This window comes from Bacteroidota bacterium (genome assembly GCA_036522515.1).
In the GTDB taxonomy this organism is placed as follows: domain Bacteria; phylum Bacteroidota; class Ignavibacteria; order UBA10030; family SZUA-254; genus VBOC01.
On record DATDFQ010000014.1, the window covers coordinates 1 to 51,506 of the forward strand.

A 51,506-nucleotide genomic window follows, 5' to 3' on the forward strand; every position below is an offset into this window, starting at 1 on the left:
CGGTTACTTCGTATCCAATATCACCGGCAGCCCGTCTTTGCCCGAGCCGATCACCACCACCTTCGCGTTCGCCGATCCTGCCAGCTTCTCCGTCGCTTCGATCCCCTTCCACCGAAGGAGCTGATCGGTGATGGTCGTGACGACGATCTTCTGGAAATCCGAAATCCCCTGAGCTTCGATCCGTTTCCGGTCCGCCTCCTGGCGTTCCTTCGTCAGGATGAATTCCATCCGCTGGCTCTCCTGTTCCGCCTGCAATTTCGATTCGATCGATTGCGATAGCCCCGCGGGCAAGCCGACCCTGCGCAGCGGCGCGGACTCCACGCTGACTCCCCGCTTCTCGGTCGCGTCCTGGATTTCCTTCAGGATGAGCGACGAGAGGTGCTCCCGCTCCGAGGTGTAGAGCGCCTTCGCTTCGAAGCCGGCGGTGACGCCCCTCGTCACCGACCGGAACTGCGGCTCGACGATGACCGCGGCGTACTCCTCTCCGACAGTCTTATAGACATCGGAGGCCTTCTCGGGGTTCAGATGGTAGAGAATGCTGACCTCAAGCTGGACCGTAAGGCCTTCCTTCGACGGGACATCCATCACTTCCTTCAATTCCTGCGTCTGGATCGACATCTTGATCACGCTGGCGAGCGGGTTCATCCCGTTGATGCCGGCCTTCAGCGTCATGTCCGAGACCGTTCCGAAGAAATTCACCACGCCGACATGCCCGGCCGGGATCGTCGTGAAGCATTCCGAAAGCGCGAGAACGAGAGCTGCGAGGCAGACCACGATTGCGGCATTGGCTGCCGGCTTGTAGGTCAGGTTGTGCTCGACCGCGACTTTTCTGCGGGCGTTTTGCCAGAGGAAAAAGGTGATGATTGCAAGCAGCAGGCTAACGATGAATAACATGTCGATCTCCTTGGACGAAAGTGGGAAGCCCCCCGGGTGAGTTGCTCGATGGCGACGACAATATACGCCTACCCCCGCCGAATGTCAAACACGGGGGAAATCAGGGTGTGTCGCATTTTCATCTCTTGCCGTCATCCCGACATGTTTCAGGTCGGGATCTTTCTAAAAGAGTAGGAAGATGCTGACCAGGAGCATGTCAGCATGACGAGGTGGGGAAACGTTGTTCTCGTTCCCACGCTCTGCGTGGGAACGCAGTCCGCGGCGCTCTGCGCCGCAACGAGGTTGGGACGCGGAGCGTCCCGCCTCCACGCTCCCACGGGGACCGTGGGAGCGAGAAGCAAACTGCAAGCAGCCTTCAGGTTGCGTTCGTTCGATCCGGCAGTCGATAACGGGTCAATGCTTCCCGACGACCGTCGTGAGCCAGATGCTCAGGTCCGGGAAGCAGGTGATCAGCGCCAGGACGGCGAGAAGCAGCGCCAGGAAGGGAAGGACGGCGACATAGATCTGAGGCAGGGTTTTCTTAAACCGGGAGCTGGCAAGGAAAATGTTCAGAGCGAGCGGCGGGATCACATAGCCGATCTCAAGGTTCATCAGGAACATGATCCCGAGGTGGACGGGATCCACCCCGTAGTTTGTCGCAATGGGGATGATGATGGGCACGATGATGATGATCGCCGAATAGATCTCGATCATGGTGATCCCCAGAAGAATGGCGTTGAGAATAAGAAGAAACGCATACTTATTGTTGACGTATTCGTTCATCAGGGCGAAGAGTTTCCCGGGGATTTCCTGGTCGATGAGGTAATTCGTCAAACCCATGGAGGCTCCCAGCATGATCAGGATGGCCCCAACGAGCATCATGCTCTCCCGAATCACCCGGGGAACATCCCGGAACAATGTGAGGTCCTTGCGGATGAACACTTCGACGACGACGGCGTAGATGGCCGTTACGGCCGCGGCTTCCGTGGCGGTGAACGCCCCTCCGTAGATCCCGCCGATGACGAGAACCGGCAGCGGCAGCTCCCAGGCGGCTTCCTTCAGGCCCCGCCAGACGTTCCCGAACGAGAAGGGAATTCGTTCGACCTTCGCGGCGATCCCGACCCGGATGCTGTAGGCGGAGAGAACGAGAAGGAGGAGGATCCCCGGCACGAGCCCTGCGAGAAAGAGCGTGTCGAGATTCACTTTCGCGACCAGGGCGTAGAGAATGATCGGCAGCGAAGGGGGGAATAAGAGCCCGAGACTCCCCGATGTCGTCATGAGGCCGAGCGAAAACTTTTCGGGATATCCGTGCTTGAGGAGCGACGGGTAGAGCAGGCCGCCGAGCGCGATGATCGTCACGCCGGAGGCGCCTGTGAACGCGGTGAACAGGGCGGCGGTGCAGAGCGCGACGACCGCCATCCCGCCCGGCATCCAGCCGAAGAGCGCCTGGACGAAGTTCATCAACCGGGCCGGCGCCTTGCTTTCCGCCAGGATATGCCCGGCGAACGTGAAGAGCGGGATCGCGATGAGAGAGGGGAAATCGGCCAGCCGGGAGAGCTCGACGATCAACGCCGCGATATCGATGCCTGCGGCGTTGAATGCGAGGAGGGCGATGCCCGCGATGATGGTGAAGAGCGGGGCGCCGGCGAGAGAAAGAATGAGGAGGATCGCTCCGATGAGGATCAATTCCACGGCTTACCCCGCCTCCGGCAGTTCACCTGGCGATGTTTCCTCTTCCCCGGCCGGACCGGCGATCGCCCGAAGGAGAAACTGGATCGTCATGAGGTAAAACCCGGCCGGTATGATGACTTCGACGACCAGAACGGGAAGGTCCAGGAAGGTCTTGTTCCCGCTGTCGATGTTCAGCATCGTGATGCCGGCGCCGCCGAGGAAATAGCAGACCACCGAGGCGAAGAGGTTGGAAACGCGCTGGAGCCAGAGCTTTGAACGCGGACTCAGGAACCGGGTAAGAACATCGATTTGAAAGTGTTTATTCTCGCGCGTCGCGAGCACCGCGCCGAGCAAACCAACCCAGATGACGAGGCTGCGGGCGGCAATGTCCCCCCAGGGGATGGCGCCGTTGAAAAAGTAGCGGAGAAACACCTGCAGGACGGCGAGACCCATCATGACTCCAAAGAGTCCGACGAGGGCGATGTCGACCAGTTTCGTCAGGACGATGTCGATGAAACGTAAGGCTTTCATTCCCTGCGCAAGGGGAGTGGTGGAATGGCGGTCATTCGAATTTCCGTGAATATACAAACTCTTTGCCGCATTTGCACGTCGTTCGATGCACCGTAGTGCCTCGGTTTCATCCATTCTCGTCATCCCGACATGTTTCTGGTCGGGATCTTTAAAAGCGTTGGAAGATGCTGACCTAAAGCATGTCAGCATGACGAGGTGGGGAGGTTTGCGGCCTAATTGCGGCACGTCGCTCTCTGCCGTTACCTTGCTTCTCTCTCAACTTCTTGACATATTTGTGAAGAATCGATGGAACCGGAACCGGAACATAGAACGACTCTCGAGCGCGTCGCGGCGGTGTTTCAGACCGGGCGCGCGAACGACAGCCTCCCCGTCAAGGTCGCGATCGGCGTCGTCCTGGTGATCCTGGTCGCGCTGATGTTTCCGCATCCCGAGTCGATCGAGTACAATTACGGCCTCGGCGCGATCTGGGCCGACAAGGATCTGATCGCCCCCTTCTCGTTTCCCATCCTCAAAGACGCCCCGCAATACGAAAAAGAGCGGCTCGAGGCGGCAAGATCCGTTTCGCCTGTCTTCGACCGCCGCGAGGAGGTGAGCCGGAACGAAGTCGATTCGATCCCGGTGATTTTCAGGAATCTGAAGCAGGCTGCGCAGGCCCGCAGCCGGTGGCTCCACTCGCATGCCCGGCAGGACTCCCTCCGGTTCGAGCAGGCCGCCTCCCAGGTCCCCTTCTCGCTCTCCGACACGGAATGGAAGCAGGTGATCCAGTCGGCCGCCGCCGGGGACAAGAAATCCGCTCAACGCTTCGTCGATCTCGAGGGGACCATCTCGAAGGCCCTTGCGGACATCCTCCGTTCCGGGGTCCTTGACCGCGCGAAGGGGAGCCATACTCCAGGATTCGTCTCGATACGCAAGGGGAACAACGAGGACATCGTCCTCAACGACAAGGTGTACGACGCGGGGGAGGCGCTGCGGGCCGTAGCGGAGCAATGCGACCGGGCCGCGGGCGACAAGGTTCTGACTTCGGTCGCGTCGAAGGTCGCGGGCGCCGCCCTCCGCCCCAACCTGGTGTACGACGCCTCCGAAACCAACCGCGAGATCCAGCTTGCGGAGGACAACGTGGCCCGGACCGTGGGTTTCGTGCAGGAGAACGAGCGCGTGATCGGGCGGCACGACCGGATCACCGAAGAGAACAAGCTGAAGCTCGATTCGTACCAGAGGGCGAGGATCGACCGGGGCGCGGAGCTGAGCGATTGGAAGCATACGGTGGGGATCCTCTTCCACGTCATGCTGGTGGTCGGGTTGTACGGGATCTATCTTTTCCTGTTCCGCAAGCGGATCTTCCACGATAACGCGAAGCTGACGCTCGTGGCTCTGCTTCTGTTGATGGAAACCCTCTTCGCGTATGTGACCTCCACCTCCAACCTGCCGGATCCGGCCGACTACCTGATCTTCGTCCCGGCCGCCTCGATGCTGCTCACCATCATCTTCGACTCCCGCGTCGCGTTCTACGGAACCGTGACGATGGCGCTCCTCATCGGAGGGATCAAGGGGAACGACTACGGGATCGCGCTGACGTGCCTTGTCGCCGGCTCGCTCGGCGCGTATACGGTAAGGGATATCCGGAACCGGACGCAGATTTTCCGCTCGCTCATGTTCATCTTCCTCGGGTACTCGCTGACGATCCTCACGCTTTCGTTCGAGCGGAACGAGAGCTTCAACACCGTCCTCACCTCGCTCACCTATGCGATGGCGAACGCCATCTTTTCGCCGGTCCTCACGTACGGCCTCCTGATCTTTTTCGAGAGGGTATTCAAGATCACGACGGACCTGACGCTGCTCGAGTTGTCGGATTTCAACCAGCCGCTCCTGCGCCAGCTCGCCGAGAAAGCGCCCGGCACGTTTCACCACAGCATGCTTCTCGGAAACCTGGCCGAGGCGGGCGCCGAGGCGATCGGCGCGAATTCCATCCTCGCCCGGGTCGGGGCCTACTATCACGACATCGGCAAGATGATCAAGCCCGAATACTTCGTCGAGAACCAGGTCGGGTCGGTGAACCGTCACAACCGTCTGAAGCCGAGAATGAGCGCCCGGATCATCGCGGCGCATGTGAGAGACGGAGTCGAGCTGGGCAGGCAGTACGGCCTGCCGGAGAAAATCGTCGATTTCATTCCGCAGCACCACGGAACCACGCTCATCTCCTACTTCCTCGACAAGGCGATGAACCAGGCGGCAAAAAAAAACGCCAAGGAGAGCGTCGTGGAGGACGACTACCGCTACCCCGGCCCGAAGCCCCAGACGAAGGAGGCGGGCCTGGTCATGCTCGCCGACTCGGTGGAGGCCTCGACCCGCTCCCTGACCGAGATCACGCCGCAATGGCTCGAAGCGTCGATCGAGAGCATGATCAAGCAGCGCTTTGTGGAGGGCCAGCTCGATTATTGCGACCTTACGCTCCGGGATCTGACCCGGATAAAAGAGGCGTTCTTGAAAATCCTCCTGGGGATTCACCACCAGCGGATTCAGTACCCCGATCAACTCCGGACCGCACAGGAACTTTCCGATGCAGGCGTTGCGGAGAAGGATCCGGGGCCCGAAGGCCCGCCTCCCGAAGAGCAGCCGGCCGGGCGGGAGACTGAGCAGCGCCGCCGCGAGCACTTCCGGCGGCATTTGCGCCGGCCCGGTGAGGAGCGCGAGGGGCACGCACCTGCCGTGGCCGACCCCGAAGGAGAAGAACCGGCATCAGGCCCCGAGGAACCCGGCGGGGGGGATGGCGGAGTCCCGCGACCTGCGGAATCGGGCGCCGAAGGAATGAAGGGGGGAGAACCGGCTCAGGGCCGCTCTCCCGAAGTGCCGTCGTGAGAGAACATCTCCGCTCATACGTGCACTATCTGACGCTTGAGAAGAATGCCGCCGCGAATACCATCGCCTCCTACTCTTCGGACCTCACGCGATATCTCGACTACCTCGAAGGGACCGGTGTGAGAGAGATCGGTAAGGTGAGCGATCGCGAGGTGACGGCCTACGTGGCGATGCTCGGCAGGATGGGCCTCTCTCCCCGGAGCGTTTCGCGGAGCCTGTCGGCCATCAAAATGTTCCACAAGTTCCTTATCGGGGAGCAACTCACGCAGCGCGACCCCGCCCGGCTGGTGGAATCCCCGAAACTTCCGAAGAAGCTCCCGGATGTTCTCAACCCGGACGAAGTGGACGAGATCCTGAAACAGCCCGACACCGCAAGCGACCTCGGCCTTCGCGACCGGGCGATCCTCGAGACGATGTACGCCACGGGCATGCGGGTCTCGGAACTGATCGGTTTGAAGCGATCGTCCGTGGATGAACGTGAGGGATTCGTGCGAGTGTTCGGAAAGGGGTCCAAGGAGAGGATCGTTCCGATCGGACGCTCGGCGTTGAAATGGCTTCGCCGGTACCTTCTGAAGGTCCGGGTACGCCTGGCGCGGGACGGGAACGGCCAGGAGACCCTGTTTCTCAACGCGAGGGGCAAGCCGATGTCCCGCATGTCTGTCTGGAATATCGTGCGGGCCAGCTCCACCCGGTCGGGGTTGGAAAAAGAGGTCCACCCGCACACCCTCAGGCATTCCTTCGCGACCCACCTCCTCGAGGGGGGCGCCGACCTGAGGGCGGTCCAGGAAATGCTCGGTCATTCGGACATCGCGACGACCCAGATCTACACCCACATCGACCGGGAGTATCTCAAGGAAGTTCACAGAACTTTTCACCCACGCGGGTAATCATTATGGAAACCATGCAAGCCGACAGGCAACGCGCACTGACGATCTCCGACCTCCGCAACGAAGTGGTCGGATTGGATGTAAAAATTCCCCTGCTCGACGGCTCCGAGCGTCGCTACATCTTTCTCGACAACGCCGCGAGCACCCCGACGTTCCGCTCGGTCCTCCGCTGCATCGAGGAGTTCATGCCCTGGTATTCGGGCGTCCACAGAGGGATCGGATACAAGGCGGTCGTCGCGACGAACGTCTACGTGGAGGCCCATCGCATCGCGGGCGAATTCGTCGGCGCAGACCTTGCGACGAACGTCGTCCTCTTTTCGAAGAACACCACCGAATCGATCAACACGCTCGCCCGGCGGTTCTCCCTCGGGCCCGACGATCTGGTGGTCACGACCATGATGGAACATCATTCGAACGATCTCCCGTGGAGGAGGCACGGACGCATCGCCCACGCGGGAGTCGGGCCGGACGGCGGGATCGACCTGCCGGCTCTCCGGAAGCTCATCGCGGAGAACAAGGGCCGCGTGAAGCTGGTCGCAGTCAGCGGGGCCTCGAACGTGACCGGCATCTGTAATCCGATCCATGAAATCGCCGAGTGGGCGCACGCGGCCGGCGCGAAGATCTTCGTCGACGCGGCCCAGCTGGCCCCGCACCGCGCGATCGACATCCTCCCCGACGCGCATCCGGGGCATATCGACTTCATCGCCTACTCGGCGCACAAGATTTATGCTCCGTTCGGCATCGGCGTGCTCGTCGGCCCGCTCGAATTTTTCGAAGCGGGGGCGCCGGACCAGGTGGGCGGCGGGACGGTTTCATATGTCGGTGTGGAGGACGTGGAGTGGGGCGCTCCGCCCCACAAGGACGAGGCCGGGAGCCCGAACGTGGTGGGGGCCGTGGCGCTCGCGGAAGCCCTCTCCATGCTCCGCTCGGTCGGGATGGACGCCATCGCGGCGAGGGAACACGCGCTTCTCGACTACGCGTTCTCCCGGATCAAGCGGCTTCCCAGGGTCCGAATCTACGGGCCGGCGGAGGCGTCGGCGAACAAAGTCGGCGTCATCCCCTTCAATGTCGAAGGGATCGACCATGCCCTTGTGGCGACGATCCTGAGCGTCGAAGGGGGCATCGGAGTCAGGAACGGGAATTTCTGCGCGCAGCCCTACATGAGGACGCTCCTGAACGTTTCTTCGGAAGAAGAAAAATCGAAGCGGGCGGCGCGGTGCGACAACCCGATCCTCCCCGGAATGGCGAGGGCAAGCTTCGGTTGTTACAACAACGAGGAGGATGTCGATATCTTCGTCGAGTCGCTGGAGCGGATCGTCCGGAACGAGCAGCGCGGGTCCTATTCCGTCGACCCCCTGACCGGAATGTATGTGGAGCGGAACTACAGGATCGACCACTCCCGGTTTTTCCGGCAAGAGGGCGCCTCACAACTGTTCGCCACACCCGAAGGGGTTTCATGACGGCGCCGGCCGGACGCTTCCCCGGCGGTGAACCCCGGTGACGGAGCAACTCTATATCCTCCCGATTCTTCTCTTTTCCGTCGTGATCCATGAAATCTCCCACGGATGGATGGCCCTCAGGCTCGGCGACACGACGGCGCGCGATCTCGGGCGCTTGACGCTGAATCCCATTCCGCACATCGACCCGGTAGGATCGGTGCTCGTTCCGCTTTTTTCGCTGGTCGCGACCGGGCGCGTTTTCATCGCTTGGGCGAAGCCGGTTCCCGTCAACCCGCTCAATTTTTCGGACATGCGGCGCGACGACATACTCGTCTCCGTCGTGGGTCCCGTTTCGAATTTTATCCTCTCCTTCATTTGCACGGTCATCTACATCGTGCTTCAGAAACTTTCGCAGTTCGTGCCCGAATCCAGCCCGATCGCCGCCGATGCGGCGGTCTTTCTCCTGAAGATGTTCTACGGCGGGATCGTCCTGAACATCGTCTTGGGCGTTTTCAACATGATCCCCATACCGCCGCTCGACGGGTCGCATGTGGTGGCGTCGCTGCTCCCCGAGGAGATGAGCGTGCGTTACCGGAGCGTCGGTTTCTTCGGGATCTTCTTCATCCTGATCCTGATGCGGTGGCATCCCTTCGCGCTCCTCTTCAGCCAGGTGATCGGCGCGCTTTCATACCCGTTCTTCCTGATGATTCAGGTTTTCCAATGATCTTCGCGCTCCGCCCCGCCCCGAGTACACCAGCGGTCCTGAACCCATGATTGTCATGAAGTTCGGCGGGACCTCCGTCGAGGACGCCACCGCCATGCGAAGGGTGATCCGGATCATCCGGGGGGAGCTCGGGCGCGCCCCGCTGGTTGTGGTCTCCGCCTGTTCCGGCGTGACCAACGACCTTCTCGCCGCCGCCCACGCGGTGAGGGACCGGGACGAAAAGGGGGCCCTCTCGATTCTCGATGCGGTCAGGGAGCGGCACGCCTGCATGATCCGTGAACTGACCGGGGCCGGCGGAGAGGCAAAAGCCGCCGGATCCGCGCGAGCCGATCAACTCGATATCGCGATCGGGGAGATCTTCGAAGAGCTCCGGAACATGGTCCATGGCGTCTATCTGCTGGGCGAATTGACGGACCGGTCGGTCGACGCGATGACCGGATGCGGGGAACGGCTCTCGTCCCTCATTCTTCACGCCGCGGCCGCGGAGGAGGGTCTTGCGACCGCCCTGGTCGACGCGCGGCAGGTGATGGCGACCGACAGGAACTATTCTTCTGCGCAACCCCGGCTCGAACAGGTGGAGCTTCGGGCGAGAGAGCTGCTTCTCCCGCTGCTCCGTCCCGGGACGGCGGTCATCACGCAGGGCTTCATCGGGGCGGCTGACGACGGCACCCCCACCACAATCGGAAGAGGAGGGTCGGACCTGAGCGCCGCCATCTTCGGGTCGGTGCTCGGCGTCGAGGAGATCCAGATCTGGACGGACGTCGACGGCATGATGACCGCGGACCCCTCCGTCATTCCGGAATCGCGCCCGATCAGCCTGATGAGTTTCGACGAGGCGTCGGAGCTCGCCTATTTCGGGGCGAAAGTGCTCCACCCGCGGACGATTCTTCCGGCCGTCCGGGAGAACATTCCCGTGAGGGTGTTGAATTCGCGCCGCCCGGAGTTTCCCGGGACGATGATCGTGCGGGATGTGCCCGAAGAGGATCGGAACCGGGACGGCAGGGAAGTGATCAAGTCGATCGCGTGCAAGAGGGGGATCGTCGTCATCAATGTCGGCTCCTCCCGGATGCTCATGGCCCACGGGTTCCTCGCACGGCTCTTCTCGATCTTCGCCGATCACGAGAAGAGCGTCGACGTGGTCGCGACCTCCGAGGTGAGCGTCTCGCTCACCGTCGATAGTGAAGAGTCCCTTCCGGAGATCACGAAAGAGCTGGAACAAATAGGGGAAACCCGGATTTCGAGGAACAAGGCCATCATCTGCGTCGTCGGAGAGGGGATGAAACACACTCCCGGGATCGGCGCGAGAATCTTCGGAGCGCTCGCGAGGGCCCGTGTGAACATTGAAATGGTTTCCGAGGGCGCCTCGGAGATCAACCTGACGCTGGTGGTCGACGAACGGGACGTGAACAGGACGGTCAGGGTCCTCCACGACGAATTTTTTCCGCCCGACGCATTGTCATCCTGAGCGAAGCGAAGGATCCCAGACTGCGTGAGGAGACGGTATCCGCGACCTTCCGGTCGCGGACCGCAGCCTAAAGGCTGCGGCTACCAAATGATGACGGTAGAGGTATAGGTAGCCGCAAGCTTCAGGTTGCGGACTGAGCGAAGCGAAGGGTTTTGGATCCCGTTGATTGAACGTTATCGGAGAGTAATTGGAACAATTTCGATATAAGGACGACCGGTTGTGGTGCGAGGAGACGGACCTCGGCGATGTCGCGCGCCGGTTCGGCACCCCCGCCTATGTCTACAGCAGGCAATCCGTCATCGACCACTGCCGGTGGATCGAGAGCGCGTTCGGAGGGACCGACCACCTGTCGTGCTACGCCCTCAAGGCGAACGCGAGCCCGGAGATCCTGAGCGTCCTCGCGGCTGAGGGGATCGGCGCGGACGTCGGATCGATCGGCGAGTTGCGCCTCGCCCTCGACGCCGGTTTTCCGCCGGGTTCGGTCACCTTCAGCGGGGTCGGGAAACGCGACGACGAGATCGCCGCCGCGCTCGAGCGGGACATTCTCGCCCTCAACGTGGAGTCGGAAGAAGAGATCGGTGTCGTGAACGGCATCGCGAACCGTCTCGGGAAGCGGGCCCGCATTTTCCTTCGCGTGAATCTCGACATCGCCTCCGACACCCACCCGTATATCACGACCGGCCGGAAGCACAACAAGTTCGGCGTCGAATCGTCGCGCGCGGAGGAGATACTCCGGTCGGCCATGGCGCTTCCGGCCGTGGAGATCCTCGGGATCCACAGCCATATCGGATCGCAGATCACGAAAGGGGAGACCTTCGCCGCCGCGGCGCGGGCGATCGTCGATCTGATCGCGCGGCTCCGGGCGAGCGGCATCGGCGTCACCCAGCTGAATTTCGGCGGGGGGTTCGGCGTCCAGTACCGGGACTATGTGATCCACCCCCGGATCCCTTCGGAACGCGAGAACCCCGAGGCCGATCTCTCGACGGTCAACATGCTGAAACATATCCTTCCGGTCCTTCGGGAGGCGGGGTGCAGGATTCTCATCCAGCCCGGGCGCTCGATCGTCGCCCACGCTGGTGTTTTGATCACAAAAGTGCTATATAGAAAGGTGAGCAGCGGGAAAACATTCGTGATTGTGGACGCTGGAATGAACGATTTGATCCGCCCCAGCCTCTATCAATCGTACCACCAGATCGTCCCGCTTGTCGTCCGGGACGTGAAGCAGGAGCTGGTCGATGTAGTGGGGCCGTTGTGCGAGAGCGGGGATTTTTTTGCCCTGGACCGGGCGCTCCCTTCGGTGGAACGAGGCGAGCACCTGGCGGTGTTATGTACTGGTGCGTACGGATATGTCTTGTCGTCAAATTACAACGGCCGACCCAAGCCGCCAGAAATCATGGTTGACGGGAGCCGGTGCACATTAATTTCGGGACCGGGAACGAACGCATGAAACCTATCAATGTCGCCGTCGTCGGGGCGTCAGGGCTCGTCGGCAGGAAAATGCTCGACGTGCTGGAGGAACGGAGATTCCCCGTGGCGAAGCTTCGCCTGCTCGCCTCCGCCCGGTCAGCGGGCCGCATGCTGAAATACGGCGGGAAGGATCATCCGGTCGAGGAACTCACCCCCGCGAGTTTCGAGGGAGTCAAGGTGGCCTTCTTTTCCGCGGGCGCGTCCGTGAGCAGGGAGTTTGCCCCTTTCGCCGTCCGGTCGGGAGCACTGGTGATCGACAATAGCAGCGAGTTCCGGATGAACGATGATGTCCCCCTTGTCGTCCCCGAGGTGAATCCTCATGACATCGGGAACCACAAAGGGATCATCGCAAACCCCAATTGCTCCACTATTCAGATGGTGGTCGCCCTGAAGCCGCTGCACGAACGGTGGAAGATCCGGCGCCTGGTGATCGCCACGTATCAATCGGTAACTGGCGCCGGGAAAAAGGCCGTGAGCCAGCTCGACTCGGAGATCGCAAAGGAGATGAGCCCGGAACGGAAGTTTCCCCATCCGATCGCCTATAACGTCCTGCCGCAGATCGACATTTTCTTCGACGACGGGTATTCCCGGGAGGAGCACAAGCTGGTGAACGAGACGAGAAAGATTCTCGGGGATCAGTCGATCCGAATCACCGCGACCTGCGTCCGGGTGCCGGTGGTGGGAGGCCACAGCGAGGCGGTCAACGTCGAGTTTGAGAAGCCCTTCGATGTCGCCGAGGTGAGGCGGGTCCTCTCCGCGACCCCGGGAATCTGCGTGCAGGACGATGTCTCGAAGAGCGTCTACCCGATGCCGATCTGGTCGCATGAGAAGGACGAAGTGTTTGTGGGCCGAATCCGCGTCGACGACAGCATACCGAACGGCCTGAACCTCTGGATCGTCTCGGATAACCTCCGCAAGGGCGCCGCGACGAACGCGGTTCAGATTGCCGAGGCCTGGATGGCGCAGGGCCTCTCGGATTGACGCTAATTAAAAACCCGCAGCCTGAAGGCTGCGGCTACCGAATCGGCTGAAGACCCGGTAGCCGCAAGCTTTAGCTTGCGCCGATGTCGAACGCAGCCTGAAGGCTGCGGCTACCAAACGAAAACCAATACAAACAACAAATAATAGGAGATCCATCCATGAAACAGATCATTGCTGCCCTGTTCTTCCTCTCCGCGATCGCCTTCTCGGCCGATCCGAAGAGCCTGAAGATCGGGGAGGACGTTCCCTCGTTTACGCTGAAGAATTATGACGGAAAGGAATACAGCCTTCCCAAAATCCTCAAGCAAAACAAACTCGCAGTGCTCATGTTCATGTCCACCGAGTGCCCGGTCTCGAACGGGTACAACGACCGGATGGAGCAGCTCTATGAGGAGTACAGCAAACAGGGAGTCGCTGTCATCGGGATCAACGCGAACAAGGAGGAGGACATGGCCTCGATCGCGGCGCATGCCAAAAAGCACGGGTTCAAGTTTCCGATCCTGAAGGACGAGCGGAATAAAGTGGCCGACCTCTACCGCGCCCAGGTGACGCCGGAGACATACGTGATGGCCCCGTCCGGCAAGCTGGTCTATCATGGCCGGATCGACGACAGCCAGAAAGCGGAGAAGGTGAAGTCCCATGATCTCGCGGACGCGTTGACGAAGCTTCTGGCCGGGAAAGAACCCGCCATCGCGCAGTCAAAGGCATTCGGCTGCTCGATCAAGCGAATCGTGACCGACTAGGATGCGCCGCGCGCTTGCGTGCTGCCTTTCGATAGGATTCTTGTTCTGGGGGGCCTGCGGGACATCGCTTGCGCAGGTCCCGGTTAAGAAATCGTCAGCCCGTCCCGGTTCGGGCCTGAGCACGCTGCCCGTCGTCGAGAAAGTCGGGCTGGCAACCCTGAAGAGAATTCTTGCCGCGGATTCCGGAAATGTCGTGCTCCTGAACGCGTGGGCAAGCTGGTGCAAGCCCTGCGCCGAGGAGATGCCCGGCCTGTTGAAAATCCACCGGTCTGCCCGGGGGAAACCCCTCCGTCTGATCCTCCTCTCCACCGACGACTCCGACGATCTCGAAACGAAGGTGCGCCCCGCGCTCAAGAAGTTCGGCGTGGACTTTACGACCTACATCATGAGCGACAGCAGCGAGGACGCCTTCATTTCGGGATTGAGCGACGAGTGGTCCGGCGCGCTTCCCGCGACGTTCTTTTACGACCGGCAGGGCAATCTCGCCGAGATGAAAGTCGGCGAGCGGACCTACAGCCAATTTAAAGAGGCGGTGGATCGATTGCTCGGGAGGTAATTGCAAATAAGCGGTGCAAGTGTTATAATAGTAAAGCGATCCTGTCATCCTGCGCGGCTGACGGGATTTTTTTCATTATTCAGAGCCTATGAAGAAGCCCTTTCGTGAGAGAATCCTGGACGGACCCATCGTCGGCGACGGCGCGATGGGGACCCTGCTCGATCTCCACGGGCTGGAAGAGCTTCCCCACGAAATCCAAAATATAAAAAACCCCGGCGTTGTCGAGCAGATACACCGCGAGTATATCGAGGCCGGATCCGAGATCATCGAAACGAACACCTTCTCGGCAAACAGGCTCCGCCTTTCCCAGTTTCACCTCCAGGATCAGCTACGCGAGATCAACCTCCGGGGCGTCGAGATCGCCCGCCGGGCCGCGGGGGACAACGTCTACGTGGCCGGATCGGTCGGCCCGACCGGCATGCTTCTCGAGCCGATCGGCAAAATCAAGAGGGAGCAGGCGAGGGACTCGTTCAGGGAGCAGATCGAGCTCCTCGCGGGAGCGGGCGTCGACCTAATCATGCTCGAAACGTTCGTCAGCGTGCAGGAGCTCGACGAGGCGCTCGCAGTCTCCAAGGAACTGACGGATCTTCCGGTCGTCGCCCAAAAGGCGTTCGCCGAAGACGGAGCCATCCTGAGCGGTTCCTTTCCGATCGACGTCATCAACCACCTGATCGAGCAGGGCGCCGACGTGGTGGGCGCGAACTGCACCGTCGGCCCGCAGCGGATGTTTACGATCATCCGGAACGTCCACAAGGACGGAGTGATCCTTTCCGCCCAGCCCGCCGCGGGGATACCCACGCTGTTGAACGGACGGTCGATCTATCATACGACCCCGGAGTATCTGGCCGCTTACGCCAAGGAGCTCGTCGAGTCGGGCGTAACCCTCGTCGGAGCATGCTGCGGATCGACCCCGGAGCATATTCGTGCGATGGCGACGGCAGTCAAGGGAATGAAGGTGGGGAGACCCGCCCCGAAGGGTCCGCCGGGGGTGAAGGCGACTGTCCGCTCTGAGCCCGAGCCAAGGTACTACGTCGAGACCTCCCGCTGGTCGAAATTTTCCCGCAATGTCGGAAAGAAATTCATGACCACCGTCGAGCTCGACATCCCGCGCGGGCTGGACATGGCTTCGGTCTATGAAGCCGCGCAGTTTTGTTACGAGCGGAAGGTGGACGCAGTCAACATCACCGAAGGCGCGCGCGCAAGGCTCCGGATGAGCTCGATCGCGATCTCGTCCCAGATTCAGCAACGGGTCGGGATCGAGGCGATGTGCCATCGCGCGACCCGCGATCACAACCTGATCGGGCTTCAGTCGGAGCTGCTCGGCGCCCACGCGCTCGGCATCAGGAACATCCTTTGCATCACCGGCGATCCCGCCGGCATCGGAGACTACCCCCAGGCGTCGTCGGTGCACGACGTCGACGCAGTCGGATTGATCCGGGCGGTCCGGTCGATGAACAACGGAACGGACGTCATGGGGAACTCCATCGGCCAGCCGACCTCGTTCTACATCGCATGCGCCGCCAACCCGAGCGCGGACGATCTCGACCAGGAGATCGACAAGCTGGAACGAAAGATCGAAGCGGGCGCTGATATCTTCTTCACCCAACCCCTCTTCGAAATGAAAACTCTTGAAGTCTTCCTGAAGCGCGTCGCTCACCTCAGGACCCCGGTCATGCTCGGCATCATCCCCCTGCGGGGCCATAAGCACGCCGACTTTCTCCACAACGAGGTTCCGGGAATGCGGATCCCCGACAAGATACGGGAGGCGATGCGAACCGCGGGGCCGGATGGCCCGAAAGTCGGAGTGAAGCTTTCGATGGATTTTATCAGGGAGGCGAAACCGTGCGTCGCGGGGGTCTACATGATGCCGCCGTTCCAGAAGTACCACATCGTCGACGACCTTCTCAGCGCGATGTGAGCGGCTCTCCCATGAACCCCGACAAAGCCAGAACCGAGCTCGTCGACATCTGCCACCGCCTCGCGGCGCGCGGGTTCGTCACCGCGACCGACGGGAACGTGAGCGCGCGGCTCGCGAACGGAAACTTTCTCACCACGCGGACCTCGGTGAACAAGGGAATGGTGACACCGGAGGATATCGTCGAGGTCGGCCCCGACGGAATCCCCGTCGGCGCGGGCGCCCGGCCTTCGACCGAATTGGGGATGCACTTGTTCATCTACCGCCGCAGGCCCGATGTGAACGCGGTCGTCCATGCTCATCCGACCTACGCGACGGGGTTTGCCGTCGCCCGGGAGCCCCTCACCGGCTGCATCTTTCCCGAGGTGATCGTCGGGCTGGGAGCGGTTCCGCTCGCGGAGTATGCGACTCCTTCGACCCCGGAAGTTGCGGGATCCCTGGAGCCATACGTGGAAACCGCCGATGCGATCCTCCTCTCGAATCATGGGGTGGTGGCCTACGGAAAGGAACCGTACGACGCCTACTATAAAATGGAAAAGGTGGAGCATGCCGCCCATATCACCTTCGTGGCGCGCATGCTCGGGGGCGAAAAGATCCTCTCGGCCCGGGATGTGGAGAAGCTCCGTGCGATCAGCCAGCAGTCGTACGGACTCAACCCTTCGGGCAAGCCCGCATGCGAGCCGGGCGACAATCCGGCCGCGGACATTCCCTCATTCCCCGACAAGGAAATACGCGATGCCGTCAGGGAAATGATCCATAGAAAAGGCGGATAGGACGGGTATGGCGCCCAAACTCAGAGTCGGGGTGATCTTCGGGGGGCGATCGGCAGAGCACGAGGTCTCTCTCGTCTCGGCCGCCTCGGTGATCAACGCCCTCGACAAGACGAAGTATGAAATCGTCCCGATCGGGATCTCCCCCGAGGGCCGGTGGCTTAGTTCTCCGGATGCCGTCCGGCTCCTGAAGGAAAGAGGGCGGCTGGAGGATCAACCCGAAAAGATACTCCTGCCCGATCCGGCGGAGAAGGGGCTGGTGGAGCTCGGCGGCGCGCACGGCCAGAGGGGCGGATACCCGCTCGATGTCATCTTCCCCACGCTTCACGGGACATTCGGCGAGGACGGAACGGTTCAGGGCTTGTTCGAGCTTGCAGGGATTCCGTATGTCGGGGCGGGCGTCCTCGGCTCCGCCGCGGGGATGGACAAAGTCGTCACCAAACAACTCTGCGAGCACGAACGGATCCCCGTTTCGCCCTATCTCTGGTTCCTCGACGGCGAATACCGGGCGGGAGCGAAAAAGATCGTTTCGCTCATCGAGAAGAAACTGAAATACCCCTGCTTCGTGAAACCGGCTAATTCCGGGTCGAGCGTCGGCATCTCGAAAGCCCACAACCGGAAGGAACTCCTCCCGGCGATCGAGCTCGCGGCGCAATACGACCGGAAGATTCTCGTCGAGAAAAGCATCGAAAACGCACGCGAAATCGAATTGAGCGTTCTCGGGAACGACGATCCGGAGGCCTCCGTGCCGGGAGAGATTCTTTCATCCAACGAGTTTTACGACTACGACGCGAAGTACGTCGACGGGAAGTCGGAGGCCGTGATTCCGGCCCGCCTCCCGGCGAACGTGGCGAACAAGCTGAAGGAGCTCGCAATCCGGGGATTCAAGGCGATCGATTGCGCCGGGATGGCCCGCGTCGACTTTCTGGTCGTCAGGAGGACAAACCGGATCTTCTTCAACGAGATCAATACGATTCCGGGTTTTACGTCGATCAGCATGTATCCGAAGCTCTGGGAGGCGTCGGGCCTCTCCTATCCCCGGCTCCTCGACCGGCTCATCGAGCTCGCGCTGGAGCGTTTCCGGGTGCGGGCCTCGCTCAGGACGAAGTTCGAGCCGAAATCCCATTGGTACAAGGGTTCCTGAACGTCGTTTGGCAATTCACCCAAAATCTCGTACATTATCGCCGATGGACGACCAGTATTACCGTAAGACGCCTTCGAGGAATGTCGTGGCGGCACGCCTCAAGGCGATCATTCGCCACAAGCGCACCCTCCTCGCGGCCCTCATCGTGGTTCCCGTCGTTTCTTTCGCGACATTCAGCAATAAAGGGATTCTGAAGCGCCTCAGCCTCGAGGGGGATAAGAGCGCGATGCAGGCGAAAGTCCAGGCTGCTTCCCAGGAACAACGCCGGTTGCAGGACCTCTCGAAATCGCTCGAGAACGACCCGAAGGCCATCGAAAAGGTCGCGCGCGAAAAGTATGGTATGGTGAGGGACGGCGAAACGGTCTACAAGGTGAAAAAGGAGAAATAAGATTTGTCGTCCGGCAGAACTCACCTTCCGACCCGTCTATCCGATACCGGCCATGGAGCTGTTCGAACAGCAGCGGAGCGCTGAAAAATCCGGCGGAGCCCCTTCCTCGGCCCCCCTCGCTGAGCGCGTCCGCCCCAACAACCTCGATGAAATCATCGGCCAGGAGCACCTCCTGGGCGAGGGGCGTCCTCTCCGGGCGTTCATCGAACAAAACGAAATCCCCTCGATCATCCTCTGGGGCCCTCCCGGTTGCGGGAAGACCACCATCGCGCGGATCATCGCGCAGCAAACCGACTTCGACTTTCACCAGCTCAACGCCGTCTCCGCGGGTGTTCAGGATGTCCGCAAGGTCATCGAGCGGGCGGGGGGGAACAGGCGCCTCGGAAAGCGAACGCTGTTATTCATCGACGAAATCCACCGCTTCAACAAGGCCCAGCAGGACGCCCTCCTGCACAGCGTCGAAGACGGAATCCTGACGCTCATCGGCGCGACGACCGAGAACCCGTCGTTCGAAGTCATCGGGCCGCTCCTCTCCCGCTGCCTTGTTTACGTGCTCCAGCCGCTGACGAAGGAAGAGTTGAACCGGGTGCTCGACCGGGCGATCGGCTCGGACGTGATCCTCAAGAGCCAAAAAGTCCGCCTGGGGGAAAAGGAGCGGGAGCTCCTGATGCTCCTTGCCGCCGGCGACGCGCGCATTATGTTAAACGGCCTCGAGAGCGCTCTCCGTCTGACCAAACCGGGTCACGGGGGCGAGCGCGCGCCTGCGGTCCGGCAGATCGAAGAGGCGTTTCAGAGGAGGCAGCCGAAATACGACAAGGGGGGCGAGGAGCACTACAATATCATCTCGGCCTTCATCAAGAGCGTGCGCGGCAGCGATCCCGACGCGGCGGTCTACTGGCTCGCCCGGATGCTGGAGGGGGGAGAGGACCCGAAATTCATCGCGCGGCGCATGATCATTCTTGCGTCGGAGGATATCGGCAACGCCGATCCGCACGGGCTCGTGCTGGCGACGAGCTGCTTCACGGCAGTGGACTACGTGGGGATGCCCGAGGCGGCTCTCATCCTGTCGCAGGCCGCGACATACCTCGCCTCCGCGCCCAAAAGCAACGCGTCGATGCGCGCGATCAAGGAGGCCTCCGACGACGTCCACCGAGCCGCAAACGACCCGGTGCCCCTCCACCTGGGCAACGCGCCGACGAAACTGATGGAGCAGATGGCATACGGAAGGGACTACAAGTACAGCCATGATTTTGACGGACACTTCGTGGAACAACAGTATCTTCCCGACAATCTGAAGGAGAAGATTTACTATCGCCCCGCCGACATCGGCGAGGAAGAGGCGATCAGGGAGCGGTTGAACAAGCAGTGGAAGGGGAAACAGCGTTGACCGAGAAAAAAACGTTCGCCATCGGCGTCGATGTGGGGGGCACGACGATCAAGGCGGGCATCGTGGACCGGCAGGGGAAGATCCTGGAACAGGTTTCGTTCGACACCAAGGCGGACAAGGGTCCCCGCGTGGTCATGAACCAGATCGTCCTGACCATCGGGCAGCTCCTCGAAAGCCAGAAGAAGGCGTCCTGCCTCGGCATCGGCGTGGGAATACCGGGCATGGTGACGCCGGACGACGGCATGGTCCGGTACCCGCCGAACTTCGCCGACTGGGAGGAGGTGCCTGTCGCAGCGAACCTGCGGAAGGTGTTCGCCCTCCCGATCTTCATCGAAAATGACGCTAACGCCGCGGCGATGGGAGAAGCGAAAGCGGGGGCGGGCAAGAGCTTCCGGGATTTTCTGTTCGTGATCTGGGGGAGCGGAGTCGGCGGAGGAATCATCCTCGATCACAAGATCTACCGGGGCCCTCATGGCGGCGCCGGGGAGATCGGCCATGTTTCCATCGACTACGAGGGCCTCCTCTGCAACTGCGGGAGCAAAGGGTGCATCGAGGCCTATATCGGCCAGCGGTATCTATCGAAGCGGACGAAGGAAATCCTCCAGAACGCCCCCAAAGACGCCTACCCCTCGAAGATCTATGACCTTGTCGGCGGGAACCTGAACAAGATCGAGCCCGCGATCATTTCCCGCGCAGCCGAGGACGGCGACCCGACCGCCATCTCGATCCTCAAAGAGGCGGGCGAGCTTCTCGGATACGGGCTGGCGTCTGCGCTCAATATCCTCGACCTGCGGATCGTGGTGATCGGAGGGGGAATCTCGGCAGTCCCTTCGTTCGTCTACACGGCGATCCAGGACGGCCTTCGCTCGCGCGTGTTGAAGTCGCACAAAACCGGAGTCCGCGTCCTCAAGGCCGAGCTGGGCAACACGGCGGGGATCATCGGGGCGGCAACCCTGGCCATGTGAGGGGATTCCGGTTGAGAGTTTCCTGGGCCCTCGTCTTGTTGCACTTCCTCTTCCTCTGCCCGGCGCCGGGCCAGACCGCGCCCGGGCGGGATTCGACATCCGCCCGCCGCGATTCCGCGCGCGCCGCCGCTCCGGTCCCGAAGGACACCTCGAGCTCATCCGGCGTTGACACCCTCGTCACATACTCCAGCGCGGATTCCATCGTCTACGATTTTTCCACAAAGAAGATGTCGCTCTTCCAGAAGGGACAGATAAAGTACCGGGACCTCCAGCTCACCTCGGACCGGATCGACATCAACTGGAACACATCCATCATGCACGCGAAGGGAGTTCCGGACACGTCGGACACGACGGGAAGGAAGTTCCGCGGGACTCCCGAGATGAAAGAGGGGAGCGAGGTCTATTACGGGCACGAGCTGACCTACGACTTCGCCACGAAGAAGGGGAGAATCGACGTGGCGAACACCACGATCGACCAGGGATATTACCGGGGCGAAGAGATCAAGAAGCAGGGGAGCGACGTCCTCTACGTCGGGGACGGCCGCTTCACGACCTGCGACGCCCCCGAACCGCACTACTTCTTCGCGAGCCCGAAAATGAAGGTGGTTCCCCAGGATAAGATCGTCGCCGAGCCGGTCTATCTCTACATCGCGGACGTGCCGGTCTTTGCGCTGCCGTTCGGGGTCTTTCCGAACCAGCGGGGCCGCCGTTCGGGGCTGATCGCGCCCGCATACGGGGAGGATGCGAACCGGGGGCGGTTCCTCAGCCACCTCGGATACTACTGGGCGATGAGCGATTACATGGACATCAACTTCAAGACCGATCTCTTTTCGAAGGGGGGATGGGCGGGGTATTCGAACTACCGGTATGCGCTCCGGTACAACTTCAGCGGTTCGCTGAGCGCCGAGTACAAGCGGCTCCACACGGGCGAGAGCACCGATCCGGGCCGCACCGAGGACGAATCGTACAGGCTGGGGATCGTCCACAGCCAGGAGTTTGATCCGACCACGCATCTCAACGCCAACTTCTCCTTCGCGAGCAATAACTCCTACAGGAATACCATCGATCTGAACGAGGCGCTCGACCAGTACGTCACCTCCAACGCGACGCTCTCCAAATCCTGGGAGGGGACGCCGAACAGCATCTCCCTGAGCCTCTCGCGCCAGCAGAATCTCCTCGACGGGAGCCTCGACCAGACGCTTCCCTCTCTCAGTTTCAACCACAGCCTCAGCTATCCTCTCCGGTGGGGGAAGTCGAAGGGCGACGAGACGGGCCGCCCCTTCTACCAGGACATCGGGTTCAGCTACAGCGCCACCGCGTCGAACCGGATCGCGAGGCTCCACAGGACGATCGGGGGGATTCAGATGCTCACCGCCGGAGGCGCCGATACCGCCGGATCCGTGGACGCGTTCGAGTACGATCAAATCCGGGGCCTCAACCAGAGCGCATCTCTGAGCATCGCCCCGAAGCTCGGGTATGTCACGCTCTCGCCTTCGCTCAGCTACACCGACAACCGTTCGTTCACTGACAACGACGTCCCGGCGCTGAACCCCGCGGACAGCACTCTGACGACCGTCAATCAGCGCGTATCCCAGCGCTCGGGCATACTCTCCGCAGGGCTCTCCGCCAGCACCAAAGTCTACGGGATCGTCCAGCCGGGGCTCCTCGGCATCGCCGCCCTCCGCCACACCGTCACTCCGAGCCTCACCTTCACCTATTCTAAGCAGGTGGTGGGGGACGACCTTTCCGGCAAGCAGATGGTGATGAACCTGAATATCGGCAACATCCTGGAGATGAAAACCATCCCGCACGAGGAGGGGAAGGAGGGGGACAAGATCCAGCTCCTGAACCTCGGAGCGGGAATCGCTTACAATTTCTCCGCCGACAGCCTGAACTTCTCGCCCATCGGCCTCTCCTACCGGACGGGGATCGGCAAGGCGCTCGACGTGGGCGGAAGCGCCGGTTTCGACCTGTATAAGCTCGTGGAGGTCTTCCCGGGGCAGTTTATCCGGGTCAATAAATTTCTGATCAACGAAGAGCACCGCCTGGCCCGCCTCACCGATTTTTCGATCGCGCTCGCGACCTCTCTTTCCGGAGAGCGGAGGTCATCGGGCCAGAAGCCCTCCGCTCCCGACTCCTCGGTGCGCTCCCGGAGCGCATCCGGGTATGCGAACCTCCTTGAAAACGAGGAGCCCGATTTCAGCATCCCGTGGCAACTCTCCCTCTCGCTGAACTACGCGGAGAACAAGGTGTCTCACACCAGGAGCTCGAACCTCCGGGCGCATCTCGACTTCAACCTCACGGAAAGCTGGAAGATCTCGCTGAACACGGCGTACGACGTCCTCAACCGGGACGTCCTTGCTCCGGAGGTACAGATCTCCAGGGACCTTCACTGCTGGCTGATGGATTTTCAGTGGGTTCCGACCGGCACCTACAGGCATTACCTGCTCGAGATCAAGGTGAAGGCGCCGCAGTTGCAGGACATCAAGGTGACGAAATCGGGGAGCGACCGGGGGATTTACTGAGGCGGGCAAAAGCCCGCGCCTACCGCAACAGGAGGATCTCCAGGGATCGGTAGCCGCAACCTTCAGGTTGCGGGCTTTTAAGGCGGGTCAATGCGTCGGTTTACGCCGACGCCTTCCTCTCCTTGTACAGGTACACCGGCTCCTGCTTCTTCTGCACCGTCTCGCGTGTGACAACGCACTTGACGACGTTCTGCCTGCCCGGGAGCTGGTACATGATGTCGAGCATCGTCTCTTCCATGATCGAACGAAGCGCACGGGCGCCGGTTCCGCGCTCGATCGCCCTCTGAACGACAAGTTTCAGCGCCCCCTCTTCGAACTCCAGGTCGACGCCTTCCATCCGGAATAACTTCTTGTACTGCTTGACGATCGCATTCTTCGGCTCGGTCAGGATGTTGAGGAGCGCCTTCTCGTGCAGGGGGTGGAGGGTCGCCACGACCGGAAGCCGTCCGACGAATTCGGGGATCAGGCCGAACTTCAGGAGGTCGTCCGGTTCCACGAGCGGGAGGTACTCCTGCTGGGCGTCGTCTTTTTTTCCCCTGATGGTGGCCCCGAATCCGATCGCGTTCTGGTGGACCCGGTGGGAGATGATCCGCTCGAGCCCCTCGAAGGCGCCGCCGCAGACGAAGAGGATGTTCTTTGTATTCAGGTTGATCAGGCTTTGCTCCGGGTGTTTGCGGCCGCCCTTCGGAGGCACTCCGGCGATCGTTCCCTCGAGAATCTTCAGAAGGGCCTGTTGCACGCCCTCTCCGGAGACATCGCGCGTGATCGAGACGCTGTCGCTTTTCCGGGCGATCTTATCGACCTCGTCGATGTACACGATGCCCCGCTCGGCCTTGTCGACATCGTAGTCGGCGCTCTGCAGGAGATGCACCAGAACCGTTTCCACGTCGTCGCCGACATAGCCCGCCTCGGTCAGAGTGGTGGCGTCGGCGATGGCGAAGGGTACCGCGAGGATCCGCGCAAGCGTCTGGGCGAGAAGCGTTTTTCCCGTGCCGGTGGGGCCGAGCAGAAGGATGTTGCTCTTCTCAAGCTCGACGTCGTCCAGGTTGCGCATGTGCGCCTTCGACTCAATGCGCTTATAGTGGTTGTAGACGGCGACGGCGAGCGTTTTCTTCGCGGATTCCTGGCCGATCACGTACCCGTCGAGTGCGCGCTTGAGATGGAGGGGGGTGAACGGGGGCCTTGACCCCGGCTGCTTCCCGGCGGTGACCGCCTTGTTGTTTCTAAGGATGTCCACCGAGCTCGAAACGCAGCCGTCGCAGATGTACGCCTCGGGCCCTGCGATGAGGCTCTGGACTTTGTCGGCTGATTGTCCGCAGAACGAACACCGGATCGATTCGTCCGGCTTCCCTTTCTGTGCCATCGGCTACTTCTCCTTTTTGCCGTCCAATTTAGGTTTCTTGACGAGGATGCTGTCGATGATGCCGTAGCTCTTTGCGTCTTCGGAAGTCATGTAGTTGTCGCGGTCGGTGTCCTTCTCGATCTGGTCCACCGATTTCCCGCAATGGCCGGCGAGGATTTCGTTGATTCTTTTCTTGATCCGCAGGATCTCTTCCGCCTGGATGATGATATCGGAGGCGGTGCCCTGGGTTCCGCCCCACGGCTGGTGGATCATGATGCGGGAGTTCGGGAGGGCGGTCCGTTTCCCCTTCGTGCCGCCCGCGAGAAGGATCGCGGCGATGCTCGCCGACATCCCGACGCACATCGTCGAGATATCGGGGCGTACGTATTGCATGGTGTCATAGATCGCCATCCCGGAATAGACGCTCCCTCCCGGGCTGTTGATATAGACATGGATGTCCTTCTCGGGGTCCTCGGATTCGAGGAAGAGCAACTGCGCGATCACGAGGCCGGCGATGGTATCGTCGATGGGCGTGCCGATGAAGACGATCCGTTCCTTCAGAAGCCGCGAGTAAATATCGTAGGCCCTCTCGCCGCGGCCGGTCGATTCGATGACAATGGGTACGAGCTGGTTATAGATTGGTGTCGGCATTGATCTGGTTACCTTTCTTGTTCAGGGAGTTGGTCCGAGGCGTCCGCCATCCTGGTCGTCGACGACTTTCTCGGTGATGTGCGCTTGCTCCTTCAGGAATGCAAGGAGTTTGTCGGAAACGATCCTGTTCTTGACCGTATCCGACGATTTGTAGAAAGTCACTAAGCGGTCCTTTTCGATTCCGATTTTTGAGGCTTCCTGGTCCGCCAGGCGCTCGAGATCGGAGTCCTCCGCCTGAATCTTTTCCGCCTCGATGATCCGCTCCCGGATGAGGAACCATTTGGCCTGGAAGATCGCGTAGGGCCGGTTCTTCTCCATGAAATCCTTCTCGTCGAAATCGGGGGGGAGCTTCTTTCCGGGGTTCCGGTTCTTGAACTCTTCCAGCAGGGAGTCGAGGATTCCTTTCACGAGCGTGTCGGGAACGGTGAAGTCATGGCGCCGGGCGATCTCGCCGATCAGCCCGTCCGCCACGATCCGCTCGCTCCGGTCCTCCCAGTAGCGCTCCAGGTCTTCTCTAAGATTCTTGCGGAACTCCTCGGGGGTCTGAATTTTTCCCTTCGTCAGTTTCTTCGCGAACTCCGCGTCGAGCTCCGGCAGATTCATCTTCTCCACCTTTTTCACGCTGATTTCCAGGTGGGCGGGCTCTTTCTTTCCTTCCTTTTCGGCGGTGACCGTCACCCGGTGGGTCGATCCGGCCGCGGCATTCCGCAACACGCCCTTGATTTCCGCAAAAATCGACTCGTCGGCGAGGTGAAGCCGCGCGTCCGAGGTCTTCCTTCCGATCAGCGGGCTGCCCGCGGGGTCGGTTTCCTGGATGTCGACCGTAAGAACGTGCTCGTCGTCCGCGGCCGCCGGAACCTCGGACATCGTGCTGTCTGATCTCCGGAGCCTGAGGAGTTCGCTTTCAACCTCCGCGTCGGTCACCTTGTGGACGGGTTTCTCGAGTGCGATCCCCTTGTACTCCCCCAGCTCGAACACGGGGGCGATCTCGTAGGAGATCTTGAAGGTCAGCGCCTCGCCGCGCCGGTAATCCATTTTGGTGAGGACTGGGTCTCCGATCGGCTGGATATTCCGCTCCTGGACGACTTGCCGGTAGACGTCGTTCACGATGGTATCGAGCGAGTCGTGCTCGATGGCCTCGCCGTGGAGTTTCTTGACGAGGTCGAGAGGGACCTTTCCTTTGCGAAACCCCTTGATCTCTATCTTCGGGAGTTGCTCCCTGTAGGCCTTCTCGAAATGGGGTAGCAGGTCATCGGCGTAGGCCGTGACCTGGATTTCCTTGCGGACGTCGTTGATGTCGGTGATCGATATATCCATCATAAGAGGGAATGCACGTTGTACCTCCCGGTTACCGCGACCGATCTGTGGGTAGAGGGGGACTTGAACCCCCACGGGTTTCCCCACTAGATCCTAAGTCTAGCGCGTATGCCAATTCCGCCATCTACCCGATCATTCCCGGACACATCCTGCATCCTCTCTTGATCGGTCTTTTTCGGGAGGCTCCGTTAATATACTCCTTTTTCGAGGGAATTTCAAGGAGAGTGGGCGGCGGACGCCGCGGGACAGGCTACAGGGGGCCTTGCAGACCTATTCTTTCATTACGCGGTTGATACATTCCAGCAATTTCTTGAACTCATAGGGCTTCGTGAGAAAATCATTGGCGCCCATCTCAAGGCTGTCCCGGGCGATTTTCAGCTCGTTGACTCCGGTGAGCATGATGACCTTCTCCGCGAGGTTCTCCTGGCGGATGTTCCGGAGGACCTCGAGGCCGTCGATGTCGGGCATGCGGATGTCGAGGATGACGACGTCGTAGTGGTTGCTATTGAGCGATTGCATGGCGCTGTTCCCGCCATCCGCCTCGTCCACGGCGAAACCGTAGGTCTCGAGCTCCGATTTGAGGAGCGATCTGAGAGAATCCTCGTCTTCTACAACCAGCAACTTGATTTGATCGGTCATGCCGCGTGTCCTCATTTGTGAAAGCCCATCAATATAGCATCCCTTGCAGGTAAAATCAAATCCGGGGAGCCTTTGCCGCTTCAGAACCAAAAGACCGCAGGCTAAAGCCTGCGGCTACCAAGCCCGAAGCATCGGTCGCCAAACGACCATGCCCGAGGAATCGGTAGGCGCGACCTTCAGGTCGCGCTCGCTCCCACGGTCTCCGTGGGAGCGGATATTTGGACGCTCCAGCGTCCACGGCCGCGGAGCGGCCGACATTTGCGTTCCCACGCAGAGCGTGGGAACGAGGGTTGAGCACCCGGCACTGCCTGTTCTTGCGTTTACCGCGAATCTTTAATAGATTATTGCTCCTTCGTCGGCCCGGTGACGCGACAGGCGCGCGCACGGTTACCCGCCGACGTATCTCCCGAACGCGCATCAGGGCCATGGAACTCATCAGTGTCTGGATCTCCGATTACGGCTACATCGGCATTTCCACGCTTCTCATGCTCGGGATTGTGGGGATTCCGGTCCCGGACGAGACGCTCCTCACCTTTTCAGGGTACCTGGTCTACAAGCAGCAGCTGACCTTCCATGGGACGCTCGCAGCCGCCTTCCTCGGGAGCGTTTGCGGCATTACGATCAGCTACGGGCTGGGCCGGCTCGTCGGGCTCTACCTGATCCAGAGGTACGGGAAGTTCTTGTTCGTGACGCCGGAGCGGCTGGCCGCCGCCCACCGGTGGTTTCTGCTCCGGGGCAAGTGGACGCTTCCGATCGGCTATTTTATTCCCGGAGTCCGCCATCTCACCGCGTATGTCGCTGGCGCATCCAGGCTCGAACTTCCGAAATTTGCCCTCTACGCATATTCCGGAGCTCTCATCTGGTCGACGAGCTTCATCCTGCTCGGTTACTCTCTCGGTGATCAGTGGGAGTACGTTCTCACGAAGATCGAGGATAACCTGGTCATCGGCACGATTGTGGCGGTTATTGTGCTGGCGCTCCTTTGGATAGTGAAGAAGTGGGTTTTTCGGAATTCCCTCACCTGAGAAGGAATCGGCCGTGTCAATAGTCTACATCATTGCCGCATACGCCGTCGTCAACTCCCTCCTCACCCTACTGGTGCTCGTCAGGTTGCCGGCGAGTCCCCTCAGCCGGTTTTTCGCATTCTGCGTCGGGTGCCTGGTCATCCTCGGCACTCTGGGAATGCCAACCTTCCAGCCCCTCGAGGGGCCGCCCCGGAAGTGGATCGGGGACTCGCTCCTGTTCTGCTACGCGCTTCTTCCCTCGTTTTTCCTCCATTTCATCGTGATCTTTTCCAAACAGCAGCAGATCCTGAAATCACGGGGCGCGATGGCGGCCATATACCTCGCCGGATTCTTTAGCTTCGCGATGCTCCTCCTCGGATTGATCCCGGGCCCCGTACGGTCCGATGGCTCGATGTCGGACAGCGGGTTCATTTTCTACATCATCTGGATGTCGGTGTTCCTGAGCATCGGCGTCGCGATGGTCTATTCGACCTTGAAGCTCTTCTCGGAGCGCGAGGTGAAATCGAACCTTTTTTTCACGGGCATCGTCCTGGTCCTCCTCGTCCTTCCGGGGCCGTTCACGCAAACCATCAATTCGGTGCTCTTTCATGGAAGCGGGGTCTGGTATTTCTATTCCTCCTCGGTTGCGCTCCTGCTTTCGGTCTATCTCGTCTTCCGGCACCGGATCATCGTCAATACCCCGTACGATATCCTCAAAACGGTCCTCATGGGAATGAACGATCTTCTGCTCAAGACGGACGACGAATTGCGGATCCGGATGATGGGCGGGCCGGTGAAGTCGCTCCTCGGATTCTCCGAACAGGAAATGATCGGCCGGCACCTGCAGGAATTCCTCTCCCGCCCGGAGCCGCTCCTCGAATACCGTGAGAAGGCGGTCCGCGGGAAGGCCGAAGAGGCGTCGTTCGAAGGGGAAATGATCTGTAAGAACGGGGAGCTCGTCGCCATGAGCTTTTCCTTCGGCGTCATCGCGTCGAACGAGGCGCTGGGGGGGTTTCTCGGCGTGGCGAGAGATATCAGCGCCCAGAAGCGCGCCCTCGAGGCCCTGCAACAATCCGAGTCCCGTTTTCGGGAGATCTTCGAAGCGCAGGCCGGCGCACAATCGCGCGCGCTTGACGCCCGGGAGCAGGTCGCGGGCGACACGGCATTGATGATGGACCGTCTGGCGGAGCGTATCGGCGAGACGGTCGACAAGATGGGGCTCACGCTCCAAAAGACGCTCAGTTTTTCCTCGCTCGCCTCCCATGAGCTCAGAACTCCTCTTTCCATCCTCCGGAATCAACTCGAGGGCGCCATGAACCTCGGGATGCCGGAAAGTTCCTTGCGCGGGGTCGTGGTCTCCGCGTATGATGAAATCCTCCGGCTGAGCCGGACCGTCGAAACGCTCCTCAGCCTCGGCGCGATGCAATCGGGGACGTTCCGCCTCGAGCTCTCAGGCGTCGATCTGCAAAAACTGCTCAGGGATTTTCATGAGGATGCGGTGATCCTCTCCAACTCGAAGAATATTTCGGTGGAGTTTTGCTCCTCCCCGCCGGCGTCTCTTACCTGCGATGCCGACCGGATCAGGCAGATCCTGTTCAACCTTCTGGAAAACGCCCTGAAGCACACGCCGGAAAACGGGAAAATTCAAATCGGGTATTCGATCGAACCGCCGAACGTGCTGCTGAAGTTTTCGGACAACGGGGCGGGAATCTCGCCGGAAGATCTGCCCCGGATATTCGATCCGTTCTATAGAGGAAGCGCCAACTCGCGGGGAACGGGGCTCGGTCTGGCCTTCGTGCAGTGGATCATGGAGGCGCACAGGGGAAGGGTCACCGCCGAGAGCGCTCCCGGCCGGGGGACTACATTCACGCTGACGCTGCCCTTAAATCCGTTGTAGCGACCCGCTCGAGGATTTTGGTAATGTCTTATTTTGTCATCCTGAGCGAAGCGAAGGATCTTGCAAGTCGACGTGGAAGATCCTTCGGTCGCTACGCTCCCTCAGGATGACATGTTCGGTGAAATTGAAGCGGTCTTTCGGTTGGGCAATTGAAATTCTGCCGCCGCCAGCTTTTGCATTTCCCCCCGAATCTCTTTACTTTCCTGCACAATCCCCACCTGACCCCGTAGCTCAACTGGATAGAGCATCAGCCTTCTAAGCTGAGGGTTGCGCGTTCGATTCGCGCCGGGGTCACTTGTTCCTGCCGGTGTTTCCCTCCCGACACCTCCCCTGCCAACAGAACTGCCCGCAGAATCGAAGGGATCGGGAAATGCAAGATGGAGTTGTTGGGACGAACCCTATTCCCACCAGGCGATGACTTTGTTGGTGTACGTGTTAATCACGATCGGTTGGATACGAGCGGTCGCCTGCTCGATGGCGAGGCTTGAATAGAGAATACTCGAAGTTCCGTTGCTGAAGTCGTTGAATTTGGAGGGATCCGTTGAGAGCGCGACGATCGCGCCCAAAATAGTTGTGCCTGAATTTATGTGGGCGATGTCATCGGCGATGATAATCCCCTGGAATGTGCCGTGAACGTTGCCCATCACCGCATCCCTCGCGCTGCTATGCACGACAAGAATTCCCGAACCGGAGATTTCGGCTGGAACCCATGCACCCCCGGGCGGCAGTTCGATATACGTCACGCCTGAAAAAGGAGAGTGGAGATTCGACGGATTGGTTACGTACTGACTGCCGTTGATACCGCTCTGCGCGATCGACCTCAGCGTTCCTTCCGGATAGCCATTGACCGTCCCTCCCATGACGCTGTCGGGTGACGCCGGGTAGGGCTCCGGTTGATGTTGCCGGATGATGCTCGTATCTGCGTTCCCTGCCGGCGTGATATCGACCGTGCCGATGTTTGTCCCGCCGATCCTGGAATTCCCCTTCTGGGTGAGCGTGCTGGTTGTCCAAATACCTAATGTGCCCTGGCCGGGGAGCAACGTCGCTTGGGCCGTGGTATCGTGGTCTTCCCCGTCGATAATGAGGTGGCCGCTGGTGGTGATGGGATTGTGTGTCATCACCACCGCCGTGATTCCGAAACCGGGCGGACCTTTCGGGACGAAACCCCTCGGTACGTATGCGATCGTCGTGAACACCGTGTCCCGGCGCGAAACGTCGCTCACAGCGGTCAGAAATGGGACCGTTGAAACCGAAGTAATCTTGATGGCCGCGATGAGAGGCGACACAGCGTCTCGTTTGTAAACCGTGTCCCTGAGACTAACTGAAACAGTACCGCCCGCAACGCTCAAAGAAGAGTAGCCCGCTCTCCAGAGGGAATTGGACGCAAGGTTCCGGAGGGCGAGATTCACACCGGTTTGTGCGACATTCCTTCCGGTAATTCGCTGGTTGTACCGGATCAGGTTATCGCTTTGAGCGGTCGTCGATCGCGATATTGTACGCAGAATCATCGCCGAGAGCACGAACATCGCTAAGACTGCAAGAATGGAAGCCCGGCCTAACATCAGTGCACCTTGAGATTACGAGGTTTGAGTGTCTGTTCCCAATTCGCATACGAATAGGTGGTGTCGTGCGTGCTGATCTGGGATGGGAATGGGCTGGCCAGATTGATCGTCACCTTGACGGAATTGATCTTTGAGGGGCTTGCGACGTGAGGGCTTGCCGTAAGCTGGTTTCCCAGGGAATCAAAATACGCGAAGTGGAGGAGTGTGATGCCGTCGTTCATCACCTGTACGACACCATTCACGCTCCGGTAGAGGTAACGGGATTGCGGGTTCACATTGCCGGCCGGCCTGGTCTTTCCCCAGTAATACCAGATGTTGTCGACGGTCTCGTTACTGTCGATATCGCCCTTCATGTTGATCGAGTCGGGGGTGGCATAATAAATCGCGCTGTCCGATGGAGGCACCGCCACTTTGTATCCGACTCTTCGGAAATCATTCTCAATGATGTCGGTGACGGTCGCCAAATTCGATTGAACCGTCGTATCCAGCGTTTGGCCGGTAGAAGCGGTGCGCATGGTCAGCATGAGGACGGCAAGGAGGAACAACACGGCCCCTCCGAGAATGACAGACATCACATTATCGAGGAGAGAAGCCATGGGGCATCAGTATGAGAAGACATAGGAGAATGAATAAGACCTCGAGACGAACGGGCTCGATACGGTGACGGTCATTTTCTTTGCATAATTCCTGCCTGGAAGGGACGCGTCGGGATTCCCGACGTTCGCGTAGTTCACAGCCACCCTCACGGTGTCGCCCTTTCGGGAGGAGGTTCGCACCAGACGCCAATAACCGTTGTAATCATCCACATCGTTGTAGATACTTGACGATTTATACCCGGACGCTGCCAGGGTGTCGGGAAAGCCGATCGATTCACCGCCGTTCGGCCCGAGCGTCGCGCTCATGAACGAACTATCGGCAACCTCTCCGGCCACAGTGTTCTGATCGAATGCTTTCGTCTTCGCCTCGTCGATCACAGATTGTGCCAACGCGAATGCGGCCTGCGAGACCTCGGTTTCAGAGGAGAGCTGGATGGCGCTCGTTACGAGATTGTTGTCGCTCACGAGCAACGTGCCGAACAACACAAAAGAAAGAATCGAGAAAAGAAGATTTGTTCCCATGGTCGATCGTTTCGATGGTCAGTCTTCGATGACAGAATTAACGTGCGCGCATGAAACAGGCAAAACAGCTTATCCTTTGAGCCTGTCCCTCCAGAGCGAGAAGTTGTAGTACCTTGGCGAGAGATTGGCCTGAACCCTGGAAGAAACTCGGTGATCAATCTACACATACTTGTGCTCCAATGTCAAAAAAAAGGAGCGATTTCTCGCAAATAATGTATGCGAAATGAGATAAAAACGGCTAAGGAAAAAATTACACTTATTTCGTAATATTCTACGACCAAGATCTACCCTGCCTTCAATTGAAAACGCTAACCGGCAGTCCCGTGGCCTTCTAAGCGGAGGGTTGCGCGTTCGATTCGCGCTGCGGCACTTGTTTTGGCCCTTTTTCCCTCGAGACACCTTCCCCGCTCAGTGCTCATTAAAAGAGTTTAACTATGAACATAAGATCTTAACTAATAAATTTGAGCTAGCGCTTCAAAGCTACGAGTGGCCCTTTTTGCCACACCACCAACAACTGCTTTGAGACAAGGGCGCTGCCACTGAAACGAACGTGATTACAAAACCCAAACAAGCATCTAAGGAGAAGCATATGAAAAAGCATTCTCTCTTGGCCTTGGTTCCGATCATGTTTGCGCTGCTCTCCGTCATCCTCGTACCCGTCGATTCGGGATTCGCACAGAATACGGCAGGGCGATGGGTTCTCGGCTTTCACGGCGGGGGCAATATGTGGATTAACGATTACAGCGACGTGCTGGTCGGGCCGGGTGGAGATTTCATGCTTCGGTACGGCATCACTCCGGCATTCTCCGCGGGCATTCTCGCGGGATATGAAGAACTGAAATCCGAGCAGAAGTCCGCGAACACGGGTCAGGTGTCCGACTATTTGAAGTTGAACGCGATTCCCGCGTCGGCTAACGTATGGGTCCATTTTGCGTCGGGGAGTGTAGCTAATCCCTATGTCTACGGCGGCATCGGTGTGTTGCTGTTCAAGAGATTGGATGGCGCGGGCAACTATGTCCCCGACAGCAAGTTCATACCTTCGGTTCTCGTTCCGTTCGGTGTCGGCCTCGAAATCTTTCCCTCAAACAACGCCTCAATTGTTCTCGACGGAGGCTACCGCGTGACAGACGACTATCCCGATGACCTCAAGAGAGGGAATCTTGACGGGTACGCAACTGCAAAACTGGGGGTAAACCTCTACATCGGTACTGGCTATGAAGATGAAGAGGCGCAACATCTACGGGATGCAGAGGAAAGGCATGCCAAGCAATTGGCCGAGGTGGAAGAACTTCGTTTGAAGCAGCAGGCAGATGCGGACGCGCAGGCGAAGCGTCTAAAGGATTCCGCCGACGCAGAAATACAGCGGGTGAAGAAGCAGACCGATGCCGACGCAGAGGCAAGGCGCGTCAAGGAACTGGCGGATGCCGAGGCACGGCGGGTAAAGGAATTGGCCGATGCTGAAGCGCGCCGGTTGGCGGAACAAAAGCAGCGCGACACAACCATCATCGTTCTTGAAAAGGGCAAGACCGTTGTTCTGAAGGGCGTCAATTTTGAATTTAACAAGGCGACTCTGACTGTGGATTCCAAAATCATCCTCACGAGGGCTCTCAATGCGCTCAATGCCAGTCCGGAGCTCAATGTTCTCATTGTCGGTCACACGGACAATATTGGCAGTGCAGCGTACAACAAGCAACTCTCCTTTCGCAGGGCGGAGGCAGTCAGGTCATGGCTGGTGGGGAATGGAATATCCGGAAAACGCCTCACGGTCTCCGGTAAAGGATATGACGAGCCCATCGACGATAACACTACGGACGAAGGCCGGGCAAACAACCGGCGCATCGAATTCCATGTGTTAGAATAGACTTCTTGTAATTGCGGGCAAATGCGGCAATCGGACGGGAGTGAGGGATGAAGGGTTGCGCTTTCGATTCGCGTCGGATCACGTTGAAGTGATACTCCTCGCCTGGTATGATTTCCTGTCCGGCAACTTCAGATAGAACGGGAAGGCAACTCGAACCTCTTCCAGCAGGCAAACGCTTCTGCTTCTTGGAGTTTACCCCTCGCATGTTCCTCGACGGCACCTGGGCCCTTGCTGATACGTTGTACTGCGGGAAGCGATATGGAGCTATTCAGATCAAGCTGCTGGGAAGGGGCACAACAACCGATCCCATTTGCCTGTGGTGGAGAAACTTAGTAGTTTCATGTTGGCAAATACATGGGAGATCAAAGTTCAACATTATATCACATCTCTATGCTCATCGCTATTGCCAGCCAACGCAAGCCGAAAATTGATGCAGTGAAAAGAGTTTTTCAAGCCGTTCATCACCTGCTCGCAATCAAGAGTGAAGAGGCGACGTTCCTCACTTATGAAATTGGCGGCGGACCGTCTATGCCAAGAACCATGGACGAACTTCTCGGTGGAGCGAAACGGCGAGTCGAATCGCTTCAGCAGGTGCATTCTTCAGCCCATCAGCAAGCTGATTACTATATCGGTATGGAAGGCGGGTTGCATTCGCTGAAAGAGAGCGGTAAGAAACTTGTGTTTCTTCAAAGCTGGGCGTATGTGAGTAATGGGAAAAGAGGGTGCTTTGGAAGCTCAGGAAACGTGCTCGTCCCCGACAGTATCGCACAAGAGGTGATGAATAAGAATCGGGAGTTGAGTGATGTCATTGATGAAGTTGTGCAAATGAATGACGTTCGTGGAAACCAGGGCACCTGGGGAATATTGACAAAGGATATGTTGAATCGACAACAATCATTCGAATTGGCATTGATTGCCGCATTCGCGCCATTCTATAATGGAGAGCTCTATGGAGTGGCACAAACATCTTGAATCATGATTCCCAAGCTCTCCAAGTCTTGCGCCGTATGTCAGATAACAACATGCCGCGCTAAGAATCTCTCATGACGAAATCAGTTACAGAATCGACAGTCCTTTTTCTAAGCATCATCAAGTGGGTATTTCTTGCAACGATAGCGGGTGTGATTGTCGGAGGAGCCGTAACGGTGTTCCTCAAAACTCTCACTTGGAGTACCGGGCTGGGCTCGCAACATCCTGACTTGTTCTGGCTTCTCCCAGTGTCACTCTTCTTAAGTGCGCTATTGGTCAAATACCTCGCCCCCGATGCGGAAGGGCACGGCACAGAGAAAGTGATCCAGGCCATTCACAAGCGAGCCGGGAAGATTCCTGTTGTTGTCGTTCCGGTGAAGCTTGTTGCCACAATAGTTACTCTTGCGACGGGAGGATCCGCTGGCAAGGAAGGTCCGTGTGCACAGATCGGCGCAGGTCTTACGTCTTTGTTTAGCGATCTCCTGAGGTTTGATGAACATGATCGCAAGAAGATGGTAATTTGTGGAATCAGCGCGGGCTTCGCCTCCGTCTTTGGAACCCCGATTGCGGGATCGATCTTTGGCGTCGAAGTATTGTTCGTGGGAGCCTTACTGTATGACGTTCTACTGCCATCGTTCATCGCCGGCATTATCGCTTATCAAGTCTCATCGTCATTCGGCATTACTTACTTCCACGAAGCGGTGAGTGTGATTCCGGTTTTCTCAGAAGGATTCTTGATGAAAGTCCTCCTTGCGGGGCTCTTCTTCGGCATGTGTTCGATCTTTCTTATTGAAATCCTTAAATGGGGAGAAAAGATTTCGAAACGAATGCACTTCTGGGTCCCGTTGAAAGGGGTGATAGGAGGTGCGGTTCTGGTTCCTCTGACGTATCTCTTTTCAAAGCGTTACCTCGGCCTCGGCCTTGAATCAGTCGAATCTAGTTTGCGGGGAGAAGGAATTGATTGGTACGCGTTCTTATTGAAGCCCATATTTACAAGTGTTACCCTGAGCTTCGGCGGAAGTGGCGGAATCGTCACGCCTATCTTCTTTGTCGGTTCAACTGCCGGTGTGACATTTGCCCATCTCTTGAATTTGAACGCTGCGACGTTCGCAGCGATCGGCCTCGTGAGCGTGCTCGCCGGCGCTGCCAATACCCCGATCGCAGCGAGCATTATGGCGGTAGAGTTATTTGGTCCAGCTATTGCACCTTACGCAACTCTCGCATGTGTTGTGAGCTTCCTGATCACCGGGCATCGAAGCGTATACCCCTCCCAGGTCCTGTCAATTTCCAAATCGCCATCGCTGCAAGTGGAACTGGGAAAAGAGATTGAGGAAATACAAACAACAATCAATTATAGAAAAAGAGGGTTTATTGGTAGAACACTCCGACTCATTAAGAAGATTGAAGAGACTGTCGATAAAATCCAGGGTGGTAGCACGTCAACCTCCAACAAGAATACGAGCAGAACTTCAGTCGATATGAACTCGCCGGAGGAGAAATGAGGCGAGGGATCCGCCGGCTCAGCTTCCGGATTCCACCCTCTTCTTGGGTTCGAATGACCTGTCCGGTCCATGCGTTCACACCTGGAATCAGGATCGCTCGAAGACTCTCACGGCCCACTCGAGAGTCTCGCCCGAGTAGATCTGCGTAAACCCTTTTTCCCGAATCAACCCCACCATCCGGTTCCAATCATGCCAGTAGGGATGAAACGGCCGCCTGAAGGTTTTTGCGAAAAGGGTAGCGGTCCCGATCATCATTCGGTTGATCCGGTGGGGCCTCGGAAAAGAGATTGCATAGAGATTTCTTGTCTTGTCGAGTGATTTCCCGACCAGGGAGTCCACGTCCCCGTAGCAGCAGACAACCTTGTCGAGAATCACGATGTCAACAACCGGAATGCCTCCGTTCATCTCCATGAAATCTCCGAGAACATAGCTCGTTCGGCCATCGTATCCAAGTTCGCTTGAAAGCGACTTCGCCGCCCCTAACATCCCTTCCGAGACGTCGATGCCGGTCGCATGCGAAGAGCCCCGTTCCAACAGAGAGAAGTGCAGACCTCCGATGCCGCATCCGATATCGAGGATAGCCTTCCCGGCGATCGGGGAGAGCGTCATCCCTTCCAGGAGAAGGCGCTGCTCTTTCGCGAGCCCGCGCTTTCGGAACTGCTTGAGATACCTCTTCGACGACTTGGAAAAGAACTTGTTCGTCCCGGGAAGGGAGGAAGATGTACAACAGGAGTTCATCATGGGCTCACATTCCCATTACAAAATCAGGGCTCGGGGTCGCCTTCGGCGCTTGTGTCCGGCTGATTTCCATGGCATTACTCCAGTGATTTGATGAGGCTCGTTCTTGTTTCGTGTGTCCGAAGATACGAACCTCCGTGTTGATTCTCAACTGATCTATCAGGCGGGTAGTGTCTTATTTTGTCATCCTGAGCGAAGCGAAGGATCTCGCAGATCGGAAAGACGAGATCCTTCGGTCGCTACGCTCCCTCAGGATGACATGTTCGATGAAAATGCGACGCTACCATCGGGACCGACACTCACCTGATCAGTGACATCTTCTTCACATCTGAGACCCCACCGGCCTGTAGACGATAGAAGTAGACACCGCTCGGCAACAATGATGCATTCCATTGCTGTGCGTAGGTTCCCGCAGGAAGCTCGTCCTGAACCAGAGCGGCGACTTCCCGGCCCAGAACGTCATAGATTTTCAGCGATACGTACGATTTCGAAGGAAGAGTAAACCTGATCGTCGTCGTCGGATTGAACGGGTTCGGAAAATTGGAGGACGACTCACCCTCCGCGATGAGATCGCTCCTTTTCGCCGCGTGTACAGTGTTGTCCCATATCCGGCCCTCGGCAACAGTGTTCACGGTTTCAAGCCTTTGGATGTAATCACGCAGCGTGGTGAACTCAAAGTCCGGGAGAATCTGCACATCTTCGACTGTGATCCCAATCTTCCCCAGGAGCAGTACGACTCCCTCACTCACGGTCGCCGAGTAGATCGCGTGGGCGATGAACGGGCGGCCGCCGATCTTGATCGACCCCCTGACGACACGGCTTCCAAGCGGTCGGTTCGGGTCGTAGTTGTATGTCATTCCTGACACCTGGAGGAAGATGTCGTCGGAAATCTCAAGTTGCGAAAGTCCGAATTCCAATCCCTTGACCAATTCGGATCCTCTGATTTTCAGCGTCGCGATATGGAGCCCCAGGCCGGTCTGGGGATCGTACCCGTACGCCAGCGATCGGAAGACATCGGCTCCGACGATTGGACCGGCATAGAGTTTCTCGGAAATCAATCCGAGAGCCGTGATGGCGAAGTCCGTTTTGGTCCTGTTGTGAAATGCATCGGTCACCAGATTTCCGATCGGCGTGTCGCGGAGCGGGCTGGAGGGGTCAAATCTCTTATCGAGGTCGTGTGTTGCTCTCCCTACCTCTGTGTGGTAGAGGTCGCCGTACTGGGCGACAATTCCCGCCTTCAAATTCTCTATGACTGCCTGGATGGTCGGGTCGGGTGTGACGGTGGAATCCACGCGCAGGATTTTATAGTCATCCATCGTCACGGTGCCGTTGTCGACGGTGAAATGCAATTCACCAACGTATTTGTAGAACTCACCTGCCTGAAAGATCGGGACTTTCTTCCCCAGAGCATTGGTGATCATCACAGGCTGCTCGAAGAGAAAGTGATCGTGAGCGCCGACGATGAAGTCGATGCCCGTGGTGTTTGCGGCAACGATTTTGTCGAGATAGATTCCGCAATGCGACAGGAGGATGATTACGCTGGCGCCCTGTTTTCGAAGGGTGTCCGCGGTCTCCTGGGCGATCCGAACAATATCCTCGCGAACAATGACAGGGGCGGGATTGTAGGTTGGATTACCCGGAACCGTCAATCCGATGATCCCGATCTTCACGCCGCCGACGGTCTTCATGATTGACGGTTGTATCCATCTCTTGAGCGCCGGGAATTCATCCATGTTCAGGTTTGCAGAGAGAAGGGGAAACGACCCTGCCCCGAAAGCGGTCGTGAGCACATCGTTGAGAGGACCGGGTCCGAAATCGAATTCGTGGTTGCCGACGGCCATTGCGTCGAATCCGAGCTGGAGCATGAGCTGATATTCCGGAACACCGAAGTACACATTATAGAATGGATCGCCCACGGACACATCTCCCCCGTGCAGAAGCAGTACATTTGGTTCGGTGGCTTTCACCGTGCCGATGACTGTCGCCGCTCTTGCAATTCCGCCGAGCATCCCGTTGAGGTTTGCGTCTTTGGGACCGAACGCGTCGAGATGCGAATGTGTGTCATTGACGTGCAGGAGTGTGATGGTTGTGCCGTGAGAAAAGGCGAAGACCGAAACTACGAGCAAACCTCCAAGAAGCTGGAACAATCGTTTCATGGATCGTACCTCCTATGTGGTTGAGTTGTGGTGATTATTGACAGAAGCGCAACCCGAGCGTGAACATGGAATCCTCTCTCATGCGGTTTGTCATGGAAGCATCGTACGAAAATGGAGAGGCCGGATTGTCACAGATTTGTAAAAGGATTGTCACAAGACCCCCGCCGGGTGGCGCCTGTTTGGGGACAACCCGGTGAAGTCGGGGGGAGGAGTCAGGAGAGGCTAATTGACCCGTTCGGGGCATGGATTCAGAGCGCAAAAATGTCTATTTTTGATGAATGGAACCCGTCAAATCGATGAAAGGGAGGCCTTCCGGTCGCGGGATGGCTTTGCTCATTATCCCGATGCTCGTTATCGAAAGTCTCATCGCAACCGCAGCGATCGGAGGAGAGAAGTCCACACTCGCCCATATTCCGCTCGGCTCGGGTGCCCCGAACAAGGTTGTCCGGTGCATGGCACAGGACGCGCGCGGGTTTCTCTGGTTCGGGACGACGCACGGGCTTCTGCGGTACGCCGGCGATGCGCCTCTCTCCTATAACTTCGACCCGAAGGATTCCAGCTCGCTTGCCGCCGACGAGGTCGTCTCCCTCGCCGATGACCTCAAGGGATCGCTCTGGGTCGGGACGGTCGGAGGAGGGTTGAACTTGATCGACGAGGCCAGCGGGAGAATTTCCAGAATCAGAGGCGCCTTATCGGATGACCGTGAATCGATCCGCTCGATCTGTGCCGGCCATGAAGGGAGCGTCTGGCTGGGGACCGGAACGGGATTGAAACGAATGGATCCGGTAACCAGGGCGATCGAAAGTCCGGTTGAGGATTCTCAAGTCCCTCAGGGAGTGAACGAGAGGGTACATTCGATCGCGGAGGATTATTCGGGAAATCTCTGGGTGGGGAAGGACGCTTTCACGATCGATCGGATCGGCCGGGACCACAAGACGGTGTCGCATTACCAATTGGACCCTTCGAGCAAAGCGGGCCCGCGGAGAGACGGGGGCGTCATGCTTCAGGTGAGCTCTCGCGGAGAGATCTGGGCGTGTACGGAGGCGGGTCGGGTGGCAGTGTACGACCCTGAGGCGGACAAGTTCGCTCCCTATGGCCGGGGAACAGCTGGAAAGTCCGGGATTGATTCCGCCACGGCGTTCATTGTCGACAGGAGGAGCGTGCTCTGGATCGGTTCGAGGAACGGAGTTATGAGCCTGGACGTTCGCAATCAACTTTCCGGAAATGTTCTGACCGGTTCGGCCTACCCCGCCTCGCCGGGTGCGGGCGACGTCACGGCCATCATGGAAGACCGCTCGGGCCTCATCTGGATCGCGACCCGCCAGGGCGGGGTGGAGAAACTCCTGCCGCGCGGGGAGGCCCTCTTCGACGAGGCGAAGGCCCCGGAGAAAATACCCTCGATGCCGTTTGTTCCCCCCGTGGCGATCACGGCATTCATGCTGTATGATAATACGAACTGGAATTTCGTGGGAAAGGGAGAGAGCTTCGATTCGGTGCAGATTTCTTACAAGGACAATTTCTTTGCCTTCGGGTTTGCGGCGCTGGATTATGCGAGGCCGGCGGCGAATCAATACGCGTTCATGCTGGAAGGGTACGACAGGGATTGGGTCCAGGTGGGCAACAACAGGTTTGCGAGATATACAAACGTTCCCCCGGGCACCTATCTCTTCCGCGTGAAGGCGGCGGGAAGTGACCGGGCCTGGAACGAAGCAGGCGCGTCGATGAAAATCGTGATCACGCCGCCATTCTGGAACACAGCATGGTTTTATGGCTTGGCAGCGGCAGGGGTCTTCGGGTGCGTTCTCCTGCTGAACCGCTACCGGGTCGAAAAACAGGTAAGGCGGATCACCGAGCTCGAGCGGGTGCGCGCCGCGGAGAACCGGAGAGTGCGCCAAAAAGCGGCGGACGATTTTCACGACGAGTTCGGGCACAAGCTGACGAAGATCTCCCTTCTGAGCCAGGTGATGAAGCGGAGGCTGGCGCAAAACGGGGGCGACAAGGGAGGACAACTCGACAAAATCATCGAGACATCGGACGAACTCTCCACCAGCATGCGCGATTTCCTCTGGGCGTTGAATCCGGAGAAGGATTCAGCCGGGGATATCGCAGTCCGGCTCAAGGATTTCGGCGACGGCCTCTTCGACGGTTCGGGAATAGCGTTCCGGGCGCACGGAACGGCCGGAGGCATCGAGGAGATCCCCCTCGCGATCGATTGGCGGCGCCATCTCCTCCTCATATTCAAGGAAGCGATGAATAACGCCGCGAAGCACTCCGGATGCCGGAATGTGACGCTGGATGTGACTCATGACGGCGGCACGTTCACGGTCCGCCTCTCCGACGACGGGAAAGGGTTCGATCAGCATTCTCCTTCTTCGGGCCAGGGGATCGACGGGATGAAAAAGAGGGCGGAAAAAATCCAGGGGGAGCTCACGATAACTTCTTCGGGTGGAAAAGGAACCGTGATTACGTTCTCCGGAAAATTGCCTTCAGGCCCCGGAAGAGAGCGGGGGAATTCGATTGATTAACGTGGCCATCGTCGAAGACGACGAAGACATTCGCGAGAGCCTCGCCGTTCTGATCAACGAGACGGAGGGGTTCGCCTGCGAGGGACGGTACCCGGATTGCATGTCGGCGCTTACCGGGATCGATTCGAATGTGCCCGATGTGGTCTTGATGGATATCGGGCTGCCCGGGATGTCGGGAATCGAGGGTATCAGGCGAATCAAAGAGCGGCATCCGAACCTTGATTTCATCGTGCTGACCGTCCACGAAGATGACGAGATGGTTTTCGAGGCGTTATGCGCGGGCGCATGCGGATATCTCGTGAAGGAGACGCCTGCGAACCGCATCCTCGAGGCGATGCGGGAGGTCAGGCAGGGGGGCTCTCCGATGAGCACTCAGATCGCGCGGATGGTGACGAAATCGTTTCAACGCACGAGCGAACACCTCCTGACGCCCCGGGAGATGGAGGTCCTTGCTCACCTCTGCAAGGGGAAGAGCTACAAGATGATCGGGGAATCGCTCTTCATCAGCGAGGAGACCGTCCGGCGGCATCTCAAGAGCATTTATAAGAAGCTTGAAGTCCATTCGAAATCGGAAGCCGTCGCAAAGGCGCTGAGGAGCAGGCTGGTGTAAGCGGCTCTTGCGTGAGGCTGCCATTTTCTTTTTGTCATCCTGAGGTCGCGGAGCGACCGAAGGATCTCGCCGGACGGCCGAGCTGTTCAATCGCTCAACGGCGCCGTCAATTATTTCCCACCCTAATGGAGTAATCCCCTTTTCATCCCCTTGGGCGATTGATTCCTCGTTCTACTTGGTTGTATCTTAGCGGTGCTCGATGAATTGAGATCCGGTCTCTGTTGGACTGGATCTCAACTTTTCTGATCCAGAATTCCCATGATCGGAGGCGAACGCTTTGCGAAAAACCATTTGCATTCCATCCACGTAAGCGCCGCAAGCCAACCCATGGGCGTTAAGCATGACTCAATCGTTCATCGATAGTCGTTCACAGTTACCGGCGCAGCCATGACCGGCGGCGTTGCACCAAAACCAACCTCACTTGAATGGACAATAACTCCATGGAGAGATTTATGAAAAAATATACGAATGATCCGGCAACTTTCTTAGACAGATGGACCCGCTTCCTGCGTGTCCCACTCAAAACAGGACTGATGGCAGCTTTGATGCTGCCCTCCATCGCTCTTTCTCAATCGCCGGCGCCCGTCGCGCTTGGATCGGCCACTACGTTTGCGATTCTGGCCAGCTCTACCGTCACCAACACCGGAGCTACGACGGTCAACGGGGATCTGGGTGTGAGTCCGGGTACCGGGCTCACCGGAGCCCCGACAGTGAACGGCGCTACACATCTGGGCGATAGTGTCGCAGCCCAGGCGCAACTCGATCTGACGACCGCGTATAACGACGCGGCCGGACGAACGGTCGGTGCGGTCCTGGTCGCCGGGAATCTCGGCGGGCAAACCCTCACCCCCGGTCTTTACACGTCAACCTCTTCACTTGAGATCTCCTCGGGCGACCTCACGCTCGACGCCCTGGGCGACGCCAATGCAGTCTGGATCTTCCAGATGGCGTCTACCCTCACCACAACCTCGGGCCGTCAGGTGATCCTGAGTGGCGGTGCCCAGGCTTCGAACATCTTCTGGCAGGTGGGCAGCTCGGCGACTCTTGGAACGACCTCTGTGTTCAAGGGAACGATCATGGCTTTGGCCTCGGTCACCCTGACGACAGGCGCAACGCTCGAGGGGAGAGCATTGGCACGGACGGCCGCAGTTAGCCTGGATGCCAATACGGTGGGATTGGGAATCACGGGTGACACAACCCCTCCTACGGTGAGTTTGACAGATCCTCTGAATGCCGCCACCGGAGTAGCGATCAACAAGAAGATCACTTCGACCTTCAGCGAGGCGATGGATCTTTCAACGATTACAACGACGACCTTTACACTGATGCGAGGTGTAACGCCTGTGGCGGGCACAGTGACTTATGTTGGAACGACGGCGACCTTTACACCGGGGGGCAATCTGGCCGCAAGCACCGTGTACACAGCCACGATCACTACCGGGGCGAAGGACCCTGCGGGCAATACTCTGGCAAGTAACTTTGTTTGGAGCTTTACGACGGGTGCAGCCCCGGACATCACCGCACCTACAGTGGGTCACACAGACCCTGTCAATGCCGCCACCGGCGTGGCTGTCAACAAGAAGATCGCGGCCACCTTCAGTGAGGGGATGGATCCTTTAACCATCAGCACGGTCACCCTTACGCTGAAACAGGGCACAACGCCTGTGGCAGGCACCGTGACCTACGCCGCAGTCGGTACGACCGGGACCTTTGCACCGGCAGGCGATCTCGCACCTCTCACCACGTTTACCGCCACGGTTACAACCGGGGCCACGGATCTCGCGGGCAATCCGCTGCTCAATAGCTTTGCGTGGAGCTTCACCACCGGTGCAGCCGCGGACGTCACCCCACCCACGGTGATCGGCACCTTCCCTGCCGACGTTGCCACCGGTGTCGCAATCAACCAGAGCATTAACGGGACTTTCAGTGAAGCGATGGACCCGGCAACGATCAGCACCGCTAACTTTTTGGTGACAGGACCCGGCGTAACTCCCGTAACCGGAACAGTCGCGTATGACGTCATCAGCAAGATTGCCACCTTTACACCCGCCGGCGATCTCGCGGCCAGCACGGTCTATGGGGCCACGATAACAACCGGAACCAAGGACCTTGCAGGCAACGCACTCGCAACCAACCTCGCATGGAGTTTTACCACCGGCGCCACAGCGGCGGGGCAAGCGGCCGTCGCCCTGGGATCGGCCACATCGTTCGCGGTTCTGGCCAGTTCGACGGTCACCAACACAGGCGCGACAACGGTGAACGGGGATCTTGGTGTGAGTCCTGGTACCGGGCTCACCGGAGCTCCGACAGTGAACGGCGCGACGCACTTGGGCGATAGCGTCGCAGCCCAGGCGCAACTCGATTTGACGACCGCCTACAACGACGCGGCCGGACGAACGGCCGGCGCGGTCCTGGTCGCCGGGAATCTCGGCGGGCAAACCCTCACCCCCGGTCTTTATGCGTCCACCTCCTCGCTCGAGATCTCCTCGGGCGATCTCACGCTCGACGCCCTCGGTGACGCCAACGCGGTCTGGATCTTCCAGATGGCTTCCACACTCACCACGACATCGGGCCGTCAGGTGATCCTCGCAGGCGGCGCGAAGGCATCGAACATCTTCTGGCAGGTGGGCAGTTCTGCGACTCTTGGAACGACCTCTGTCTTTAAGGGGACGATCATGGCTTTGGCCTCGATCACCGTGACGACAGGCGCAACGCTCGAGGGGAGAGCGCTGGCAAGGACGGCGGCAGTGACATTAGACGGCAATACAGTTGGATTCGGAATCTCAGCCGACGCGACACCCCCCACCGTGAGTTTCACGGATCCTGCGGATGGCGCCAGCGGATTAGCGATCAACAAGAAGATCGCATCGACCTTCAGCGAGGCGATGGATCCTTCAACGATCACAACGGCAACCTTTACCCTGATGCAAGGGGTAACTCCAGTGGCAGGCACGGTGACCTACGTTGGAACGACGGCGACCTTTACGCCGGGGAGCAATCTGGCAGCAAGCACCGTGTACACAGCCACGATTACAACCGGGACGAAGGACCTCGCAGGCAACGCGATTGCAAGTAACTTTGGATGGAGCTTTACTACCGGTGCGGCCCCGGACACGACGCGACCGACCGTGAATTCCACAGACCCCGCGAATGCCGCCACCGGTACGGCGATCAACAAGAAAATCGCCGCCACCTTCAGCGAGGCGATGGATCCTCTTACCGTCGGCACGGCCTCCTTTACGCTGAGGCAAGGTGTAACACCTGTGGCAGGCACTGTGACCCACGTTGGATTGACATCGATCTTTGCGCCGGGAAGCGATCTCGCTCCCAATACCACCTACACGGCCACGGTGACAACCGGAGCGAAGGACCTCGCAGGCAATCCCCTGCTCAATGATTTTGCATGGAGCTTCACCACCGGCGACTCATCGGACACGACACGACCCACCACGAATTCCACAGACCCTGCGAATGCCGCCACGGGCGTGGCGATCAACGTGAACATCACCGCCACGTTCAGTGAGGCGATGGATCCTCTTACGATCAGCACGACCGACTTCACGCTGACGCGAGGGCTAACGGCTGTGGCAGGCACCGTGACGTACGTGGGGTTGACGGCGACCTTTACCCCTTCAAGCACGCTCGCGTACAATACCGCCTACACGGCCACAGTGACAACCGGGGCCAGGGACCTGGCGGGGAATGCGCTGGCAACCAACTTTGCATGGAGCTTCACCACCGGCGTTTCCCAGTCGCCGGCGGCCGTCGACCTTGGATCAGCGTCCAATTTCGCGGTGCTTGCAGGCTCTACGGTCACCAATACAGGCGCTACAACGATTAACGGGGATGTTGGTGTGAGCCCGGGCACCGGGCTGACCGGTGCTCCAACGGTGAACGGCGCGACGCATTTGGGCGATAGCGTCGCAGCCCAGGCGCAACTCGATCTGACGACCGCCTATAACGATGCGGCCGGACGAACGGTCGGTGCGATTCTGGTCGCCGGGAATCTCGGCGGACAAACCCTCCCCCCCGGCCTCTATACCTCCACCTCTTCCCTCGAGATCTCCTCGGGCGATCTCACGCTCGACGCTCAGGGTGACGCGAACGCGGTCTTCATTTTCCAGATGGCTTCCACACTGACCACGACGTCCGGACGACAGGTGATTCTCAGCAACCGAGCCAAGGCTTCGAACATCTTCTGGCAGGTGGGCAGCTCGGCGACTCTTGGTACGACCTCCGTCTTCGAGGGGACGATTATGGCACTGGCCTCGATCACCCTCACGACGGGCGCAACGTTGAACGGAAGGGCATTGGCGCGGACGGCCGCGGTTACACTGGACGCCAATACAGTTGAGCCGGGGACATCGGTGACCGGAGTCAAGAACGGTTCAGGGCCTCTCAGATTCGCGCTCTTACAGAACTATCCAAACCCGTTTAATCCATCCACGAGGATCCGATATAGCCTTGAGAAGGCTGTTCAGGTTTCTCTCAAGGTCTACAACCTGCTTGGTGTTGAAGTTGCCACACTCGTGGACGGGCGCCAGAAAGCCGGCGACTACACGGCGCCGTTCAATACCAGCACGGCGACACTCAGTCTCCCGAGCGGCGTATACTTCTACCGCCTGCAAGCCGGATCCTTCGTCTCGATGAAGAAGTTGCTCCTCATTAAATAGTTACAGCAATTGATGAAGGTCCTGGAGCATGGCACCTCCAGGGCCTTGGCTGCAAAGGCCTCAATTTTACTCCTTCGTAAGCCTCCCTCGACTGTTGCCACGGTTCCGGCATAGCTCGTTGAGACCTCATCTCTTCTCCCCCCGCCTCCCGCGGAACAAGAGGAACGCAGCCTGAAGGCTGCGGCTACCTACCCCTCATATGCCGTTCCACAATCCCAGCAGTGCGTGGTGCGAGGGGGTGCAAATTGAGAACTTAGGCAGTGCCGCATTTTCATCTTCTCTCGTCATCCCGACATGTCTTAGGTCGGGATCTTTATAAAAGAGTTGAAAGATGCTGACCAGGAGCATGTCAGCATGACGAGGTGGAGAGACGTTCGGCCAAATTGAGACGCCGCCAGAATTTAACACCATTTGAATATCCCCGCGGAATTCCTTACTTTATTCCTAACGATTGCTCTCCGCTGGTCCCACCCCGATCGAGAGCAGGAGGTCGGTACCTCTAGTATCGATTCTGCCATTCAACCAAGGCTCGCACCAATGCCCTTCAACAGAGGTCTCTTATGGCCAGATTGAAGCCTCGATCCGCACTTCAGACAGTCTCCAGAGCCCCCACCGGTATCAAGGGCCTCGACGAGATCACCCTCGGGGGACTGCCGAAGGGCCGCCCTACGCTCGTCTGCGGCAGCGCCGGAAGCGGCAAGACCCTGTTTGCGGTGGAGTTTCTTGTCCGCGGGGCTCTACAGTACGGCGAGCCGGGAGTTTTTCTGTCATTTGAGGAAAATGCGGATGACCTCACCGTCAATGTCGCCTCCCTCGGGTTTGATCTGAAGGAACTTTCTGCCCGCAAGAAAATCATTCTCGATCACATCCAGATCAATCAGAGTGAATTTGAAGAGACGGGGGAATACGATCTGGAGGGGCTCTTTGTCCGTCTGGGAAACGAAATCGATTCCATCAAGGCGAAACGGGTGGTGTTGGATACGATCGAGGTGCTTTTCTCCGCCTTCTCGAATCTTTCCATCCTCCGTTCGGAGCTCCGGCGGCTCTTCCGCTGGTTGAAGGACAAGGGGGTGACGGCCGTCATCACGGCGGAGAGGGGTAACGGAAGCTTGACGAGGCACGGGTTGGAGGAATACATTTCCGACTGCGTGATACTTCTTGACCACCGGATCAAGGAGCAGTTGTCCACGCGGCGCATACGAATTATTAAATTCCGCGGATCGGTTCACGGGGGAGACGAGTATCCCTTTCTCGTCGGGAGAGACGGCATTTCAATATTCCCCATCACATCGCTGGACCTGGAACAACAGTCAAGCAACCAGCGAATTTCGAGCGGCATCCCTGCGCTCGACACGATGCTGGAGGGGAAGGGTTACTTTCGAGGCAGCAGTATCCTCATCTCCGGAACCGCAGGAACCGGAAAGACGAGCCTTGTCGCCCATGCGGCGGAAGCCGCCTGCCGGCGCGGCGAACGGTGCCTTTACCTGGCCTTTGAGGAATCGCAAGGCCAGATCATTCGCAATATGAGCTCCATCGGCATCGATTTCGAGCCGTGGGTCCGGAAAGGGATTCTGCGATTCCACGCTGTCCGCCCGACTCTGTACGGCCTGGAAATGCACCTGGCGACCATCCACCGGCTCATCACCGATTTCGATCCCGGGCTCGTCGTGTTCGACCCTGTGTCAAACTTCACCTCCGTCGGGGACAGTCCCGAGGTCTATTCAATGCTGTTGCGGCTGATCGATTATCTGAAGGTCAACGGGGTCACGACGATGTTGACGAACCTCGTCTCGGGTGATAGACTTTCCGAGGGAAGCGAGGTCGGCATTTCGTCGGTGATGGACACTTTGATCGTGCTGCGCGACGTAGAGAATCTCAACGATCGAATCCGCATGCTCTTTGTGTTGAAGTCCCGCGGGATGGCTCATTCGAGGCAACTGCGTGAAATCCTCTTCACCAAGAAAGGTATCGACTTAGGGCCGTCGCGAATCTCGCATGCTTCGGGGGAGCCGGGGCCGGGCCGCTGATGGATGATTGATGAAGCATAACTCCCCGCCAGAAGATATCATATGAAGAAGCGCGTAAAACCCCCGAAAGCACGACGGTCATCGACCGGGCGACGGCCACAAAAAAAATATCTTCTACGCCTCTACGTTACGGGCACCACACAACGATCCATGCGGGCGATCGCGAACATCAAGAGCATCTGCGAAGATTACCTGAAAGGAAGATATCAACTTGAGGTGATTGATATCTATCAGAATCCCAGCCTGGGGAAGGGAGAACAAATCATCGCTTCTCCGACCCTCATCAGGCGGCTTCCGTTACCCCTGCGAAGATTTATCGGGGATCTTTCCGATACTGAACGCATTCTCCTTGGGCTTGACCTACAAACGGGACAGCACTCTGGCGACAAGACGAAGATCGTACGAAAACCTTAGGCGGGAGATCGTCTTCCTCCGTTCCCGACTCGAAGAGACCGAGCAGACGCTGCTCGCCATCAGGACGGGAGAGATTGATGCCCTTGTCGTTTCGGGGGGGAGCGGCGAGCAGGTCTACACGCTGAAGGACGCAGACCATTCTTACCGCGTTATTCTCGAGGGTTTGAACGAGGCGGCACTCACGCTCACCGGCGACGGCACGATTCTTTACTGCAACAGCCGTTTCTCGGAAATGACCAAGACCCCCTCCAAACGGCTGCTCGGTTCAACCGTCGAACGGATCATAAAGCCCGCCGAACGGAAACTCTTTGAGATGGCCCTCCGTCAATCGTCGACCGGACCCACCAGGCGGGAGTTTACCATCCGGGCGGCCGATCGCTCCTTCGTACCGGTTCTCTTCTCAATCAAGAATATGACATTGGAGGGCATGGACGCCTATTGCGTGGCGGTCACCGATATCACCGAACGGAAACGGACCGAAGATGCTCTTCAGAAGAGCGAGCGGCACTATCGTGAGCTTTTTTTGGAGGGACAACGGATGCAGGGCGAGCTGCAGAGACTTTCGAGAGAGATTCTCCGCGTACAAGAGGAGGAGCGAACACGGATCAGCAGAGAGATCCACGATGAGATCGGCCAGGCGCTGACAGCCATCAGCCTCAATCTGACAAGGTTGAAAACCAACGGCAAGCCGTCGGAGGTAAAACGAAAGATTCGATCGGTCCAGAGCATCGTGGTGAAGACATCGGAGTTCATTCATAACATGTCGCGTCAAATTCATCCCGCCATGCTCGAAGATCTGGGGCTGTTTCCAGCACTTCGTTCGTACGTTCGCGACTTTCAGGAGAATACGGGGATGCAGGTGACTCTCAAATTTCTGGGCACTTCCGAAAGAGCGACGATCGAACAGAAATCCGCACTCTATCGAATCGTGCAGGAAAGCCTCACCAATGTGTTGAAACACTCGGGAACCAGGAGCGCGACGGTGATGATTAGAAAATCGCCGCTCGGGCTTCGACTCAACGTGATGGACAACGGCAAAGGCTTTGACACGACGGGCACACCGGGAACCAACGGCAAGCGGCAGGGATTGGGGCTTGTGGGGATGAGGGAACGCGCGCGCGCAGTGGGCGCCAGCTTAAAGGTCGTTTCTCAACCGGGCAAAGGAACGAATGTCTCTGTGTCCGTGCAATTCAAGGGTGGCGCGGGGGGGGGGG

General features: G+C 58.7%; 39 protein-coding genes and 2 tRNA genes. 28 read left to right on the forward strand and 13 right to left on the reverse strand.

Going from position 1 to position 51,506, the window contains the following annotated elements; all coding sequences use genetic code 11:
* Nucleotides 1–3 precede the first annotated feature (3 nt).
* From VI215_01375 to VI215_01385, 3 genes are all read right to left on the reverse strand, one after another.
* Nucleotides 4–894: a prohibitin family protein gene (locus tag VI215_01375; GenBank protein HEY6190957.1), complete on the reverse strand. Its 891-nt coding sequence runs from the start codon at nucleotides 892–894 to the stop codon at nucleotides 4–6.
* A gap of 393 nt (nucleotides 895–1,287) precedes the next feature.
* Nucleotides 1,288–2,565, reverse strand: coding sequence for a TRAP transporter large permease subunit (locus VI215_01380; GenBank protein ID HEY6190958.1), 1,278 nt, complete (start codon nucleotides 2,563–2,565; stop codon nucleotides 1,288–1,290).
* A gap of 3 nt (nucleotides 2,566–2,568) precedes the next feature.
* Nucleotides 2,569–3,075 carry a TRAP transporter small permease gene (locus VI215_01385; GenBank protein HEY6190959.1) on the reverse strand — a complete coding sequence of 169 codons (507 nt, stop codon included), beginning with the start codon at nucleotides 3,073–3,075 and terminating at the stop codon, nucleotides 2,569–2,571.
* A 285-nt stretch (nucleotides 3,076–3,360) separates the two neighbouring features.
* On the opposite strand from VI215_01385, the gene VI215_01390 reads away from it, so the two are divergent.
* The 16 genes from VI215_01390 to VI215_01465 all read left to right on the forward strand — a co-directional run bounded on the left by VI215_01390 (nucleotide 3,361) and on the right by VI215_01465 (nucleotide 23,287).
* The gene (locus tag VI215_01390) at nucleotides 3,361–5,931 is read left to right on the forward strand and encodes an HDIG domain-containing metalloprotein (protein HEY6190960.1); all 2,571 of its coding nucleotides are present in this window, start codon (nucleotides 3,361–3,363) and stop codon (nucleotides 5,929–5,931) included.
* Entirely contained in the window at nucleotides 5,928–6,818 is an 891-nt protein-coding gene (gene xerD, locus VI215_01395; protein ID HEY6190961.1) for a site-specific tyrosine recombinase XerD, read from the forward strand. Before VI215_01390 ends, xerD begins: the two co-directional genes overlap by 4 nt.
* A gap of 5 nt (nucleotides 6,819–6,823) precedes the next feature.
* Entirely contained in the window at nucleotides 6,824–8,278 is a 1,455-nt protein-coding gene (locus VI215_01400; GenBank protein ID HEY6190962.1) for an aminotransferase class V-fold PLP-dependent enzyme, read from the forward strand.
* 37 nt (nucleotides 8,279–8,315) lie between these two features.
* A complete protein-coding gene (locus tag VI215_01405) occupies nucleotides 8,316–8,981 on the forward strand; it encodes a site-2 protease family protein (GenBank protein ID HEY6190963.1) in 666 nt (221 codons plus the stop codon).
* A 46-nt stretch (nucleotides 8,982–9,027) separates the two neighbouring features.
* The gene (gene lysC / locus VI215_01410; GenBank protein HEY6190964.1) at nucleotides 9,028–10,446 is read left to right on the forward strand and encodes a lysine-sensitive aspartokinase 3; all 1,419 of its coding nucleotides are present in this window, start codon (nucleotides 9,028–9,030) and stop codon (nucleotides 10,444–10,446) included.
* A 187-nt stretch (nucleotides 10,447–10,633) separates the two neighbouring features.
* Nucleotides 10,634–11,893 (forward strand): diaminopimelate decarboxylase, encoded by a 1,260-nt coding sequence (gene lysA / locus VI215_01415; GenBank protein HEY6190965.1) that lies wholly within the window; start codon nucleotides 10,634–10,636, stop codon nucleotides 11,891–11,893.
* A complete protein-coding gene (locus VI215_01420; protein ID HEY6190966.1) occupies nucleotides 11,890–12,894 on the forward strand; it encodes an aspartate-semialdehyde dehydrogenase in 1,005 nt (334 codons plus the stop codon). The genes lysA and VI215_01420 overlap by 4 nt, the downstream gene beginning before the upstream one ends.
* Nucleotides 12,895–13,052: 158 nt before the next feature.
* Nucleotides 13,053–13,637 (forward strand): thioredoxin family protein, encoded by a 585-nt coding sequence (locus VI215_01425; protein HEY6190967.1) that lies wholly within the window; start codon nucleotides 13,053–13,055, stop codon nucleotides 13,635–13,637.
* 40 nt (nucleotides 13,638–13,677) lie between these two features.
* Nucleotides 13,678–14,193, forward strand: coding sequence for a TlpA disulfide reductase family protein (locus VI215_01430; protein ID HEY6190968.1), 516 nt, complete (start codon nucleotides 13,678–13,680; stop codon nucleotides 14,191–14,193).
* An 88-nt stretch (nucleotides 14,194–14,281) separates the two neighbouring features.
* Nucleotides 14,282–16,111: a bifunctional homocysteine S-methyltransferase/methylenetetrahydrofolate reductase gene (locus VI215_01435; GenBank protein ID HEY6190969.1), complete on the forward strand. Its 1,830-nt coding sequence runs from the start codon at nucleotides 14,282–14,284 to the stop codon at nucleotides 16,109–16,111.
* Between the two features lie 11 nt (nucleotides 16,112–16,122).
* A complete protein-coding gene (locus VI215_01440; protein ID HEY6190970.1) occupies nucleotides 16,123–16,881 on the forward strand; it encodes a class II aldolase/adducin family protein in 759 nt (252 codons plus the stop codon).
* A 7-nt stretch (nucleotides 16,882–16,888) separates the two neighbouring features.
* The gene (locus tag VI215_01445; GenBank protein ID HEY6190971.1) at nucleotides 16,889–18,022 is read left to right on the forward strand and encodes a D-alanine--D-alanine ligase family protein; all 1,134 of its coding nucleotides are present in this window, start codon (nucleotides 16,889–16,891) and stop codon (nucleotides 18,020–18,022) included.
* A 7-nt stretch (nucleotides 18,023–18,029) separates the two neighbouring features.
* Nucleotides 18,030–18,410, forward strand: a complete 381-nt coding sequence (locus tag VI215_01450) for a septum formation initiator family protein (protein HEY6190972.1) — start codon at nucleotides 18,030–18,032, stop codon at nucleotides 18,408–18,410.
* 52 nt (nucleotides 18,411–18,462) lie between these two features.
* Nucleotides 18,463–19,797, forward strand: coding sequence for a replication-associated recombination protein A (locus VI215_01455; GenBank protein HEY6190973.1), 1,335 nt, complete (start codon nucleotides 18,463–18,465; stop codon nucleotides 19,795–19,797).
* Nucleotides 19,794–20,762, forward strand: coding sequence for an ROK family protein (locus tag VI215_01460; GenBank protein ID HEY6190974.1), 969 nt, complete (start codon nucleotides 19,794–19,796; stop codon nucleotides 20,760–20,762). Before VI215_01455 ends, VI215_01460 begins: the two co-directional genes overlap by 4 nt.
* An 11-nt stretch (nucleotides 20,763–20,773) precedes the next feature.
* Nucleotides 20,774–23,287 carry a putative LPS assembly protein LptD gene (locus VI215_01465; GenBank protein HEY6190975.1) on the forward strand — a complete coding sequence of 838 codons (2,514 nt, stop codon included), beginning with the start codon at nucleotides 20,774–20,776 and terminating at the stop codon, nucleotides 23,285–23,287.
* 100 nt (nucleotides 23,288–23,387) lie between these two features.
* Here the strand turns inward: VI215_01465 and clpX are convergent, their stop codons facing one another.
* The 5 genes from clpX to VI215_01490 form a co-directional block, all read right to left on the reverse strand.
* On the reverse strand, nucleotides 23,388–24,650 hold the full coding sequence (clpX, locus tag VI215_01470) for an ATP-dependent Clp protease ATP-binding subunit ClpX (protein ID HEY6190976.1): 1,263 nt from the start codon (nucleotides 24,648–24,650) through the stop codon (nucleotides 23,388–23,390).
* 3 nt (nucleotides 24,651–24,653) lie between these two features.
* Nucleotides 24,654–25,280 (reverse strand): ATP-dependent Clp endopeptidase proteolytic subunit ClpP, encoded by a 627-nt coding sequence (gene clpP / locus VI215_01475; protein ID HEY6190977.1) that lies wholly within the window; start codon nucleotides 25,278–25,280, stop codon nucleotides 24,654–24,656.
* Between the two features lie 21 nt (nucleotides 25,281–25,301).
* Complete coding sequence (gene tig / locus VI215_01480) at nucleotides 25,302–26,597, reverse strand: trigger factor (GenBank protein HEY6190978.1); 1,296 nt, start codon at nucleotides 26,595–26,597, stop codon at nucleotides 25,302–25,304.
* A 48-nt stretch (nucleotides 26,598–26,645) separates the two neighbouring features.
* Nucleotides 26,646–26,727 (reverse strand) — tRNA-Leu (locus VI215_01485).
* A gap of 140 nt (nucleotides 26,728–26,867) precedes the next feature.
* The gene (locus tag VI215_01490; protein HEY6190979.1) at nucleotides 26,868–27,236 is read right to left on the reverse strand and encodes a response regulator; all 369 of its coding nucleotides are present in this window, start codon (nucleotides 27,234–27,236) and stop codon (nucleotides 26,868–26,870) included.
* Nucleotides 27,237–27,661: 425 nt separating this feature from the next.
* On the opposite strand from VI215_01490, the gene VI215_01495 reads away from it, so the two are divergent.
* The 3 genes from VI215_01495 to VI215_01505 all read left to right on the forward strand — a co-directional run bounded on the left by VI215_01495 (nucleotide 27,662) and on the right by VI215_01505 (nucleotide 30,431).
* Complete coding sequence (locus VI215_01495) at nucleotides 27,662–28,261, forward strand: DedA family protein (GenBank protein ID HEY6190980.1); 600 nt, start codon at nucleotides 27,662–27,664, stop codon at nucleotides 28,259–28,261.
* Nucleotides 28,262–28,274: 13 nt separating this feature from the next.
* Nucleotides 28,275–30,137 carry a PAS domain-containing sensor histidine kinase gene (locus tag VI215_01500; GenBank protein HEY6190981.1) on the forward strand — a complete coding sequence of 621 codons (1,863 nt, stop codon included), beginning with the start codon at nucleotides 28,275–28,277 and terminating at the stop codon, nucleotides 30,135–30,137.
* Nucleotides 30,138–30,357: 220 nt separating this feature from the next.
* Nucleotides 30,358–30,431, forward strand: a tRNA-Arg gene (locus VI215_01505).
* Between the two features lie 104 nt (nucleotides 30,432–30,535).
* Here VI215_01505 and VI215_01510 read toward each other — a convergent pair.
* The 3 genes from VI215_01510 to VI215_01520 are packed head-to-tail and all read right to left on the reverse strand — an operon-like array spanning nucleotide 30,536 to nucleotide 32,817.
* Complete coding sequence (locus VI215_01510) at nucleotides 30,536–31,663, reverse strand: hypothetical protein (GenBank protein HEY6190982.1); 1,128 nt, start codon at nucleotides 31,661–31,663, stop codon at nucleotides 30,536–30,538.
* Nucleotides 31,664–31,698: 35 nt separating this feature from the next.
* A complete protein-coding gene (locus VI215_01515; GenBank protein ID HEY6190983.1) occupies nucleotides 31,699–32,295 on the reverse strand; it encodes a hypothetical protein in 597 nt (198 codons plus the stop codon).
* A gap of 6 nt (nucleotides 32,296–32,301) precedes the next feature.
* A complete protein-coding gene (locus VI215_01520; protein HEY6190984.1) occupies nucleotides 32,302–32,817 on the reverse strand; it encodes a hypothetical protein in 516 nt (171 codons plus the stop codon).
* A 589-nt stretch (nucleotides 32,818–33,406) separates the two neighbouring features.
* On the opposite strand from VI215_01520, the gene VI215_01525 reads away from it, so the two are divergent.
* The 3 genes from VI215_01525 to VI215_01535 all read left to right on the forward strand — a co-directional run bounded on the left by VI215_01525 (nucleotide 33,407) and on the right by VI215_01535 (nucleotide 37,149).
* Complete coding sequence (locus VI215_01525; GenBank protein ID HEY6190985.1) at nucleotides 33,407–34,678, forward strand: OmpA family protein; 1,272 nt, start codon at nucleotides 33,407–33,409, stop codon at nucleotides 34,676–34,678.
* Between the two features lie 390 nt (nucleotides 34,679–35,068).
* A complete protein-coding gene (locus VI215_01530) occupies nucleotides 35,069–35,650 on the forward strand; it encodes an inosine/xanthosine triphosphatase (GenBank protein HEY6190986.1) in 582 nt (193 codons plus the stop codon).
* A gap of 71 nt (nucleotides 35,651–35,721) precedes the next feature.
* A complete protein-coding gene (locus VI215_01535; GenBank protein ID HEY6190987.1) occupies nucleotides 35,722–37,149 on the forward strand; it encodes a chloride channel protein in 1,428 nt (475 codons plus the stop codon).
* Between the two features lie 87 nt (nucleotides 37,150–37,236).
* Here VI215_01535 and VI215_01540 read toward each other — a convergent pair whose 3' ends face one another.
* Complete coding sequence (locus VI215_01540; protein ID HEY6190988.1) at nucleotides 37,237–37,890, reverse strand: class I SAM-dependent methyltransferase; 654 nt, start codon at nucleotides 37,888–37,890, stop codon at nucleotides 37,237–37,239.
* A 296-nt stretch (nucleotides 37,891–38,186) separates the two neighbouring features.
* Nucleotides 38,187–40,043, reverse strand: a complete 1,857-nt coding sequence (locus tag VI215_01545; protein HEY6190989.1) for a 5'-nucleotidase C-terminal domain-containing protein — start codon at nucleotides 40,041–40,043, stop codon at nucleotides 38,187–38,189.
* A 278-nt stretch (nucleotides 40,044–40,321) separates the two neighbouring features.
* Between VI215_01545 and VI215_01550 the strand changes: the two genes are divergently transcribed.
* The 6 genes from VI215_01550 to VI215_01575 form a co-directional block, all read left to right on the forward strand.
* The gene (locus VI215_01550; protein ID HEY6190990.1) at nucleotides 40,322–42,568 is read left to right on the forward strand and encodes a two-component regulator propeller domain-containing protein; all 2,247 of its coding nucleotides are present in this window, start codon (nucleotides 40,322–40,324) and stop codon (nucleotides 42,566–42,568) included.
* A gap of 1 nt (nucleotide 42,569) precedes the next feature.
* The gene (locus VI215_01555; protein ID HEY6190991.1) at nucleotides 42,570–43,178 is read left to right on the forward strand and encodes a response regulator transcription factor; all 609 of its coding nucleotides are present in this window, start codon (nucleotides 42,570–42,572) and stop codon (nucleotides 43,176–43,178) included.
* A 545-nt stretch (nucleotides 43,179–43,723) separates the two neighbouring features.
* On the forward strand, nucleotides 43,724–47,851 hold the full coding sequence (locus VI215_01560) for an ice-binding family protein (protein HEY6190992.1): 4,128 nt from the start codon (nucleotides 43,724–43,726) through the stop codon (nucleotides 47,849–47,851).
* A gap of 560 nt (nucleotides 47,852–48,411) precedes the next feature.
* Nucleotides 48,412–49,878, forward strand: coding sequence for a circadian clock protein KaiC (gene kaiC / locus VI215_01565; protein HEY6190993.1), 1,467 nt, complete (start codon nucleotides 48,412–48,414; stop codon nucleotides 49,876–49,878).
* A gap of 150 nt (nucleotides 49,879–50,028) precedes the next feature.
* Nucleotides 50,029–50,292: a circadian clock KaiB family protein gene (locus VI215_01570; protein HEY6190994.1), complete on the forward strand. Its 264-nt coding sequence runs from the start codon at nucleotides 50,029–50,031 to the stop codon at nucleotides 50,290–50,292.
* Nucleotides 50,228–51,506 (forward strand): ATP-binding protein (locus tag VI215_01575; GenBank protein ID HEY6190995.1); only part of this gene is annotated, 1,279 nt, incomplete at its 3' end. The genes VI215_01570 and VI215_01575, both read left to right, overlap by 65 nt.

Excerpts from the sequence above, each read along its gene's own strand:
- VI215_01490 (HEY6190979.1), bottom strand. The coding sequence starts at position 27,236 with ATGACCGATCAAATCAAGTTGCTGGTTGTAGAAGACGAGGATTCTCTC.
- clpX (HEY6190976.1), bottom strand. The coding sequence starts at position 24,650 with ATGGCACAGAAAGGGAAGCCGGACGAATCGATCCGGTGTTCGTTCTGC.
- VI215_01520 (HEY6190984.1), bottom strand. The coding sequence starts at position 32,817 with ATGGGAACAAATCTTCTTTTCTCGATTCTTTCTTTTGTGTTGTTCGGC.
- VI215_01570 (HEY6190994.1), top strand. The coding sequence starts at position 50,029 with ATGCGGGCGATCGCGAACATCAAGAGCATCTGCGAAGATTACCTGAAA.
- VI215_01525 (HEY6190985.1), top strand. The coding sequence starts at position 33,407 with ATGAAAAAGCATTCTCTCTTGGCCTTGGTTCCGATCATGTTTGCGCTG.
- VI215_01425 (HEY6190967.1), top strand. The coding sequence starts at position 13,053 with ATGAAACAGATCATTGCTGCCCTGTTCTTCCTCTCCGCGATCGCCTTC.
- lysC (HEY6190964.1), top strand. The coding sequence starts at position 9,028 with ATGATTGTCATGAAGTTCGGCGGGACCTCCGTCGAGGACGCCACCGCC.
- VI215_01435 (HEY6190969.1), top strand. The coding sequence starts at position 14,282 with ATGAAGAAGCCCTTTCGTGAGAGAATCCTGGACGGACCCATCGTCGGC.
- VI215_01445 (HEY6190971.1), top strand. The coding sequence starts at position 16,889 with ATGGCGCCCAAACTCAGAGTCGGGGTGATCTTCGGGGGGCGATCGGCA.
- VI215_01510 (HEY6190982.1), bottom strand. The coding sequence starts at position 31,663 with ATGTTCGTGCTCTCGGCGATGATTCTGCGTACAATATCGCGATCGACG.
- VI215_01530 (HEY6190986.1), top strand. The coding sequence starts at position 35,069 with ATGCTCATCGCTATTGCCAGCCAACGCAAGCCGAAAATTGATGCAGTG.
- VI215_01560 (HEY6190992.1), top strand. The coding sequence starts at position 43,724 with ATGCTGCCCTCCATCGCTCTTTCTCAATCGCCGGCGCCCGTCGCGCTT.
- VI215_01375 (HEY6190957.1), bottom strand. The coding sequence starts at position 894 with ATGTTATTCATCGTTAGCCTGCTGCTTGCAATCATCACCTTTTTCCTC.
- VI215_01550 (HEY6190990.1), top strand. The coding sequence starts at position 40,322 with ATGGAACCCGTCAAATCGATGAAAGGGAGGCCTTCCGGTCGCGGGATG.
- VI215_01440 (HEY6190970.1), top strand. The coding sequence starts at position 16,123 with ATGAACCCCGACAAAGCCAGAACCGAGCTCGTCGACATCTGCCACCGC.
- VI215_01515 (HEY6190983.1), bottom strand. The coding sequence starts at position 32,295 with ATGGCTTCTCTCCTCGATAATGTGATGTCTGTCATTCTCGGAGGGGCC.
- VI215_01390 (HEY6190960.1), top strand. The coding sequence starts at position 3,361 with ATGGAACCGGAACCGGAACATAGAACGACTCTCGAGCGCGTCGCGGCG.
- VI215_01400 (HEY6190962.1), top strand. The coding sequence starts at position 6,824 with ATGGAAACCATGCAAGCCGACAGGCAACGCGCACTGACGATCTCCGAC.
- VI215_01385 (HEY6190959.1), bottom strand. The coding sequence starts at position 3,075 with ATGAAAGCCTTACGTTTCATCGACATCGTCCTGACGAAACTGGTCGAC.
- VI215_01545 (HEY6190989.1), bottom strand. The coding sequence starts at position 40,043 with ATGAAACGATTGTTCCAGCTTCTTGGAGGTTTGCTCGTAGTTTCGGTC.
- kaiC (HEY6190993.1), top strand. The coding sequence starts at position 48,412 with ATGGCCAGATTGAAGCCTCGATCCGCACTTCAGACAGTCTCCAGAGCC.
- VI215_01540 (HEY6190988.1), bottom strand. The coding sequence starts at position 37,890 with ATGATGAACTCCTGTTGTACATCTTCCTCCCTTCCCGGGACGAACAAG.
- VI215_01455 (HEY6190973.1), top strand. The coding sequence starts at position 18,463 with ATGGAGCTGTTCGAACAGCAGCGGAGCGCTGAAAAATCCGGCGGAGCC.
- VI215_01495 (HEY6190980.1), top strand. The coding sequence starts at position 27,662 with ATGGAACTCATCAGTGTCTGGATCTCCGATTACGGCTACATCGGCATT.
- VI215_01420 (HEY6190966.1), top strand. The coding sequence starts at position 11,890 with ATGAAACCTATCAATGTCGCCGTCGTCGGGGCGTCAGGGCTCGTCGGC.
- clpP (HEY6190977.1), bottom strand. The coding sequence starts at position 25,280 with ATGCCGACACCAATCTATAACCAGCTCGTACCCATTGTCATCGAATCG.
- VI215_01535 (HEY6190987.1), top strand. The coding sequence starts at position 35,722 with ATGACGAAATCAGTTACAGAATCGACAGTCCTTTTTCTAAGCATCATC.
- tig (HEY6190978.1), bottom strand. The coding sequence starts at position 26,597 with ATGGATATATCGATCACCGACATCAACGACGTCCGCAAGGAAATCCAG.